Source organism: Nonomuraea rosea (assembly GCF_039539705.1).
GTDB lineage: Bacteria > Actinomycetota > Actinomycetes > Streptosporangiales > Streptosporangiaceae > Nonomuraea > Nonomuraea rosea.
In genome coordinates, this window is record NZ_BAABDQ010000049.1 from 56,394 (window position 1) to 107,909 (window position 51,516).

The following is a 51,516-nucleotide window of genomic DNA, read 5'->3' on the forward strand; positions in this document are numbered from 1 at the left end:
GGGCGCGCAGCTGGTCGACTGCGGTCAACAGGTACGCGAACCACAACGGTGATCGTCCAGGAGAAGTGGCAAGCCACCGAAGCGCTCACGGTGGTAGCGCAGCATTTCAACGAAACCAGCCGGTCATCGAGGCAACAGACGTACCGAGGCAAACCCTGGACGGGCCAGCGTGTTGCCCGCCTGTCAGTTTCCGAAGTCGTGTGCACGGCTGTCCTGGGGTTCCGGGGATCTGTGCATAGGTCGGTGAACATCCGGTGCGTCCATAGTCCTGTGCGCTACGGCGCGTTTTGTTCCGTACTCGTGTGCGCGACGGTGAGGTCCTTGGCATGGACGGCGAGCGGGCGCAGATCGTTGAGCGGGGTTTGTTGACCGCCCCGGATGAGACTGGGACGTGGTAGTACGCCGGGGCCGAGGTGATCGCCCGGCTGGCCGCCCGGCCGCGGGTGGGCTTGACCCGCGGACACAGCGGCGACTGAGCTGGGTCTTTCGCGGCGTCAGGTGTACGTGCTGCTGCGCCGATGGCGTCAGGGCGAAGGCGTCATGTCGGTCGTGGCGTTCGCGGCTACCGGCTGGCGGATCTGGCTGCGGACGCATTTCCGGAGGCTGGGTTGTATCCGCCGCCCTGGCTCGGCGACCAGTCCCGTTACCTCCACGCGGACCCAGTGGAGGATGCCGAGGCGGCCGCGCACGTCATTCTGGCCGCCCAGCGCATCACCGGTACAGACACTCTCGCCGCCGTCATGGCCACCGCCGGATTGTCACTGCGCTCCGTCGAGCCCGACCGCGTCCAGCGCAACCAGCGGACATGGATCCCATTGCCCTGCCCATTCCGCGCGACATCCTCTACCAGCACGACGACCACCGACGGGCCAGGTCCTGCCGGCCGGCTTCCGGGACATCCGTGCCTGCTGGCGCGGGATGGCGTCGCCGCCGCCCGCGAACTCGGCTGACATCGCCGCCTTCTGAGATCGCGTACGGACGGATGGTGACGTTCCCCTTTATGCCTTGGCGGCCGGCGATCGCGCCCTTATGTTGGTGATCGTTTTGCTGGCTCTTCGAACAGCGGGGTGTTCATGGGATCCACGCGTACGAACCTGACCATTCTGGCGAGCATCCTTCTCATGGCCGGGCAGGCGGCGGGCGCGGGCCCGGCCGCGGCGGACGGCTGCCTGGCGACCACCGACCAGTGGGAGGTCACCGACCTGGGCGTCACGGGGAGCGCGCTCGACATCAACGACCTGGGACAGATCGCCGGCTCCAGCGTGAGCGCGACCGGCGAACAGCGGGCGACCGTCTGGGACGGCGCGCAGGTGATCGATCTGGGCAGTCTCGGCGGCGGCCGCGCTTACGCAGGCGCCCTCGACGAGGACGGCAACGTCGTCGGCAGCAGCTACACGGCAACGGAGAAGGGGCACGCCTTCCACTGGCGCGCCGGGACGATGACCGACCTCGGCACCTTCGGCCGCATCCCCACCCTGGTCCACGACGTCAGCGCGGGCGTCATCGTGGGCGAATATCGGTACCTGCTGCCCAACGGCACGGCCCGCTACCAGGCGTTCCGCATCCGGGACGGCGTAAGGACCGACCTCGCCGCCGTCTCAGGCAGCTATGCGGCGGCCGTCAACCCGGCCGGGCAGATCGCCGGCACCCAGCGCCGCCTCGAACCGCCCGGCCCGGCGAGCCAGCGGACCCACCGGGCCTTCCTCTGGGAGGACGGCGCCATCACCGAGCTCGGCACGCTCGGCGGTCAGTGGAGCCAGGCCGAGGGGATCAACGGCGACGGCCACATCGTCGGCCAGGCGGCGCTCGGCGCGGACGGCGTGCTCGCGGGCGGCTACATCTGGAGCGCCGAGGAGGGCATGCGGCGCCTGCCCGACGCCGGCGGTCTGGCCGCGCCCAAGGCCGTCAACGACGACGACGTGATCGCCGGCACGTACACCTGCACTGGAGCCGGCACCGCCGCCCACGCGGCGGTCTGGACCGGCCCCGGCGCGGCGCCGGCTCTGCTGCCCGACCCGGCGACCGGCACCGCCACGATGGCCAATGCCGTCAACGCGCAGGGCGAGATCACCGGGTGGGCCGAGGCCCCCAACGGCTCGCGGCGCGCCCTCGTGTGGCGGCCCGCGCCCGGCAGTTCCTGAGCCTCAGCCCCGCCAGCGCGGCCGAGACCAGGGAGCGGGCCTCCTTCCGGGACTCGGGCCAGGCAGTCGGCGGAGGTGGCCGACATCCTCGACCCGGACCACGGCGAGGAAACCTTCCATACCTACGTCCGGCAGGACTCTGTCGTGCTGTGGCCGGGCGAGGCCGGCTGCAACGTCGTCCAGCGATGGCGGCCCTGGTTTCCTGTGGCCCGTCACCGTCCTCGGACCGTGCGGCGGGTCTGCCCTGTCTGCGCCGCCGACCCTGGCCGCGGGATCCCGTGGCGGCTCATACCCAAACGCCCTTTGCATAGTTCAGAGAAGACCGCCGTCACGCTCGGGCTCGTACGCCCACGTGCCCGGCCGACCTGAGGGGAAGTCGGCTACCGCCTTCGTCAGCATCGGCGCCGGTACATCTCCGCCAGTCGCCGCACCCCAGGCTCCAGCAACATCACTTGCGGTTCGCCCGATCCCACACGTCCAGGTCCTCCGCCGCCGGCCGCTGTCGGGCCGCGCGAACCACAGCCGCCCTAGCGGCACGGCCGGACCAGGCGGCATGTCCTTGAGCCACGGCCCCTCAAAGGGAATCATCTCGTCTCATCCCTCGTCAGAAGATCCAGAGGTATCCGACCCTGCCGACAGCCAAGGCGCACAGGACGCCGAATACGACGGACACCGGCCACATTCTTCTGCCCATCGTCCAGGCCACGCCAGCCACAGCGACTCCCAGGAGAGTCGCGGCCGAAATGGCGATGGAGTTGAACAAGTCCCCCGCCGAGGTGCCGTGGTAGGGGTCGTCGTCGGGCGCTTCCACGCGATAAGCGAAACCCATGAGGATCGCGGCGACCAGGTATCCGACGCTCGGAGCACGCATGTCCACGCCTTTGATCGCGACGATGTCTACCGGTGGAGCCTACTGAGAGAAGGCTTGTGATCATCCCGCCTTCGTCCGCCTCGCTGGGCGATCATAAGCGCCCCGGCAGCACAATGGGTTATGGGACGGAGACCCCCGCGGCGCTCCCCCTCCTGGGCAGGCCGCCTCGCGCCACCGTACGCATCACTGCCCGCCCCGGCGCCTCCAAAAGCTCACGTCGGTCCAGCTTTGGGTCGCCATCGCGGGCATCATCGGCAGCCTCACGTCCGTCCCCGCGATCATCATCTCTATTAACGCGCCCAAGGTCAGCGAACGGCAGCGGACGGACGCCCAGCGCCAGAAAGCGAAGACCGATCTGGCCAATAGGCGCGTTTTGCTCACCGCGTAGAAATGAGTAATCAGGCATTCTTCAACGGCCGATCAGCTGTCATCCGTAACGGCAACACGACGTCCACTTGGGTCGGCATCAAGATCCTTCGATCTGACCGCGGGTGGGTGTTGACGTATGCCGCGCCCGGGTGCAGCGAAGTGACGTACTCCATCACGCCGGACGACCGACAGAATAGAGTTTCCCCTCGACTCCAGCGCCGACGTACAAAGCGCTGTCTTCACCAGCATTCGGTGGGCGATCGAGCCCGACCGAGATCCGGGTCGAGTTCTCCCAGCGTGACGACAGCCGCTGCCCCGTCAAAGCCGAGTGCACCCGAAGCCGGCGTCGGCGGCTCACGTTACAACCCCAGGCCGAACACGAGGTTCTCGCCCGGGCACGGGCCGAGCAGCACACTGACCAGTGGGACATCGCACTTCGCCGCCTGCGGCCTGAGGGGGTTCCCTAATGATCTTCAGGGAGGGCGAAAGCCCACCTCCGAGGAGCGCGTAAGAGAGTCTCTCCTATTGTTAGATGCCGATCGAACTCTAAGGGAGTTGAACATGCGCACTGTGCGGATCGACCGCTTTGGCGGCCCTGACGTCCTAACCGTTGCCGAGGCGCCAGCACCTCGCCCGTTCGAGGGCGAGGTGCTGGTACGCGTTGTTGCCTCCGCCATCAATCCCGTTGATGACAAGACCCGTCAGGGGGCCATCGGAGAGGGAACGCCACCCCTGCCGATGACCTTGGGCTGGGAACTGGCGGGCATCGTCGTCGACAGCCCGACCAGTGGGCTGCCCGTGGGTGAACGGGTCTTCGGGATGTCTCACCAGCTTGGAACCGGACGAGGAACCTGGGCCGATCTCGTGGCCATGCCGGTCGCCTCGCTTGCCGCCGCCCCCTCGAGGATCAGCCTGGTGGAGGCGGCGACACTGCCGTTGCCTGGGCTCAGCGCCTTGCAGACGCTGGACTGGCTGGACATCCGCGCTGGAGAACGCCTTCTGGTGGCAGGTGCGGTTGGCGCGGTAGGAGGCCTGGCCGTACAACTGGCCCGAGCGCGCGGCGCCCGGGTAGACGCGCTGGTTTCCAGACCAGCTCAGGTCGAGGTAGCCAAGGAGTTGGGGGCCGAATGGGCCACAACGGAGCGCGCCACGCTCCCCGTAGCCGCCTATGACGCCGTCTTCGACACCTTCGGCGCCTTTGCCACCGAAGCCGTGGCCGATGAAGGCCGCTACGCCTCCATCGCCACCCAAGCCGGACCCGTGCCGGATCTGTCCCACCGAGCGGTCCGCACCACGGTCAACCAGGTGCGCGAGGACGGCGCAGGGCTTGCCGAACTGGCCAGGATTGTAGATGCGGGCCAGGTCAAGGTACGAGTTGACTCCGAATACAGCCTGCAAGACGTGCAAGAAGCGCACGAGCACTTCCTCCGGGGCCAGTTGTCAGGAAAGATCGCCCTCGTTCTCTGAAGGCGGCCCGGTCAGGAACCGAAGCCTGGCACGTCCGCACACAGCAGCACCGGTGGGGAGTCGGACCAGCCTCAAGCAGCGCGTGGCGCAGACATCGACCCACAGGCCCACGCCTGAGTGTTCCTTTCACATGACACCCCCGTGATCACTCCTGTGATCACGGGGCCGTTTCTTTGCTTGTCTACTTCGCCAACAGGGTCTGGTGGGAGGGGGCGGGGCGTTAGTCGGTCGGTTCGTCGGCGGTATCGCCAACCTCTTCGGCTTCGCGCTTCCGGCGTCGCCCATACGACGTAGCACGTTCCGGCGATGCCTGTGAGGATCACCGCGAGCCAGGCGGCGGGCGTTAGCACGTCGTCCGCGGCGGTGGTGCCCGCCGATGCTGCGGGGGCGGCGGAATCCGGCGCTGGGGCTGGTCTCTGGTGTGCTCTGTCGTGTCGTGGAGTCAGCGCGGGGTCGGTACGTCCCGCGCCGGACATGTCCACGTCCGTGGGGATGGCCTGCGCGGCGCTTCCCGGCGCTCCCGGCCGTCCGGGGGCTCCCCGTACTCCGGATGGTCCGGGTTCCCGGCTGGCCGGATGCGCCGGTTGGTCAGGGCGTGCCGGGTCGTCCGGACACTCCCGGCTGGCCGGTCGCCCCTGCGGGTCAGGTCGGTCCGGGGGTGCCCGCTGGTCCGGTCGGTCCAGCGGGCCCCTGATCGCCCTGCGGTCCCTGAGGTCCAGGCTCGCCTTGGGGTCCGGATGCACCGGTAGGCCGACGATGCACACGACCGGTGGATCTTGGTCGGGGCAGTGGCCATGATGGTGGGGTCGGCCAGGATCGCAGCGCCGGGCATGTGCCCGGGGGGCTGCGTGGCCTGCTGTGATTGACCATGGCGGGCAGCGAGCGCGGCGGTTGCTGCGCGGTCGAGGTGCCGGGAGATGGCGGGGCAGTTGGTGGCGGGGGCATCCGCCGCAACCCAGCAGCTGCCTTCTCAGATCGATGTTGATCTCTTGTGACCCAGCTGTGGTGAAGCACGGATGAAGCAGAAATGACAGGTCATACGGCTATCTTCCTGCTGACGGACCCGGAGCAGGGCAGACGATCAGAGGAGAGACATGCGAGGGAGAGTCAGGACCACCGTCGCGGCGGCGACGATGCTCGGCGCGGCGGTGCTCGCGTTCGGTGCCATTGCGCCACCTGCACAGGCGCAGGAGACAACAGCACGGATCGATCAGGTGCAGGCCGCTCCCGGCTGGCACTACGTGGGGACCTACACCACATCGACCAGATGCCGCCAGCAGGGCGAGGCTTACCTGGCGGCTGGCTGGGCGATCCGTTTCGAGTGTCGCGGCGCTGCTGGCACAGAGTTGTGGGTGCTGACCAACCCATAGCGGACGCCCCCAAGGAGCCGCCAGCCGCGTGGGCCTGTCCGGCGCGGCCGGCGTCTTCGGGGTCGGGTGGGCCCGATGGTGAGGTTTCCGGTGAAGTCGTGGCTGTCCCAGACGAGCTGGTGGTGGGTGCGGTCGTAGTGGGTGAACTCCTGCGGGGCGAGGCGATATCGGGGTGATTTTCCTGTTTTTTCCGCAGGCTTTGAGGTGATCGTTTGAGGACTTCCTGTAGGCGTGTGGACCTCAGCACCAGGATGAGTCGGTGGCCGCAGCTGCGGCGACCTGCGGGTACTTGGCGGCGGCCCGGATCGTGCCGTCCACCGTAAACGGATGCCGCACCTGTGTACGCCTGCGCGAAAGGCCCCGGCAGGAGGGTGGAGTTCTGCGGGGGCCTTCGGCGCGCGGGATTTGCAGATCACACGCAGGTACGGGGCACTGTGTGCGTTCGCCGTCCGGTTCACCAGTCTCCGCACGCCGCCGACCGGGCCGAACACGCACCAGGGCCGCCACGTCCGGCGCCACCTTCCACACGTTCTGCCAGTCCCGGTACGGCACCGGCTCGCCGAGCGAGGCGTTCGGGTCAGCCCTGCGTTGACAACCGCAGCACCGCCTTCTTCTTGGACAGCGAGAGGGCGACGATGGTGATGCCGTTGAGCGTGCTCGACGAGCCCTCGCTGAAGTACGACGAGCCTGACACGCCCGGCCCACTGGACTTCACGCGGACGCCGCCGGCATTGAAGGAGACGGTCAGCTTGGTGAAGACGAAGCTGGGGTCGATCCGGAACGAGACTTTCTTGGTGATGGTGATCTTGCAGTTGCCGTCGTAGCAGGCACGAAGGTTGGGCTTGGCGGCGGCGGACGCCGTGGGGGCGATGGCGGGGACGAGAGCGACGGACGCGGCCACCGCCAGGGCGGCGGTCCTGATCCTGGCGGACATGGTCCTCCTTGCTTCACATGAGGTGAGGACAGAGTGATCCATTGAGCCCTCCCAGTGTGTGGCGGCCGCTCCGGGACCGGTCCCGGAGCGGCCGAGCCACATGAGGGTGCGGCAAAGCCAACGAGTCTGCCTCGGCGTGGCTCTGTGATGACCGGAGGTGGCTTGATCGATGTTGGTCGCAGGTGACGTTCGCATGTGTTGCCGGTGCTTGTGCAGGTGTTCAGGTTCGGTGGCCGGATTCCGCTTCGTCATGGATCTTCTCAGCGCGAAGGCGCCCTCACGCCGTGGACAATCGGAGCATGGGAGACCCGATCGAGATCGTGGATCATGACCCGGTGTGGCAGGTGGAGTTCGCCGCGATCGGGACGGCGTTGCGCGGGGCGCTTGGTGACGCCGCCCTGCGCGGCAGCAGCGCGGCGTTCCCCTGCTCGAACCCGAAGAACGAGCCACGCGCGCGCCCGGTGGCGTAGACCAGCTCGCCTGAGCCGGGAGCGGGCACGACGGCCGGGTCGGAGACCACCCAGTACGGCGCGCCGTCCACCGCGCGCGATCGTCCTGACCACCACGACGGCGGCGATCGCGAGCCCGATGGCGAGCACGGACAGCAGCGCCTGCGCCGCAGATTGGCCGGCGCGAACCTGAGCAGCCTGGAGAAGGCGGAGCTCGCGAAACCGGATACCTGATCGACGGGAGTCCGAGGGGCTTCGGGAAGCACGGAATGGCCTGCGAGGCGGGTCAACGTGTCACCCCATCGGGTTGCTGCCGTGTGACCCAGGATGCGGGCGGCCCGCTAATGAGGGCCAGAATAAATATCCGTTACGCCCAGCCCCCGAACTGTTTCGCCATCCGGCCCGATCGTTAAGACCCCACCCAAGCCTGCTGCCTCGCCGATACGGAAGGCACTGCTCACGGCAGCGTCGAAACAGTCGGCCGATCAGCCGCTCGTTAGACTTCGCCCATGACCACGACGAAGGACCCGTCCGCCCAGCCCCTCACCATCGCCCAGCTCGCCGAGCTGGCCGGGGTGTCGACCGCGACGGTCTCCAAAGTGGTGAACGGCAGGTCCGAGGTCGCGCCCGAGACCCGCGCCCTCATCGAACGGCTCATCAGCGAGCACGGCTACCGCAGGCAGCGGCGGCGCGGCCGCCCGGCCGCCCTGGTGGAGCTGGTCTTCCACGCGCTCGAAGGCGACTACCCCATCGAGATCATCAAGGGCGTCGAGCAGGTCGCCCGCGAGAACCGCCTGGCCGTGGTGCTGTCGGAGCTGCAGCAGCGGCACGTCCCCGGGCGAGGCTGGATCGAGGAGGTGCTCAGCCGCCGGCCCACCGGCGTGATCGCGGTCTTCTCCGGCCTGACCGACGAGCAGCGCGACCAGCTCGCCACGCGCGACATCCCCCTCGTCCTGCTCGACCCGACCGGCGACCCGGGCCACAAGGCGCCGTCCGTCGGCGCGAGCAACTGGAGCGGCGGGCTGTCGGCCACCCGCCACCTGCTGGGGCTCGGGCACCGGCGCATCGCCGTGATCACCGGCCCGGAGTACGCGATGTCCAGCAGGGCCCGGCTCGACGGCTACCGCGCCGCGCTCGACTCGGCCGGTGTGCCCGCAGACCCGGAGCTGGTCGGCCGGGGCGACTTCCTGGTCGAGGGCGGCCTGACCCAGGCGCAGCGGCTGCTGCGGCTGCCCGACCCGCCGACCGCGATCTTCGCCTGCAACGACGGCCAGGCCATGGGCGTCTACCAGGCGGCCCACGAGCTGCGGCTGCGCATCCCCGACGACCTGAGCGTGATCGGTTTCGACGACCTGCCGTCGATGCGGTGGATGACCCCGCCGCTGACCACCATCCGCCAGCCGCTCGTCGAGATGGCCGCCGCGGCCACGACCATGCTGCTGACGCTCGCGCGGGGCGAGCCGCTGCCGCAGAGCCGCGTCGAGCTCGGCACCGACCTCGTCGTCCGCGCGAGCACCGCGCCGCCCGTCCGCTAACTTTCGCCCCTTGGGCCGTACGTATCGAGGCTCCGGGGTCGGGCGGCGCGCCCGGTTTCATCGGCCTCCAGCAGGGAAGACGGCGGTGACTCGCAGCCAAGCCCCCGGGCGGAGAAGGGAAGACATGGACGCCATCGTGCTGCTCAAGGAAGACCACAAGACCGTCGAGGCGCTGTTCAAGCGCTTCGAGAAGGCCGGCGAACGCGCGCACGCCGAGAAGCGGCGGATCGTCGACACGATCACCAAAGAGCTCGTCACGCACGCCTACATCGAAGAGGAGATCTTCTACCCCGAGGCCCGCGCGAAGGTGCCGGAGACGAGCGACCACGTGCTGGAGAGCGTCGAGGAGCACCACGTCGTGGTGTGGATCCTGTCGGAGCTCAAGGACCTCGACCCGGCCGACGAGCGCTTCGACGCGAAGGTGACGGTGCTGATCGAGAACGTCCGCCACCACGTCGAGGAAGAGGAGAAGGACTGGTTCCCGCAGGTCCGGGCGGCGATGGGCCGTAAGGAGCTGCAGGAGATCGGCGAGCGCATGAACAAGGCCAAGGCCGGCGCGCCCAGCGAGCCGCTCGCGGTCAGGAGCGCCAAGACCTGACCGGGTCTGTCAGGAGGGCGGATCCGCGACGTCCCAGCGCAGCTCCTCCCGCTGGGCCAGGAACTTCTCCGCCACCTGCCAGTCCATCGGCAGCGGCATCGGCGACGTGGCCCGGATCCTGGCCAGCTCCCGGTGCGCACGGGCCAGGCCCGCGAAGTCCCGCGGGTAGGCGCCCGTGTCGACGCCGGTGAACACGCCCACCTTGCGCGCGTACGCCAGTGCCGCCCGCCACTGCTCGATCGAGGCCAGCCCGACGGACTCCACCCCGTGCGAGAACAGCAGGAGCCTGATCTCGTCGAAGGGGTCGGCGCGGTCCAGGTACGCGGTCAGGCTCGCGTGCGACGGCTCGGTGTTGAAGACCATCCAGTACGGCACCGAGCCGCTGCGCAACGTCCACCACGGTTCGAGGAGCAGGAAGCACTCGGCGAGCAGCCGGTCGGCCGGCAGGCCGCGCGTCCGGTACCAATCCCGGTAGAGGTCGGCGACCGGCGGGCTGAGGTGTTCCGGCTCGGGGAAGCTCATGCGCACCAGCCGCCAGCCGTTGCGCGCGGCCAGCTCACTCAGGTCGGGCAGCAGCGCGGGCTCGAACCCCCATTCGGCCTCCGGGCTCTCCCCGTCGGCCGGCGGATAGTCCCACCTGCGATGAGGTGAGCCGTAACGCCGCAGGTAGTCGGCGACGCGGGGCCCGCCGTCGCGGTACTCCTCCCGGGTGGCGCCGCCGGGCGCGCCGTGCTGGAAGACGTGGCGCGGGCCCGCGTCCGTCGTCGGCCAGCGCAGGCCGCAGTCGGCGACCACGAGGGTCCCGCCGGGGGCCAGGGTCTGCTCCAGGTAGCGCCGGTAGGCGGCCGGCAGGGTCCGCCACTTGACCCGGAAGTAGGTCATGCCCGCGATCATCAGCCGGTCCTGGTTCGCGTCGTGCATGTGGTGGAGCACGAGGTCCGGGTTCGCGCCGAGGAGTGCCTGCCCGGCCGCCCGCGTACGGCTCAGGTCCGCGCGCGGCTCGTCGGGGTGGACGCCCCGCCGCCGTACCGGGATCAGGAGCGTCTGCGGCAGCCAGGGCGCGGCCAGCGCGGCGCACAGGTGGATCATGGCGCCGTTGGCCGAGCCGATGAAGGCCACCTGGCTGCGGCGGCGCGGGTAGTGCCCGGTCACCCAGCGGGCCAGGTCGTCGGAGCGGATCTCCCCCACCCGGCGCAGCGGCACGGCCTCCGCCCAGCCGCTGGCGGCGTACGCGCGTTCCTGGAGCCGGCGCGGCAGCCGGTTGGCCGCCCCGAGCACCGCCGACGCCAGCGGCTCGGCGGCCGCCGGGCCCTGGCCGATGAGCGGCACGTCCCGGCCGCGCAGGAAACGCGAGAGCGCGCGCAGCATGCCGGTGGCCGAATCGAACGACGCGACGACCCTGCCCGGCTTCATACCGCCACCTCCGATGTGGCCCACTTGTCCGGCCTCATGCCGCCACCTCCGTCAGGAAGCCCTCGACCAGCGCGGCGACCTGGCGGGGAGCCCGGTACGGCGTCATGTGCGGCAGCCCGTCCATGACCACCAGCCGCCCGTACGGCAGCAGCCTGGTCACCTCCTCGGCCCACGCCTGGGGCACCATCCGGTCCCTGCCGCCGCGGATCACCAGCGCGGGCACGGTGACGAGAGGCAGCTTGTCCTCGACCCGATCGCGGATCGACTCCCCGAACGCCGCCAGCACCCCGCGCGGCCCGGCGTCGCGGTAGTCGGCGAGGTTCAGCGGCGCCATGCGCGGGCTCTCCCCGCGGGAGTTGCGCAGCCACTGCGCGACCAGCCGCCACGGCGAGCGTCCGCGCGGATCCACCGTCGGGCCGCCCAGCACCAGGGCGGCGGCCACCCCGGGATGCCGGGCCGCGACGTCCACCACGACCTGGCAGCCGAACGAGAGCCCGAGCAGGCATGGCCGCTCCAGGCCCGCCGCGTCCGCCCAGGCGGCCACGACGTCGGCCAGCGCGGGCAGCGTCAGCGGCTCGGCCGGCTTGCCGCTCGCCCCGAAGCCGGGCAGGTCGATGGCCCAGGCGTCGTGCCGTTCGCCGATCGCCTCGACGAACGGCAGCAGCTCCCTGCTCGACACGCCGGCGCCGTGCACGCAGACCACGGCGGACCCGGGCCCCTGCTTGCGGAAGCCCGCGATGGCGAATCCGTCCACGGTATGGTCCTGCCGTTCCCAGCCCACTCCATCCCCTCTCTGCCCGAACCTGCCCGAACCTGCCCGAACCTGCCCGAACCTGCCCGAACCTGCCGAACCTGCCGAACCTGAAAATCAACCGGTCGCGACGACGAGCGCCTGGGGCGCCGCCTGCTTCATCCGGGTCCGCAGCCACAGGAGCTGCGTGGCGGTCTCGCCCTCGCACCGCCCGACGACCTCGACCAGCGACTCGTCGCGTACGCCCTGCGCTGCCTGGCCGATCATCGTCCAGGACAGATCGCACTCGGCCGCCATCAGATAGAGGTCGTGCAGGTCGCGGAGGAGCCCGAGGCCGCCGGCGCGCGTACCGGAGAAGAGGGTGGAGTGCAGCCGCTCCGGCTCGTCGGGGGCCTCCTCGGAGTAGCGCCCGACGAACGGCACCAGGCGCCGCATGTGGTCGTCGCACTGCCCGGCAAGCCGCTCGCAGGCGCGTACGACGTCCGGCTCCGCGCCGTGACCGGCGGCGACGTCCCTGAAGGCGGCGGCGAGCTCGCGCTCCGAGCGGTGCAGCAGCCCGAGGTAGTGAGCCAGGAACACGATCACCCTCCCGTCCTGGTCACCCGGACCGCGGTGACCTTGTAGAGCGGCTGCTTGGACACGGGGTCCCAGCCCGTGGCCGTGACCTCGTTCGCGGCGCGGGGAGCCGCTCCCTCGGCCAGGTCCCAGTAGCCGTAGTGGAACGGCACGAACACGACTCCCTGCCGGATACGCCCGATCCGGGCCGGGGCCACCAGGTGACCGCGTGGCGACTCCACCCGTACCCGCTCGCCTTCTGCGACGCCGAGCGCGTCCGCGTCGGCCGGGCTGAGCTCCACCCATGGGCCGGGCGCGGCGTCGTTGAGCCGTGGCACGCGGCCGGGCTTGGTGCGGGTGTGGAAGTGGTACACGGTACGGCCGGTGGTCAGCAGCAGCGGATATTCGGGGCCCGTCGCCTCGGGCGCGGGCTCGTACGGCGCGGCGTGCAGGAATGCGCGTCCGCCAGGCTGCTGGGCCGCGTAGTGCTCCCGGCCGTACTCGGCGCCGGTGCCCAGATCCTGGCCGTAGGTCTCGCTGTAGTCCGGATCGGTGTTGAAGCGGCCGCCGGTGTAGAGCCGCTCCGTACCGCCGGGCGACGACGGAGTGCACGGCCACTGGATGCCGCTGCCGCCGCGCAGGCGATCGTAGGTGAGGCCGGTGTAGTCGCAGGGCCGGCCGGCCGAGCACGCCTTCCACGCCTCGAACGCCGACTCCGGGTCGTGCCAGGTGACCAGCGGCTTGCCGTCGCGGTCGAGGAAGCGCATCCGGCGCGCGTAGTCCAGGAAGATGTCCAGGTCGGACCGCGCCTCGCCGGGTGGCGCCACGGCCTGCTCCGACAGGTGCACGGTCCGGTCGGCGTTCGTGAACGTGCCGAGCTTCTCCCCCCAGGCCGCGGCGGGCAGCACCACGTCGGCCAGCTCGGCCGTCTCGGTGCGGAACAGGTCCTGCACCACCACGAACAAGTCCTCCCCGGCCAGGATGCGGCGGATCCTGGCCAGGTCGGGCAGCGACACGGCCGGGTTGGTCGCCGAGATCCACAGCAGCTTGATCGAGCCCTGCTCGGCGTAGCGGAAGATCTGCATGGCGTGCGTCGGCGGCGCCCAGTGCGGGATGACGGCCGGATCGACGTTCCACACGTCGGCCAGCTCGCGGATGTGCGAGGGGTTGTCCCAGTTCCTGAAGCCGGGCAGATCGCCGTCGGCGCCGGTCTCGCGGGTGTTCTGGGCCGTGGGCTGGCCGTTCATCTGGCAGAGGCCCGCGCCGGGACGGCCCAGCATGCCGCGCAGCAGATGCACGTTGTTGACCTGGCAGGCGGCGGCCGTGGCCTGGTTGGACTGGTAGAAGCCCTGCAGGACGGTCGAGAACAGCCGCTCGCACGTGCCGAGGATCTCGGCGGCCGCCTCGATCGCGCTCACGGGCACGTCGCAGATCCGCGCCGCCCGCTCGGGCGGGCACTGCTCGACGGTACGGCACAGCCGCTCGAACCCGATGGTGTGCTCGTCCACGTAGCGGCGATCGATGTGGCCGCGCTCGATCAGCCGGTGGATCAGCGCGTTCATCAGTGCCAGGTTCGTGCCGGATCGCACCGGCAGGTGCACGTCCGCCTCGCGGGCGACGGGGGTGTCGCGGGGATCGGCGGCGATCATGGCCGGCGGTCGCGGGCCGTGGCGGCGGTCGAGCATCCGCTCCCACAGCACCACCTGGGTCTCGGCGACGTTGTGCCCCCACAGCGCGATCGCGTCGCAGTGGTCGACGTCGGTATAGCTGCCGGGCTGCCCGTCGGTCCCGAAGCTGGCCTTGAGCGAGGCGGCGGCGGTCGCGGTGCACAGGCGGGTGTTGCCGTCCATGTGCGGGGTGCCGATCCCGGCCTTCCCGATCACGGCGAGCGTGTAGTACTCCTCCAGGAAGAGCTGGCCGCTGGTGTAGAACCCGAAGTGGCCCCAGCCGCCGGGGCCGTCCAGCAGTTCCTTCGAACGGGCCACGACGCGGCCCATCGCCTCCTCCCAGTCCGACTCTGCCAATGAGCCGTTCTTCCTGACGAGGGGCCTGGTGAGGCGGTCGTCGCTGCGGCCGGCCTGCCAGCCGTACAGGTCCTTGGGGTCGAGCCGGCCGTGGTTGACCCGGTCGGCGGCGCGTCCGCGCACCCCAGCGATGCGGCCGTCCTTGACGGCGATGTCCATCGCGTCGCCGTTGGAGTGCAGGATCGACGCCGACTGCGCCCACGTGTCAACGCCGGCCTCGGTCAGGCCCTCTTCCAGGCAGACGTCCACCCGGATCGGCCAGGCGGGGGGCGCTCCGTCAGCCGGGGGGCCGTACGGTGTGCGCGGCCCCCAGGGAACGGCGATGCGGTCGGACATGTCGGCGGTTCCTTCCGGGTCGGAGGTCCCGACCGCATACCCGGACGTTGCCTTCGCATGCCTTGCCGTCTATGCCGCGGCCCGCTGGATCGGGCGAGGCCGCGCGCGTCTCGTTCCGTGCGCGGCCTTGCGGGAATGTCAGGAGACGGTCAGGTAGAACCCGGCGTCGGCGGGCGACCCGTAGGCGAGCCTGCTGAAGACGGCGATGGTGCGCTCGGCGTGGTAGCCGCAGGCCGAGGAGTCCAGTTCGACGGACAGCGAGCGCGGGTGGTCGTACTGGCCGGCGACCGTGGCGTGGAACGCGATCGGGCCGGTCAGGTCGACGGTGTCGTCCACCGTGACGCAGTAGGTGCCGCGGCGCGGGTGCCAGGCGTCGGTGACGTGCTCGCTGCGCGCGACCGAGCCGTCCGCCTCCACCATGGCGGAAGCCTGGGCGTACGGCGTGTCCGCGCGTGCGGCGGCCGGCGTCAGAACGGCGGCCACGGCGAGCGCGCCCGCGGCGATGCGCCTCATGCTGTTCATTGTCGAAGTCCCTTCGGTGCTGGTCAGGAGCCGGTTCATGCGATCGAGAGGTCGAAGCCGCCGTCGGCGAGCCGCCCGGTGCTGGTGTTGTAGACGTTGACGGTGATCGCGTTGGCCTTCGGGCAGGCCGTCGACGGGTACCGGTAGCCGATGTGCGGCAGCCGCAGTGCCTGGCGCGGGGTGATCTGGATCAGCGCACCGCGCACGTCCACGTTGTGGGCGGCCTGCACGCAGTACTGGCCGGTGCCCGCCCGCCAGCTCTTGATGACGTTCTTGCCGTCGTTCAGGCTGCCGTCCGCGTCGACGATCGCGCCGGCCCTCGCGTACGGGGCCTTGATGTCGGCGTGCGCGGCGGGACCGGCGGCCAGGAGGAGACCGGCGGCGGCCAGCGCGAGGCCGCCCGCCATTGTGCGACGGAACATGAGATATCCCTTCGGTCACAGAGAGAGAAGAACCATGACCGAAAGTAAGTTCACGGGGGTGGCCGGGCCGCGAGCCACCCCGCGTCGCACGCTCAAGGTTTCTTGATCGAGCGCCACCCAACCCGTGGCCCGCCGCGGACGTCCCGGCCACCTCTCCACGACCGGGGGCGCGGCCGGGTCGGCCTCGCGCGCTTGACGAGCGCTTTGCCACGGGGGTGCGCCTCCCCCTCCGCAAGGCCTGAGCCGCGAGCGGGCTGCGACGCGCGCTGACGGCCACCGGATGGCTCAGGAGGTGGTCACCGTGGCGCCGGGGAGCGACTCCTTGCAGGCGGCGGGCGTGCCGACGACCGCCAGCACCGCGTCATCGACCGGCTTGGCGGCCGCGTGGCCGTCCAGGACGATCCTGGCCTGCTTCGCCTTCCTGGTCTTGATCGTGATCAGCAGTGCGGCGACCATCGCGGGCGCCGGCGTACGCGTCGAGAACATCATCGGCCCCCGGAGATCGATCATTCCGTATCGGGCGAAAGTGGTTCGCAGGAGGCGCGGCCGGAAAACCGGTCGACGTTCCGGGGCGCCGGTGCGAGCATGGGCGGTGATGTCCCGAGCGTAGAACCACCTCGATCACCGCAGGGGATGGTCGCCGAGCCCACGGGCCGGCCTGATGACCATCGCTCTGCTCAGGCTGTTCGCCATCGGCAGCGGCCCGCCCTCAGTGGCGCGCCGAGTGCTGCCCACCCCATGCCCCTGGCATGGATTTCGCCTGTGATCGAAGTGCCGGCGTCCGATGACGCCGAGAGAAGGATTCCCGATGGAACTCCACGAATACGCCACATATGACGCCGTCGGCCTGCGTGACCTGATCGCCTCGGGCGCGGTCAGCGCCGCCGAGGTCGAGGCCGCCGCCAGGCGGGCGCTGGCCGAGACGGAGCCGAAGGTGAACGGCCTGGCGCTGCCGGTGTTCGCGCCGGCGCTCGCCCATGCCGGGGACGGCCCGTTCACCGGAGTGCCGTTCCTGATCAAGGACCACGGGCCGGTCGCCGAGGGTGTGCCGTTCTCGCTCGGCAGCCGGGCCCTGCCGGGCATCATCACCCATCATGACACCGACCTGATGACCCGCTTCCGCGCCGCCGGTCTGGTCACCCTCGGCCTGACCACCACGCCGGAGATGTGCCTCAGCTTCGCCACCGAATCGCTCAAGTACGGCCTGACCCGCAACCCGTGGGACCTGGCCAGAGGCGCGGGCGGGTCGAGCGGCGGCGCCGCCGCACTGGTCGCCGCGGGCGCCGTGCCCGTGGCGCACGCCAGCGACGGAGCGGGGTCCATCCGGGTCCCGGCCTCCTGCTGCGGGCTGGTCGGGCTCAAGCCGAGCCGCGGCCGGGTCACCGCCGGGCCCGACATGGGCGAGCCGATGCTCGGCATGGCGTACGAGTTCGCCCTGACGCGCACAGTCCGCGACGCCGCCCACCTCCTGGACGCCGTCCAGGGCCCCGCGGTCGGCGACAAGTACACCGCGCCGCCCCCGCGCCGCCGGTACGCCGACGACGCCAGGACCGAGCCGGGCCGGCTGCGGGTGGCGGTGACCACGACGTCGTGGGCGGGCACGGCGGTGGACGAGCAGGTGGCCGCCTGGGCGACCAGCACCGGCAAGGTGCTGGAGCAGGCGGGGCACGTGGTCAGCGAGGCCGCGCCGCCCGTCGACTGGGACGCCGTCATGCAGGCCTGGGTGGCCGAGGGGGTCGTGATCTCCTCCACGCTGCTGCTCGCGCCCAGGGAGCCGGACCCGGCCGCGATGGAGGCCGTATCCCGGCGGTTCCTGGAGACGGCGAAGGCGTACACCGCGCTGGACCTGCTCGCCGCGCTCAACGCGCAGAACCGGGTGACCCGGTCGGTGAGCGCGTTCTTCACCGAGTACGACCTGCTCGTCACCCCGACGCTGGGCCGCCTCCCCGCTCCGCACGGCACGCTGCGGTACGACGATCCCGGCCATACCCTGACGAGCTGGCTCCAGTCGCTGACCGAGTACGGGCCGTTCACCGGGCTGTTCAACATCACCGGCCAGCCCGCGATCAGCCTGCCGCTGGGGCAGAGTGACGACGGGCTGCCGATCGGCGTGCAGCTCGTCGCCCCTTACGGTCGCGAAGATCTGCTCTTCCAGGTCGCCGCGCACCTCGAACAGGCCATGCCGTGGAAGGACCGGACGCCGCCGGTCTTCGCGGGGAAGGAGCCGGCCGGGGATCTCTGACAGGCGGCTGCCACAGAACGGCGCGGCCCGCGCGGGCTGGGGGGCTCGCGCGGGCGGGACGGGCACGCGCTGCCCGCGCGGGCTGGGGGGCTCGCGCGGGCGGGACGGGCACGCGCTGCCCGCGCGGGCTGGGGGGCTCGCGCGGGCTGGGTGGCGTCAGCGGCGCGGTGAGCGGCGGCCTGTGCGTTCCGGCGCGGCCGTGTTCAGGGTGTAGCCGAAGAACCCGGGCTCCTCCGCGCGCAGGAGAAGCAGGGTGAGCTCGGTGTCGGCCTGGTCGCCGCCGTGGGCCAGCAGCTCGCTCTCCAGGCGGGCCAGCAGGACCTGCGGGGGCTCGCCGCGCAGCGCGGCGGCCCGTCGCTCGATCGGGTATCGCTGCCCCTGTGCGTCGCGCGTCTCCGTGACGCCGCGGGTGTAGAGCAGCAGCGCGTCGCCCACGTGCAGGTCGACGCCGGTCGGCGAGCACCGGTCCGCGACCGGCGGCCACAGGCCGAGCAACGGGTCCACGTCGAGGATGGGCGCCGGGCGGACGCCGTCGGCGCGCATCACCAGCGGCACCGTGTGACCGAACACCAGGAAGTCGGCGGTCTCACCGAGGGGACCGACCTGGACCAGCGACGCCGCGACGGACCCGGGCGGCGACGCCGCGAAGCCGGCACCGGACAGCGACGCCTCGGCGGAGCCGGCATCGGGCTCGCCCGTCTGGTCCGCGGAGCTCGTGCCGGGCGCGGCCGGGAAGCCGGAGACCGGGGCGCGCCTGCCCGTCTGGTCGGCGACGAACGCGTTGAGGCGCCGGGCCAGTCCCGCTAACTGCGGCTCGTGCCGGGCGAGCTCACCGAAGGCCACCTCGATCGCGGCGGCCAGCTCAGGGGCGGCGATCGCCGGGCAGCGCACTTCGCCGATGATCGCGCGGGTGCCGAAGGCGGTCTCCACCACGGAGTAGAGGTGCGCACTGTCGCGAGCGCGCCGGGCCAGGGTGTGCCGGGCCTCGGCGTAGACGCTGCCGCAGCGCTGCGACATGATCGGCGATGGCACGCTGTCATCCCTTTCCTCGGAGGATCACCTTCACGTGGAGCGGGCATTCGGCGCTCGCGGATACCGAACGTGGTTTCATGATAGCGATTCGTGCGCCTCCGCGGACCCTCTGATTCGGTAATCCGGGTGCTCCGACCGGGCGGCCTTCCGCGCCACCCCGTCCGGCGGCCGGATCAGCGAGCCGGGCCCGGCGCCGTCGCTGGTTGAGAGCCGCTGGTCATGGGGTATGAACCGGCCTGGATCTCCCCCCGGAAGGCGACGTACTCATCGTGGGGGACCCCGTGGCAGACGACAACAACGACAAGCAGCGGCAGCTCGACCGGCACCGGGTCGATTCGGCGGGCACGCGGTACACGACCGATCAGGGCGTACGGATCGACGACACCGACAATTCGCTGTCGATCGGCGAGCGCGGCCCCACCATCCTGGAGGACTTCCACCTCCGCGAGAAGGTGATGCGCTTCGACCATGAGCGCATCCCCGAGCGGGTGGTGCACGCGCGCGGGTCCGGGGCCCACGGCGTGTTCCAGGTGTACGAGTCGCTGGCCGACTACACGTGCGCGGACTTCCTGTGCGATCCGTCGTTGCGGACGCCGGTGTTCGTGCGTTTCTCCACGGTGGCCGGGTCCCGCGGGTCGGCGGACACGGTGCGGGACGTACGGGGGTTCGCCACCAAGTTCTTCACCCGGCAGGGCAACTACGACCTGGTCGGCAACAACTTCCCGGTCTTCTTCGTGCAGGACGCGATCAAGTTCGCCGATTTCGTGCACTCGGTCAAGCCGGAGCCGCACAACGAGATCCCGCAGGCCCAGTCGGCGCACGACACGTTGTGGGACTTCGTGCAGCTCCAGCCGGAGACGCTGCACACGATCATGTGGCTGATGTCGGACCGCGCGATCCCGCGCAGCTACCGGATGATGCAGGGTTTCGGCGTGCACACCTTCCGCCTGGTCAACGCCAGCGGGAAGGGCACGTTCGTGAAGTTCCACTGGCGGCCCGCGCTCGGCACGCACTCGCTGGTGTGGGACGAGGTGCTGCGGCTGCAGGGCAACGACCCCGACTACAACCGCCGGGACCTGTGGGAGGCCATCGAGTCGGGCGCCTTCCCGGAGTACGAGCTGGGCCTGCAGCTCGTGCCCGAAGAGGACGAGCACAAGTTCGGCTTCGACCTGCTCGACCCGACCAAGATCATCCCGGAGGAGGAGGTGCCGTTGCGGCCGGTCGGCAAGATGACCCTGAACCGCAACCCGGACAACTTCTTCGCCGAGACCGAGCAGATCGCCTTCTGCACCGCCAACGTCGTGCCGGGCATCGACTTCACCAACGACCCGCTGCTGCAGGGCCGCAACTTCTCCTACCTCGACACCCAGCTGCTCCGGCTGGGCGGGCCCAACTTCCAGCAGATCCCGATCAACCGCCCGGTCGCGCCGGTGCACAACGACAACCGCGACGGCTTCCACCAGCACATGATCCACACCAGCCACACCAGCTACTCCAAGAACTCCATCAGCGGCGGCTGCCCGGCCACCGGTGCGCTGAGCGGGGACATGACGGGGGTGTTCAAGCACTACACCGAGCGGGTGGACGGCGAGAAGATCCGCAAGCGCAGCCCCAGCTTCGGCGACCACTACAGCCAGGCCACGCTGTTCTGGAACAGCATGTCCGGCTGGGAGAAGCAGCACATCGTCAACGCCTTCCTGTTCGAGCTCGGCCACGTGGAGCGCCGCCCCATCAAGGAGCAGGTGGTCGAGCGGCTCGCGAACATCGACGGCGAGCTGGCCGCGAAGGTGGCGACCGGGCTCGGCATGCCCGCGCCCGCGGCGACCGCCGTCAACCACGGCAAGTCCTCGCCGGCGCTCAGCCAGGCCGGCCAGCCGTCCGACACGATCGCCACCCGCAAGATCGCGGTGCTGGCGGGCGACAGCACGGACGCGGGGGCGCTCGGCCCGGTCAAGCAGGCGCTGGAGGGGCAGGGGGCGATCTGCGACATCGTCGCGCCGCACGAGGGCAGCGCGGGCTCGCTCACGGTGGACAAGCAGGTCAGTGCCGCTTCTTCGGTCCTGTACGACGCCGTGCTGCTGGCCGCGGGCGACGAGCTGGCCGGCAACGGGTACGCGGTGCAGTTCGTACGGGAGGCGTTCAGGCACGGCAAGGCCATCGGGGCGCTGCCCGGCACGGACGCCCTGCTCCAGGCCGCGGCGCTGCCCGGCCGTCAGGGCGTCGTGGACGCGTCGGCCGGGGACGGCTTCGCCCAGCGGTTCATCGAGGCCATCGCCGCGCACCGCCACTACGACCGCGACGTGACCGCCTTCCCGGCCTGAGCACCGGGCACACCAGCCCCGGTGACACGCGGTCCCCTCACCCGAGCCGCCCGGCCGGGACACGCTCACCCGGCCACGGTGACCGGACGGAACGCGGCCATCCACCCAAAGCGCTCGGGCAGGACACGGCCGTCCCGCCCGGGGCGCTCAGGCAGGACGGCCGTCCCGCCCGGGGCGCCCGGGCGGGATGCGGTCACCCGCCCGAAGCGACCGGGCGGGGGTGCGTTTGGGCGCGTAGAGCCTGGATGGCCCAGTCCAGCGCCGGTGTCAGCGGCTCCGGTGCCGGCCAGCCGTTGATCACGGCGAGCAGGTGGAGGTAGCGCTCCCTGCGGGGGTCGTTCAGGCGGGTCAGCCGGGTCAGCATCAGGCGCCGGAGCCCGGCGTCGTCCGGCTGCCCGGAGACCTCCGCGTAGCGGGCCGCGACCGCGTCGACGACCCGCCCGGCCTCGGCCGCTGCCGGGTCGGTGGTGGTCGCCGCGGCGTGGCGTACCTCGTCGCGGACGATCGCGGCGAGGTCCCGGCGCGGGACCCCGCCCTCGCTCCTGGCCCGGTCGGCGACGTGGTCGGCGGCCAGCCCGCGGAAGCCGGCGCGGAAGTCCGGGTCCTGGGACAGGCCGGCCAGCTCCACCCACGCCTCGACCTGCTCGGGCTCGGGGTGGTCCGGCAGCTCCGGCGTCAGCGAGCGCCTAATCCCGGCGAACCCGTGATCGACGTCCAGCCCGCGGAAAACGGCGTCGAGGAAGTCCTCGATCAGCTCGTGGCGTTCGTGCTCGGACAACCGGGCCAGCTTGTGCATGAGATCCATCTCCTCCAGTGAAGACCCGCGCCGGGCCACCGCCGTCAGCACCGCCCGCCGCAGGCGCAATGTCCTGATTTGTACGGCGAGCGCCTCGGCGTGCGCCGCCGCGACCTCGGCCAGCGGGAGCTCCCGGTCCACGACCTTCCTGATCGTCGGCAGGTCCAGTCCCAGCTCCCGCAGCGTCCGTACGAGGTCGAGGCGGGCGACGGCGGCGATTCCGTACAGGCGATGACCGGCCGGGCTACGGCCGGCGGGGGACACGATCCCGCGATCGGAGTAGAACCTGATGGTCTTGACCGTCAGGCCCGTCCGCCGGGCCAGGTCGCCGATCGAGTAGAGCGTGTCCCCGTCCATGCCGCTCAGCCTGGCACCTCCCCTTGGTGGAGGTGCAACCCCGGTGGCCGCGTCAGACGACCTTGCGGTAGATCCGGGACGGGATCGCCTGAGCCGCGCCCTCCCTGCCGAACTCCTGGTAGACCCGCGACGTGATCTCCATGGCCTTCGGGGAGTAGACGGGGTAGAAGTCCTTACCGCACTCCAGGTCCTTCAGCGCCGCCTTGATCTCCTTGTCCAGGTGCGGCCTGGCCTGCGCGGGCTTCAGGTTCGGCAGGAAGACGACGGTCTTGCCCTTGGGCAGGTCGCCCTTCCACGCCTTCTTGGCGACGTCCGAAGCCTGCCGCACGATCTTCGTATGGCTCAGACCGTCCAGCGCGGTCGGCTCGGTCCGGCTGACGCCGAGGCACGCGGCGAACCGCTTGCCCAGCTGGACGAGCCGCTTGTCCTGGTCGAGGACGCTCAACGACGTCCGCACCGCCGCCTCGATCCGGTCAGCGTAGTCCTCCTGAGAGGTGACGGTCTTGCCCAGCACCTCCTTGACCGCCTGGGCGAAGCAGGAATCATCGGCGGCGCGCCACTTCTTCAGCGCGCCGGCCGAGAGCGACATCAGCATCTTGTTGTTCGGGTTCTCGTGCCGGACGGGGTTGGGGACCGCGTCCTTCGGATAGACGTTCGGGGACCAGACGCCGAAGCCGTACTTGGTCCGGTATGCCCGCAGCGCCTCCAGATCACCGGCGAGCCGCTCCCGCTCCCCAGGCTGCCACGTGTGCCGAGGCTCCGGAGAGGCCGTGTAGTCCAGGCCCCGCTCCGTCATACAGGCGACGCGCTCGGCCTCCAGCCGTGTCTGCTTCTCGTACGCGGCGGCGTCTCCCGGCGGCGGCGCGGTGAGGCCGCCGAACGAGCCGGCGAGCAGGGTGGCCGCGACCGCCTTGGCGATGAACATGGATGTTCTCCTTCTTCGAGGGCATGCCGGATCGATCTGCGGGCATGCGGAACAGAGCTCACGGCCGGAAAGGCCGGATCAGGGGAAAAGTCTCAGCAGGGGATCTTCATGCGGGACGCCTTCGGCGACACCTCGGGCAGGCCGGGGGCGAGATCGACGGCGAGCACGGCGGTGCCCTGCGCCTCGCCCTTCCTCGCGGTGTACTCGCCGGGGGACGCCTTCACCTTTCTGTCCCGGGTGTTCACCGTGCGCTCTCCGAGGTAGCCATAGCTCTGCCGATCGAAGATCAACTCGGATCGGGTCCCGTCGCCCTCGTCCATGGCGACGGCCAGGCCGGGGCGACCGGCCGCGTCCAAGGCGTCGGGGATGAGCATGATCCCGTTCAGCCCGGCGGCGACCTGGTAGAGCGCCGCGCCCAGGCTGGGCCGTACCACGGACTCGCGGACCAGGCCCTGGAGGGAGCGCCAGATGCGCAGCGGCTCCTCGCCCGTGTCGGCCACGATCTTCGCGCGCACCTGGGCGGGGTCCGTCGGCCAGGCGCCCAGCCGTGCGTAGGACGGCTGGCCGGGGCATCCCGCAGGCTCGGACACGATGTCCTCGACGCCGCGGTCCCAGTACGTGCGGGGCGCCGGTCCCGCGGCTGACAGGCCCTGTCTGCGGCTCAGCCAGGGCTTGCCCACGTCGGCGGCCTCCCAGCGCTCCTCGTTGACCAGCACCTTCGTGTAGCGCGTCTTGCCCGACTCGTCCTTGGTGTACAGGCTTTCCTGGGCCAGCTTCTTGGTGTGGACGTACAGGCCGCGGGCCGGCACGATGTCGGGCCGGCCGGCGGCGGCCCGCGCGGCCAGGCCGAGCAGCGCCTTGGCGTCGGCCGGAGGCGCGGCCAGCAGGTGGCCGGGAGTGTGCGTGCCGGAGCCGCCCAGACTCACCTGGGTGACGATGATGCCGGCGGCGAGGGTCACCGCCATCGCGCCGACCAGGGCGGCGCGCCGTAGCGGACGCGCGGTGCGCCAACCGCGGCGCGGACGGTCCGGCCGTGACGCCCGTGCCTCGCGCAGGAAGCGGTCACGCCCCTTCGCCGCCGCCTCCGGCGTGGGCTCGGGCTCCGCGAACACGGCCTCGACCAGCTTCAGCTCGTCCATCACTACCACTCCCCGATCGGGTTGACGTCGCCCAGGGCCTTGCGCAGCTTCCTGCGCGCCCTGTTGATCCGGGACCCGACGGTCCCCACCGGTATGTCCAGAGCGGTGGCGATCTCCTCGTAGCCCAGCCCGCCGAAGACGAGCAGGAACACCACGTCGCGATCGCCCTTCGCCAGGCCCTTCAGCCCCCGTACGAGCTCCGGTCTGCTGGCCTGCGCCGCGAGCTGCGAGGTCACCCGGTCCTCGTGCCCGTCGGCGGAGTCCTCGGCCGGCACCTTGCTGAGCGCGTTCAGGCGGCGGCCTTCGCCGCGGCGGTGCCGGGCCACGACGTTCGTGGCGATGCCGAACAACCACGACCGCACGGTGCCCCGCTGCGGGTCGAAGCCGTGCCTGCCGTTGAACGCGAGCAGGAAGGCGTCCGCGACCAGGTCATCGGCCTGCTCGCCGCCGAGCCTGGCGGCCAGGTAACGGTAGATCTGGGTGAAGTACCGGTCGTACAGGAGGGCGAAACGCTCGGGATCGTCCAGCGACTGCTCGACCACGGTGACGTCTTCCATCACATCGCCGGCGTCAGGTGGTGCAGTCATGGCGTCCTTCCGAAGACAACTGTCGACCAGTGTTCGCCGGTCGGCAGGTTTTCTTCACGCCGATTTCCGGGCCGCGGCCACGACGGCCTGAGCCCGGCGAAGGGGTTACCTCTCGAACGCCGGAATGGGGTGGCCCGCGAACCAGGTGGTCAGGAAGTCCAGAAATACTTTGATTTTGCGCGACGAGCTCTGGGCGGGGCCGTAGATCGCGTACAGGGATCTCTCGGGCACGGCCAGCTCGGGGAGCAGCACCCGCAGGGCGCCGCTCATGAGATCGTCGTACGCGGGCCGGTGCGGGATCAGGGCGACGCCGCGCCCGTGCACGGCGGCCTTCTGCAGGGCGATGGACGAGTTCGATTGGAAGGCGACATTGCGGATCTTGTGCAGCGTGCTCGCCCGGCCGTGGCCGATGCGCCAGACCGGGTCGTTGACGTGCACCAGGCAGTCGTCGGCGGCGAGGTCGTCGGGCGAGGCCGGGGAGCCGTGCTCCTTGACGTACGACTCCCCGGCGCACAGCACGAACGGCAGCGCGGCGATCTTCTTCAGCCGCATACTGGAGTCCCGCAGGTCGCGGGTGTGGAAGGCGACGTCGAACCCGCTGTCCAGGAAGTCGTACGCCCTGCCGGACATGCCGCCCAGCTCGAACCGCACGGTGATCCTCGGGTGCGCGACGGAGAAGGCGGCGATGGCGTCGCCGACATCGAGACCGCCGATCCACTTGGGACAGATGATGGACAGCGGACCTTCCGGGCGATCGTGCAGCTCCGCGATGCTGGTGTCCTCGGCGTCGATCTCGTCGAGGATCCGCTGGGCGAAGCGGCTGTAGCGGACACCGGGCTCGGTCAGGCTGACGGATCGGGCGGTGCGGTTGACCAGGCGGACGCCGACCTGCTTCTCCAGGTCCGCCACGTGACGGGAGATGAGCGATCCCGAGGTGCCGAGCACCTTGGCGGCGCCGCTGAAGCTGCCGGCCTTCGCGACCGTGACGAAGCTGCGCATGATGAGAAGACGATCCATGGCTCCTCCGGTCCGAGGCAGAGGACACGCACCCGGGGACGCACACCTCAATCCGAATTACATTCTGTCCGGATGCCGAAGCTGGTCAAGATCCCCGGCAGTACTGCCAGCCTCTTCTCAGCTCCTCTGCCGATCAGATGGGCTGTGGCCGATCTCCTCCCGCGTCATGTCTTCCCTGCCCGGCCGCGGGCGCGGCACGGCGGAGGCCGCGGCGAGCGCGACGGCGGCGAGGACGGCGAAGGCGAGGAACCCGCCCGTGTAGGCCGGCTCTTCCGGCATCCCGCTCGTCCCCGGGGTGCCTGCCGCGAGGACGGCCGCCGCGATCTGCGCGCCCACGGCTCCGCCGACGGTGCGCACGATGGTGTTGACCCCGGTGGCCACGCCGGTCTGCCGGGGCTCGACCGACTCGACCACCAGGTTCCCGATGGAGGCGAAGGCCAGCCCGTATCCGGCGCCGACGATGAGGCCGGCCGCGTAGACGTACCACATCTGGGTGTGCGCGGCGGCCAGCAGGACGAACGCGACCACGGCGCACGCGGCACCGGCCTGGAGCGGCACGCGTGCGCCGGCCCTGCGGCCGAGCCGCGCGGCCAGCGGTCCTGCCACCAGCATGGCGCCGGCGACCGGCAGCATGACCAGGCCGGCCTCGGTGGCCGAGGCGCCGAACCCGTATCCAGCGGACGGCGGCGTCTGGACGAGGCGTGGGATGAGGGTGATGACGCCGAACATCGCCATGCCGACGATGAACGTGGCCAGGTTCGTCGCGGCCAGCGCTCGCCGCCGCAGCAGACGCAGGTCCACCAGCGGATCGGCGACGCGCAGCTCGGTGACGGCGAACCCGGCCAGCAGCAGCGCCGTCGCGGCGAACAGCCCTGCGACCGGAGCCGAGCCCCATCCCCAGGCCCTGCCCTGGGTGACGGCCAGCAGCAGACAGGTCAGCGTCCCGGACAACAGGACCGCCCCGGCCACGTCCACCCGCCCATGACGCACGGGACCCATGCGGGGGGCGGAACCCGCATGGGGACCGGCCGCTGCGCTGGAGGCCGAGCCCGTGCCGGTGGCGCGGATCTCGCTGGAGAAGGACAGGGCGATCGCCGCGAGTGCCAGCGTGCCCCAGAACAGCCATGCCGTGCCGGGACCGTCTACCACCGGACCGGCCACCACCATGCCGGCCGCGCCGCCGATCCCGAACATGGCGCTGAGCAGCGCGACGATCGACGGCACCTTGGGCGGGGGCAGGGCGGTCCTGACGATGCCGAAGGCCAGCGGGAACACCCCGCCGCCGATTCCCTGCAGCGCCCGCCCGGTCACGAGTCCGCCGAGCGAGTGCGCACCGGCGGCCAGGCCGCACACCACGGTCCCGATCGCGAAACAGTACAAGCAGGCGAGCAGGATACGGCGGTAGCCGAACATGTCGCCGAGCCGCCCGGCGATCGGCGTGGCCACGGCGCTGGAGAGCATGAACGCCGTCAGCACCCAGGTCACAGCGGTGGTGGACGCGCCGAGCTCGCGGCCGAACGCGGGCAGGGCGGCGACCACGATCGTCTGAGCGAGACTGACGGCCAGCGCCGCCACCAGCAACGCCGCCACGACCCCCGGCGCACCACCACTGCCCGCGGCCACTTCCCCAACGGGCGGATGGGCCGGCCGCCGATCCGGTTGTGTGGATGCGGGACGCGCGGGCGCGCGGAGCTTGCGCCACAGGGTGAGTCCGGCGGTGATGAGCGCGGCGAGGATCCACATCAGCGGCCACCCGCCGAAAGCCGCTCCCGCGAACGGACACCGGCATGGGGCCGTGCCCGTTCGCGGGCGTAGCCGTGGGAACGGGCGCAGGCCTGGGCGCGGGCACGGGCCTGGGCACCGGTGCCGGTGCCGGTGCCGGTACCGGCACCGGCACCGAAGCATGCACAGGCGTGGGTGTGAACGATCACTGAAACTCCCTGCGAGCCGAAGTTAGGTTAGGCAACGCTAAATCTTGTGGACGGCTGTCCGCAAGATGGTGGCATAAGGTTTCGGCTGTGGGTTCTTCGGCTGGTCACACCTCTTCGGGTTCATCGCAGCGCCGCGCCTGGGGCAGCCTCAGCCGCGCGCAGATCGTCGCCGTTGCGCTGGAGATCGCCAGGAAGGAGGGGATGGACGCGCTGACCATTCGCCGGCTCGCCGCCGACCTCGGTGCGTCGCGGATGGCCCTGTACCGGCACGTGGCCGACAAGGAAGCACTGGTCGATCTGGTGATGAACGCCATCGCCGAGCACGACGTCCTACCGCCCGGCATCCACGAGGGCCCGTGGCAGGAACGGCTACGGCTGCTCGCCGCCGGGATGCGGCGCGAGCTGGCCGCCTATCCCGGCATGGTCGACCTCCTCATGACCCGCGCCAACCACGGCCCCGGCGCCCTGAACCTGGTCGAGACCATCCTCCAGATCCTCGCCGACGCCGGCCTGGACGACCGGCAGGCCGCCAGGCACTACCTGATCTTCATCGACCTCATGCTGGGCCGGCTCCACCACCAGCTGCACGGCGACCCCATCGCGGAGCACCGCACCGCGAGCCTGCTCGCCCTGGCGGACGAGGCCGGCGACTTCCCCCGGCTGCGCGCCGCCGCCGCCCATCTCAAGGCCATCACCGTGGAGCAGGTCTTCGAGGCCGAGCTCGACCTGCTCGTCGCCGCCATCGAGGCCGCCGCCCGTACGGAGAGCTGAGCGTGGCGTGCCTTCACGTGGCACCCGTCCGGCACGGTCGCGGCACGCCTCAAGGTTGACGACATCCTTGAGAAAGGACTCATGTGGTGAGAGCTCTCCCAGCAGTGCCCCGCCGGCTGCGTGCGATCGTGGCGGCGACCGCGCTCGGTACGGCCCTGATCGGCGGCGCCCAGGCGGCGCAGGCCTCCCCGGCCGCGACAGCGTTCACGACGGCCTCCGCAGTGGCGGCCGCCCCGCTCTGCGTCACGCAGAACGGGATCCGTTACTGCGAGATGCCGGACATCGTCGGCCAGCGACTCGGAGAGGCCAGGACGACCCTCGGCACTTACGGCTTCGGGTTCGGCGTGCAGCACTTCGTGATCGACCACATATGCAACCACATCGGCGAGGTCGCCCGGCAGAAGCCGGCCGCCACGGTCGGCTCCGTTCCGCGGGTCCTGTACCCGGCGGGCACCTCGGTGGAGATCTGGATCTGGCAGCTCCCGTCGCATCCGTGCCCCTGACCGCGTCCAGCCGGCCGGCACCGTGACCCACGCCCCCGGCGCCCCTCGCCTGAGCGCGAGGGCTGCCGGGGGCGGCTTGGTCTCCAGGGAAGGTCTACGGGGCCTGGTGCGGGCTCAGCGGGGAGCGGTCGCCGACGAGCCACAGGTGCCCGAACGGGTCGGCGAACCCGCCCTGCCGGTGCACGCCCCACGGCATCTGATGATCACGGATCTTGTCGACGTCGCCGTCCGCGCCGGCGGCCACGGCACGTTCGATGAAGGCGTCGGGGTCGTCCACGAAGACCTCCACCCGTACCGTCCGCGAGCCGAGCACGGCCGGCGTCTCCCAGCCGTTGCCCTCCGGCTCGCCGAGGAAGAACGGGGCGCCCCCGACGCTCAGCCCCACGACGCCGCCGAGGTCCCACAGCGGGGTGGCGCCGAGCGCCTCCTCGTACCATCGCGCCGCCGCCGTCGCGTCCGGGACGGCCAGCATCAGCGAGATCACCGGACGGTGCGCTCAGCCGGCATCGTCGTCCCCCTTCACGGGCGTGGGCATCTCAGGCAAGCGTGCGTCAGGCGGGGAGTAAACGCAAGATCCGCCGGACCGGGTGAACGCCGCATCGGGCCTGGTGACAGGCCGGCAGAGTCCGCGGTCCTGGCGTACCGAATATAATTCTGTATGCTCGCAGGGTGACCGATGTCTTCGACGATCTGGCCGCGGAGTACCGGCAACTCGACGCTGTGCTCGACCCCCTGACGGCGGACCAATGGTCCCGGCCCTCCGCGGCCGCAGGCTGGACCGTCTCCGACGCCGTCCTGCACCTGACCCAGAGCGAAGAAGTGATCAACAGCCCGTTCATCAACGCGGGCGAACCGCGCCTGGCCGCCGCGGAGGCCACCATGGACGGCCTGGCCGCCGAGATGGTCGCGGCCGAGCGCGGGATGTCGCCGGCCGACGTGCTCGCCCGCTGGCGCAAGGCCGCCTTCGCCACCCCAGGAACGCTGCGTGCCTGTCCCCCGGGCACGCGCCTGTCCTGGGTGCGCACCTCGCTGTCGCCCAAGACGCTGGCCACGACCAGGATCGCCGAGCACTGGGCCCACGCCCAGGACATCACCGTCCCGCTGGGCCTGCCCTATCCCGACACGGCCCGGCTGCGGCACGTGGCCTGGCTGGCCCACCGTACGCTGCCCTACGCCTTCGCCCTCGCCGGGATCGCGGACGCCCCGGTCTTCTGCGAGCTCACCGCGCCCGACGGGATCACCCGCTGGACCTTCGGCGACCCGGCCGCCCCGGCGCGGATCACCGGATCGGCCGCCGAGTTCTGCCGGGTCGGGGCCCGCCGCCTCACGCCCGAGCAGACCGGCCTCATCGCCGAGGGCGCCCACGCCGCCGACGCGCTCCGCGTTGTCCGCAACTACGCCGCCTGACCCCCCGGCCGCGCCCGCGCCAAGCCGGACGCGGACGGGCCGCGCGGGTGAGCGCCCCGCGCCGCGCCGGGCGCGGTGGGACGGCACGGGTGAGCGCCCCGCGCCGAGCCTGACGCGACCCGGCGGCACGGGTGAGCGCCCCGCGCCGAGCCTGACGCGACCCGGCGGCATGGGTGAGCGCCCCGCGCCGAGCCGACCTCGAACGGGCGGCGCGGCGGTGAGTGCCCGGTGCGCCGTCCGCCACCTATGATGTCCGCGCACATGCGAAAGAACGCCAGGCTTGTCCTGTTGGGAATCTCGGGACCGTTGCTGGTGAGCGCGGCGGTCCTGTCCGGCATGGACCGGCGTGGCCGCGCCCTCCTCTTGCTCGACCGCGCCCTGGTCTACGCCGCGCTCACCGCCGTCGTCGGCGCCGTCTACTTCGGGATCATCACGCTCGGCGGCACCCTGCTCGGATCCTGGTCGGGCCTGGTCGCGGCGCTGGCCGCCGGCGCGCTCTTCCATCCCGTACGCCTGCGCCTCCAGGACGCCGTGAACCGGCTGTTCGGGTCGGAGCGGGACCCGTACCGGCTGGCCGACCGGGTGAGCAGGAGCATGCAGGAGGCGAACGGCCCCGCAGAGGCCCTGGCGTCGGCGGCCACGGCGGCCAGGCGGGCGCTCGGCGCGGACGGCGTCGCGGTCGAGGTGGTGCTGCCCGGCGGCCGGGTGCGCCGGGTGGCCGACGGCGAGCTGGGCGCGCGGCCGTCGGTCGTGCGCCTGGTGTGGCACGGCCGGTCGATGGGCTGGCTGACGGTCGCCGGCGAGCCCCGCGACCCGGCCCTGCTCGACATGCTGGCCAGGCAGCTCGCGGAGGTGGCGCACGCGGTGCAGCTCAGCGCCGACCTGCAGCGTTCGCGCGAGCGGATGCTCGTCACCCGCGAGGAGGAGCGGCACCGGCTGCGGCGCAACCTGCACGACGGGCTCGGCCCCACGCTGACGAGCCTCGCGATGAGCGTGGACGAGGCGCGGCGCAGCCTGGCCAGCGACCCCGGCGCGGCGGACACGCTGCTCAGCAAGGCGCGCCGGCAGATGAGCGAGGCCGTCGTGGACGTGCGCGACCTGGTGTACGGCCTGCGCCCGCCCGCGCTCGACGGCGCAGGACTGACCGAGGTCGGCCTGGAGGGCGCGCTGCGGATGCTGGCCGACGCGCCGGGGCCGCGGGTGGAGGTGGTCCTGCCGGGCTTGCTCGCCGAGTTACCGGCGGCCGTGGAGGTGGCCGCGTACAAGATCGCCCATGAGGCCATGGCGAACGTGCGCAGGCACGCCAGGGCCACCACGGCGCTGATCAGGGTGGAGCGGCGCGACGGGCTGCGGCTGACCGTGTCCGACGACGGGATCGGCCTGCCCGAGCAGCGCCGTCAGGGCGCCGCGCTCATGCGCGCCCGCGCCGAGGAGGTCGGCGGCTCCTGCGAGATCGACGTCAGGCCGGGCGGCGGCACCGAGGTCGTCGCGGAGCTGCCGCTGCGGGAGGCGGGATGAGGCGGCGGATCGTGGTCGGCGTCGTGTGGGTGGTGGCGGCGCTGTCGCTTCCGGCCGTCCTGGCCGGCGCCTGGCTGGGCGCCCAGGTCCCGTGGTGGAACGCGAACCAGGGCGTGGACCCGATCGGGCTGATGTTCCCGCTCGCTGGAGCGTTCCTGATCTCGCGGCGGCCCAGGCTGCTGTTCCCGTGGCTGATGTGGGGCACCGGGGTGATCTGGTCGGTGTACTCGCTGCTGTTCGCGCTGGCGGTGTGGATGTCGGTGTACGCGCCCGGCCCGCTGACGCCGTACGTCGCGTGGCCGGCCATCTGGTTGTGGCTGCTGGCGGTGCCGACGTTCTCGGGGATCATGCCGCTGCTGTTCCCGGACGGGCGGCTGCCGTCCAAGCGGTGGCAGCCGGTGCTGTACGGCAACCTCACGCTCATGATCGGCCACTCGCTGCTGCTGGGCCTGTCCCCGGACCCGTCGTTCGAGCTGGGCATTCCGATGAGCAACCCGTTCGGCGTGGCGGCGCTGGGCACGATCCCCCAGGTGGTGGAGTCCTGGATCGGTCCGCCGATGATCCTGCTCTGCCTGCTCGGCGTGGTCTCCCTGGGCTTCAGGTATCGCGCGTCGGCCCCCGAGGTACGCCGCCAGATCACCTGGTACTTCTACGCGATGGTGATCTTCGTCGGCTACTGGATCGCCAGCGCGGGCAACGAGGACCAGGTCGTCATCGCGCTGCGCCTCGTGGTGGCGGCCGGCATGCCCATCGCCATCATCGCCGCCGTGCTGCGCCACCAGCTCTACGGCATCAGGCTGATACTGAACCGGACGCTCGTGTACGGCTCGCTCGCCGTCGTCGCCGGCGTCACCTACTCGGTGCTCATGTGGGCCTCCAGCAGCGTGGCCGGCGACTACGGCGCGGTGGCCGGGCTCGCCGCCGCCATGGCCACGGGCGCGGCCTTCCATCCCGTACGGCTGCGCCTGCAACGCTCGGCCGACCGGCTGTTCAACGTCGAACGCGACCCGTACCGCGCGGCCGACCTGCTGAGCCGTACCGTGCAGCGGGCCGGCGACCCGTCCGAGGCGCTGGCCGAGGCGATCTCCGCGGTCCGCGCCCAGCTCGGGGCCAGGGGCGTGGGGGTGGAGGTGGCGGGCGAGCCCGCGCTGTCCTTCGTGGACGGCGAGCTGGGCGCCAGGCCGCGGGCGACCGAGCTGACCTGGCACGGCACGCGGGCCGGGCGGCTGCTGCTGGCGGGCGGGCGCCAGAGCAGGGAGCGGCACGCCGTCATGGCCGGGCACCTGGCCGAGCTGGCGCGTGCCGTACGGCTGAGCACCGACCTGCGCGACTCGCACGAGCGCATCACCGCGACCAGGGACGAGGAGCGGCGCAGGCTCGGCAGGGAGCTGCACGACGGCCTCGGGCCGACGCTGACGAGCGTGACGATGCGGCTGGACGAGGCGCGGCGGCGGCTGGAGCGCGACCCGGCGGCGGTGGACGAGCTGCTGGCCGGCGTGCGCGACGAGATGACCAGCACGCTACGGTCCGTGCGGGAGCTGGTCGACGGGCTGCGCCCGCCCGCGCTCGACGAGCTGGGGCTGGCCGGCGCGCTGCGGTCGTTCGGGCAGGGGCCGGGGCCGCGGGTCGAGGTGGCGGTGACGGGCTCGCTCGACCGGCTGCCCGCCGGGGTGGAGACGGCCGCGTACCGGATCGCCCAGGAGGCGCTGACCAACGCCCGCCGCCACGCGCAGGCGGCGTCCGTGCTGGTCACGCTGGAGCTTGGGGCGGAGGCGCTGCGGGTGTCGGTCGCCGACGACGGCACCGGGCTGCCGGAGTCGCCGGCGCCGGGGGTGGGGCTGACCTCGATGCGCGAACGGGCCGCCGAGATCGGCGGCACGTGCGCGATCGGGCCCGGCGACGGGCGCGGCACCGAGGTGACCGCCGTGCTCCCGTTGCCCGCGTGAGGTCCCAGCGCGAGATCCCCGCATCGACGATCGGCCGGCAGCCGCCCATCCCCGCAGGTCACCGCCTCGAAAGGCCGGGCACGGCACAGCCTCGGAGGGCCGGGGACGGCACCGCGCCCGGCTGGCCGCCGCCAGCCGGGCGCGGGCGGTCTGTTACGCCTTGCTGGGGAGGTCGCCGCCCACGGCGGCGTCGAGCAGGTGCGCGCCCGCGTCGTGCAGGGTGATGCCGTAGCCGTCCGGCACGTCGGCGTCCAGCACGTCGCCGTCCAGCACATCGGCGGCGGGTGGCCGCTCGCTGGCGGTCGCCTTGAAGCGGGTGTCGCGGGTCGGGCCGTCACCGACGAGATGGCCGCGCAGTTGGCCTGCCCGGTCGTAGACAGCCCACCGGCCCGCGCTCACCTGCGGCATTGCGTCCGGATTGTCCTTGAGCCACTGCGCGTTGGCCGCGTGCACGGCCTGTGGGTCGGGCTCGGCTGGCTGGGCCGGCTCAGCGGGCCCGGCGAGGTCAGCGGGATCGGCGGGCAGGGTGGGCGCCTCGGGCGCGCCATCACCAGTTTTGCGAGCACTGCTCATATTGCGTCTCGCTCTCAAATAGAGGCCGGCGCACGGAGAACGCTCGAAGCCTGAGTCACACCCTATCGAGCCGGGCCGGATCGCATACGACGCCGCCGCCGGCCCCCCGCATCACCACCAGGTCAGCGCTGGCGGGCGGGACGGATGACGATCTCGTTGACGTCGACGCGGGCAGGTCCGCGTCCCCGGGACGCACCAGCTCACGGCGGGCCCGCAGGAAGTCCCCGAGCACGTTGTCCTTGCTCATGACTCCACGCTGGTTCCGCCCGTTGGGGCACCGGGCCGGGGAGGGTGGCCGCGTCACTCCCAGGGAGCCCGCTCGACGGGAGCGGGGCCCGGACACGCCGGGCCCCGCTCGCGAAGGTGTGCCGCTAGAAGCGCAGTTTGCGCAGGTAGCGGTAGCCGACCTCCGCCGTACGCCGCGGCGTCACGTCAGGGGTGTCGTTCTCGACGATGTACTCCTTCACGCGGTGCGCGTCGAAGATCCGCCGGAAGTCGATCGTCCCGGTGCCGAGGTCGGCCATGTCGCCGTCCAGGTGCCGGTCCTTGACGTGGAACTGCAGCACGCGCTGCGGCGCCCGGCGGATGACGCCGAGGGTGAAGCGCACCGGGTCGGCGACGCCGCGCCCGATGCCGCCGGTGACCGCCCAGTAGATGTCGATCTCCAGGTGGACCAGGCGCGGGTCGAGCTCGGCGGTGAGCACGTCCCACGGCGTCTTGCCGCCGCCGAGGTCGGTGGTGAACTCGTGGGCGTGGTTGTGGTAGCCGTAGCGCAGCCCGGCCGAGCGGGCGGCGGCCGCCTCGACGTTCATCCGCTCGGCCCACGCCTTCCACTCGTCCTCGCTGGCCGAGTTCAGGTAGGGCACGACCATGAAGGACTGGCCGAGGGTCAGCGCGTTCTCGATCTTCGTCTCCAGCCCGGCGTCGTCGGTGGTGAGGCCGTCGTGGCTGGAGCTGGCCCGGATGCCGAGCCCGTCGAGGAACTCGCGGAGCTGCCGGGCCGTCCGCCCGAAGTAGCCGAGCGCGAGCTCGACCTTCGGGTAGCCGGTCCTGGCCAGGTAGGCGAGGGTGGCGTCATAGTTCTGGGCGAGGTCGTCGCGTACCGTCCAGAGCTGGATGCTGATCTGGTCCGGCGGCACGTGGTGACCGCCGGAGCCGTGCGGCGTCGCCGCGGCGGCCGGGGAGGCGGCCGCGACGGCGGCCGCCCCGAGTCCGAGGCCCGCGGCGAGCAGGGACCGTCTGCTGGGGCCGTAGCCGTAGCACATGAGAGCTCCTAACGTGTGGGCTGCAGGACGACCTCGTCGCTGCCGGTCAGCGGGGGCAGGCCGGCGCCGCCCGGGTCGGTGTAACCGGCCACGAACACGCCGGTCAGATCGTCGGTCTCGGGGTCGTGGCCGCTCGGCTCGGTGGTCTGGATCGAGCCCGTGCACCCGCGGGCCGTGGTCTGCGGGTGGCCGTGGTCGTCATGGCCGAGCACGTAGTCCACGGTCACGTTCGCGCAGTCCACCGGCTGGTCGTCGGTGATCCGTACCTCGAACTCGACGACGTCGCCGAAGGTGAACGGGGTGCCCGCGGCGGGCCTGACCAGCTCCACGACCGGCGCGGCGTTGCCGACGACGATCCGCACCGACGTCGCCGCCGACATGCCGGCGCTGTCGGTGACCCGCAGGGTGGCGTTGAACAGGCCGTTCCGCCGGTAGGTGTACGACGCCTGCGGGCTGCGCGAGTCCACCCGGCCGTCGGCGTCGAAGTCCCACGCGTAGCGGAGCCTGTCGCCGTCGGGGTCGGTCGTCCCGGCGCTGGTGAACTGCACCGTGAGCGGCGCGAGCCCGGCGGTCACCGAGGCCGCGGCGGCGGGGATCGGCGTGTGGTTGCCGGTGTTGCCGATGTAGTCGAAGCGGGCGAGCTGGGCGTCCGGGTTCTCCTGGAAGAAGCCGTCCCCGTACTCCAGCACGTAGAGCGCGCCGTCGGGGCCGAACTCCATGTCCATCGGGTTGTCGAACACGAACGAGGGCAGCACGTCCTCGATCCGCCCGTCCCGGTGGAACGCCTTGACGTAGTCACGGGTCCACTCGTAGAAGAGCGGCACGCCGTCGAAGTACTTCGGCCAGCCCACGGCGGTCCTGCCGCGCGTGTCGCCCGGGTCGAACGCGTACGCGGGACCCGCCATCGGCCCGATGCCGCCGGTGCCGAGCTGCGGGAACTCCGCCGACTGCCCGTAGGAGTACCACACGTCCGGCTGCGCGACCGGTGGCAGCCTGCGCAGCCCCGTGTTGTGCGGCGACTCGTTGACCGGGGCCGCGCAGGTGAAGGCCGCGCCGGACGCGCCGGTCGCGAAGTCGTAGTCGACGTACGGCAGCCGCGCCGTCGCGCAGTACGGCCAGCCGTAGTTGGCGGCCCTGCGGATCACCGTCCATTTGCCGGTCCCCGACGGCCCGCGGGCGGGGTCGGGCTCGCGCGCGTCGGGCGAGTAGTCGCCCACGTACAGCTCGCCGGTGGCCCGGTTGAGCTCGATGCGGAACGGGTTGCGCAGGCCCATCGCGTAGATCTCCGGCCGCGTGCCCGCCGTGCCCGGCCTGAACAGGTTGCCGCGCGGGATCGTGTACGACCCGTTCTCGCGCACGCTGACGCGCAGGATCTTGCCACGCAGGTCGTTGGTGTTGCCGGCGCTGCGCTGGGCGTCGAAGGCCGGGTTGCGGTCGGCCCGCTCGTCGATCGGGGCGTAGCCGTCGGAGGCGAACGGGTTCGTGTCGTCGCCGGTCGACAGGTAGAGGTTGCCCGCGGCGTCGAAGACGATGTCCCCGCCGACGTGGCAGCAGATGCCGCGGTCCACCGGCACGTCGAGGATGCGCTGCTCGGTACGCAGGTCGATGCTCGCGCCCGCGAAGCGGAACCTGGAGAGCCTGATCAGCCCCTTGAAGGGCGCGAAGTCCGCCGGGGCGCCGGTGAGCGGCGCGTCGCCCTCGTTGACGTCGGGCGTCGCCGGGTCGTCGATCGGCGTGTCGAGGGGCGGCGAGTAGTAGAGGTAGACCCAGTCGTCCTTCTTGGAGCCCTTGCCGAAGCCGGGGCTCAGGGCGATGCTCTGCAGCCCTTCCTCGTCGTGCTGGTAGACGTCGAGCTGGGCGGCCTGGGTGTTGAGGCCCGTCTTCGGGTCGTGTAACCAGACCTCGCCCTTCCTGGTGGTGTGCAGGACCCTCGAATCCGGTAACACCGCCAGGTCCATCGGCTCGCCTGGGTTGTCGTTGAGTGTCACCTTCTGGAACTGGTCGTCGGGCGGCGGGGCCGCGGCGCCGGTGGAAACCGTGGTGCTCCCGGCGTACGCGGCGGCCGGCATGAGGATCGCCGCAGCAGTCATGGCCGCGATTGCGGTTCTCGCTCTCATGCCTCTCCCTTCGGTCTACTCGGGGGATAAGAGAGGGCAAATTAACGTGAATGTAACCCGAGTTACGCCGAGCGAGGAGGGCCTAATCGCAGTTGATCTTGCATCTTTCGCGCCTGATCGGACTAAGTCCGCCCGCTCAGTCGTGCAGGGAGCCGCCGCCGTCGATGGACCAGGTCTGGCCGTTGATCCAGGCGGCGTCGTCGGACAGCAGGAACGCCGCCGCGGCGGCCAGGTCGGACGGCTTGCCCAGGCGGGTGCTCCGGGTGCCGGCCAGCCCGGCGGCCCTGAACTTCTCGCTCATCTGCGCCAGCCCCGTCTCGCTGAGCACCATGCCGGGCGAGACGCCGTTGCAGCGGACGCCCTCCTTGCCCCAGCGGGAGGCGACGTGCCGGGTGAGCGCGTTCACGCCCGCCTTCGAGGCGGCGTAGGCCGGGCGCAGCGGCTCGCCCACGAAGGCGGCGCCGGAGGAGGTGTTGACGATGGCGCCGCCGCCGTTCTCCAGCAGCAGCGGGATCGCGGCCCGGCAGGTGTGGGCGTACCCGATCAGGTTCACCTCCAGGGTGCGCCGCCAGACGGCCACGTCCATCCCCGACAGGTCGGCGTCGCGGCCGATGGTGTCCAGAGACAGGTCGGCGCCCACGTTGAACAGCCCGTCTACGCCGCCGAACGCCGCCACCGCCCGCTCGAACAGCGCCCGCACGGACGCCTCGTCGGCCAGGTCGAACGCGGCCGCGACCGCCGTGCCGCCGTTCGCGGTGATGCGGCCGGCGGTCTCCTCCGCCCCGGCCGCGTTGATGTCGCCCACCAGGACGCGGCAGCCCTCCTCGGCCAGCCGCTCGGCGGTGGCGGCGCCGATGCCGGTGGCGCCGCCGCAGACGACGATTCGCTTGTGCCGTAAACCTCGCATGAGACGTCCGTTCTCGTGAAGGGGGTGTCAGCCGGCGCGGGTCACGGGGGCGAGCCAGATCCCGACGATCGCGTCGGTCAGGCCCACGGCCGTGGCCTCCCAGGTCGAGCGGGGCGTGGCGGCGCCCTCGTGCAGCGCCCGCTCGCGCTCGGCCAGCACGTGCACGCAGAGCAGGCGGCTCATGTCGCCGCGCTCCTTGCGGGTCTCGCCGGGCAGGCCCGGCAGCAGGCCGAACATGCCTTCGAGGTTGTGGCGCATGGACGGCGCGGCGACGTTCTCGTCGATGACGATCTGGCGCAGGATCGGATCGGTGTTGCACTGGGCCATGAACCTGGCCTCCCACGTGGGCGAGCCCATCGAGGCCAGGTGGTCGGTGGCGGGCCGGACCAGGCAGGACACCCAGGCGCGCAGCTCGGTGGAGCCGCCGATCCGGGCCAGCATCCCGGCGCGCCGCTGTTCGAGCGCCGCGACGTGGCGGCGGACGATCTCGCGTACGAGGTCGGTCTTGGTGCCGAAGTGGTAGCCGACGGCGAAGTGGTTGCCCTGGCCGGCGGCCTCGCTCACCTGCCGGTTGGAGACCTCCCCGACGCCGTGCTCGGCGAAGAGCCGCTCGGCGGCGTCGAGGATCGCCGTACGGGTCTCCCGCGCCCGGTCGGCTTTGGCGGCCATCGTCACCACCTCACCGGGACCTGCCGCAGGCCGCCGACGATGAGCCCTTCGCGGCGCCGCAGCTCGTCGGCGGGCACGGCCAGCTCCAGCGTGGGCAGCCGGTCGAGCAGCACCTTGAGCACGGTCTGCAGCTCGGTGCGGGCCAGCGCCTGCCCGATGCAGGAGTGCGGGCCGACGCCGAAGGCCAGGTGGGCGTTGGGGGAACGGGTCAGGTCCAGGTCGGCGGCCTGCTCGAACTCGCGCTCGTCGCGGTTGGCCGCGGCCATGCTGCACACGACGGTCGTGCCCGCGGGCAGCGTCGTGTCCGCGACCTCGACCTGCTCGCTCAGGTAGCGGGGCATCCCGAAGCCCGGGTTGGCGTCGTAGCGCAGCGACTCCTCGACCGCGGGCCTGATAAGCGCGGGGTCGGCGACCAGCCGCTCCCAGCGGGTGCGGTCGGCCAGCAGCATCGCCACCATCTTGCCGATCATGTTCGCGGTCGTCTCGTGGCCGGCGACGAGCAGCCCCTTGGCCGTCATCAGCAGCATCTCCTCCGTCAGCCGCCCGTCCAGCGAGCCGACGATCCCGATCAGCTCGCTGATCAGGTCCTCGCCCGGGGCGGCCCGCTTGGCCGCGACGTGCGCCCGCAGGTAGCCGGCGAACGCCTCCTGCGCGGCGTCGATCTCCTCCTGGGTGAACCTGGTCAGGCTCAGCATGGTGTCCGACCAGTACGCGAACTTGTCGCGGTCGGAGTCGGGGACGCCGAGCAGGTCGCAGATCGCCCACACCGGCAGCGGGAAGCCGAGCGCGCTCACCAGGTCGGCCGGCGCGCCCTGCTTGACCATCTCCGCCACCAGGAGCTCGGCCATCGCCTGGATCCTGGGCTGCATGGCCGTGACGCGCTTGGCCGTGAACGCCTTGCCGACGAGCTGGCGCCAGGCCCGGTGGTGCTCGCCGCTCACGTTCAGGCTGGAGCTGCCGAAGACGCCGCCCGACTCGTTCGCGGTGACCTTGGCGGCGTCGGCGGCGTTCAGCTGGCGGGTGAACCTGGGGTCGGACAGGACCTGCTTGACGTCGGCGTAGCGGGTGAGCAGCAGGGCCTCGTCACCGCTGGCCAGCCGGATGGGCGCGACGGGGCAGCCCGCGCGCAGCTCCGCCCACTCCTGTGGCGGCTCCAGGGCTCCGGGGCTGGGGAACGGGTAGTGCGGTACGTCCGTGGCGCTCTCGCTCACGTTTCCTCCCGGGTTGCGAACGCCCACAGTTAAGCCGACCGCCTTAATTAAGTCAATCGACTCAGGTGCGCGGCGGCGGCGATGGTGGCGGCGTACTGGGTCGCGACGAGGGAGCGGATGGGGATGACCGCGTACTCCGAGGCGGGGTCGGCGGCCAGCCACTCTTCGTAGCGGCCGGCCACCCGCGCCCGCGTCGCGGCGATCGCGCCGGCCCGGTTGCCGGCGGCCAGCTCGGCGTCGAGCCCTCTGAGCATGATCCCGCCGTAGCGGAGCTGGAAGCTGTGCCCGTCGCCGGCCAGCGAGGTCACCTCGGCGACCGAGGCGGGGCGGTCGGACTCGGGTAAGCGGGCGCGTACGGCGATGCTCTCGGCGTTGCGCGCCATGACGTCGGCGAAGAACCGGGTGGCCCGCCAGTACGGCGAATCGGGCGTCACCAGGTCCGCCCGCACGGCGTCGAGCCCCTGCTGGAGGACCTCGGCCAGCTCGGCCACCGCGACGGCCTTACCCGCCAGGGCGACGGCGTAGGACGTGCCGGCCGGGCTCTCGTCGTCGGCCGTCGGATCGATCCAGTACGGCAGCTCGCTGATCAGGGTGAGGGCTCCGTGCCTGCTCGCGTACGAGGCGGTGTTGTCCCCGGACTCGCCGCTCCACATCTGCCCCTGCTCGGCCATCCGGTCGTACGCCCGCCTGATCGACCCCACCCGGAAGACGCCGTCGGCGTAGCGCACGATGTGCGGCGCCTCCGGCTCGCCCCGGTGCAGGAGCAGGCCGAGCCGCGCCGGCACCTCCTGCAGGACCGGGTAGAGAGCGGGCTCGGTCCTGCTGAGGTAGTAGTAGACGCCGCCGAGCTCGCTGTTGTGCAGCGAGCAGACCAGGGCGGGCCGGTGCTCGTCGATCAGCCGCATCAGCACCCTGGTCTCCGGCAGCGGCGTGTCGAAGTGGGCGTCCTTGTAGTCGAGCGGGAAGGTCCACTCGATCTGGTCGCGCCCGGCGGGCCGGTAGAAGTGCCGCGCGTAGTGCTCGCGGGTGAAGGGACCGCGCAGCCAGCCCTCGTTCAGCCGGAGCCCGTCCGGGTCGATGCAGGCGATGACGTGCCAGCGATGGCCCAGCCTGGCCCGCAGCCCGGCGTCCGCGCACAGCCGGCGCGCCAGGTGGACGGCGGTCAGCCCGCCGATCGGCTCGTTGGGGTGCGGCAGGCCGAAGACCAGCGCCTCAGGCGGTCCCGGCGGTCCGATGGTCAGGCACAGCAGCGGGCTGCCCTGCCTGGACTCCCCCACGACCCGCAGCGTGGCCACGTCCGGATGCGCCGACGCGAGCGCCTCCATCAGCTGGGTCAGCTCCTCGACTCCGGCGAAGGCGTCGAAGTCGGGGACCGTGTCGAGCTCGCTTTCCAGCCATTCGGGTAGCACCGTGCCATACCTCCCTTTCCGGCCTTTCCGTCACGAGTCTGCTTGTCCATCCCGCGTCCGGCCAGAGGTACGGCCTTCAGTTGTACGTATCCGTCGTGCGCGCCAGTAGTGCGCCGGCTGGACGGCTCAGGCGCTGACGAAGCAGAACTCGTTGCCTTCCGGGTCGGCCATCACCTGGAAGGAGCCCTGTTCGTCGGTCACCGTCGCACCGATCCTGGTGGCGCCCAGGCTCTGCGCCCGGGTGACGGCCGGCTCGATCGACTCGACCTCGACGTCCAGGTGCAGCCGGTTCTTGACCGACTTGGCCTCGGGCACCGGCTGGAACGACAGCCGTACGCCGTCCGGGGGCGCCACGTGGGACCAGCCCCTGGCGCGGTCCACCGGGTCGCCGCCGAGCAGGGCGGCCCAGAAGCGGACCAGGGTGTGCGGGTCGCGGCAGTCCACCACGATCTGGTTGAGGCTCATGCGCATGACGGCCAAGGGTAGTGATCCGCCGCCCGGCACCCTTCGGCAGAGTGCTGACAGAGATCCGGCAGCGACCCCTGGCACGGTGTGGCCATGACCGACACGGAGAAGACGGATGTACTGATCGTCGGGGCCGGGCCGACCGGGCTCACCCTCGCCGTCGAGCTGGCCAGGCGCGGGATCGAGCACCGGATCGTGGAGCGGGCGCCCGAGCCCGCGTCCGGCTCCAAGGGCAAGGGGCTGCAGCCGCGCACGCTGGAGATCTTCGACGATCTCGGCGTGACGGACCGCATCCTGCCGGCCGCGACGCTCTACCCGCCGCTCCGGGTCAGGGTGGGCCGGGTGCCGGTGTACCAGGGGCGGATGCACAAGCTCGCCGCGGCCACCGACGCCGTGCCGTACCCGATGGTGCTGATGCATCCGCAGTGGCGGACCGAGGCGCTGCTCGGCGAGCGGCTGGCCGAGCTGGGCGGGAAGGTCGAGCACGGCGTCGAGCTGGCCGGCTTCGAGCAGGACGCGATGGGCGTCACGGCCAGGCTGGGCACCGGCGCGACGGTGCGGGCCTCGTATCTGGTCGCGGCCGACGGCGGGAAGAGCGCCGTGCGCAAGGCGCTCGGCATCGGCTTCGCCGGGGAGACCCGTGAGGAGGAGCGCATGGCGCTGGCGGACGTGCGCGTCGAAGGGCTCGGACGGGACCACATCCACATCTGGGTACGGCCGGGCAAGGGCATGGTGGCGCTCTACCCCATGGCCGGGACCGACTCCTTCCAGCTTCTCGCCTCGCTCAAGCCGGGCGTCACGCCGGACCTGACGCTGCCCGGCTTCCAGCGGCTCTTCCGCGAACGCTCGATGCTGCGCGGCGTGCGCGTCACCACGCTGCTGTGGTCCTCGCTCTACCGGGTCAACATCCGCCTGGCCGACAGGTATCGGGCCGGCCGCGTCTTCCTGGCAGGGGACGCCGTCCACGTGCACTCCCCGGCGGGCGGCCAGGGGCTCAACACCGGCGTGCAGGACGCCTACAACCTGGGCTGGAAGCTGGCCCGCGCGCTCGGCGGGGCGCCGTCGTCGCTGCTCGGCACGTACGAGGAGGAACGCCGCCCGATCGCCGCGCGCGTGCTCGGCCTGAGCACCGGGCTGCACGACAAGAAGACCTTCAAGCGGGACGAGGAGACGTACCAGCTCCATGTCGGCTATCGCGGCAGCTCGCTGGCCGGTGAGGGGGGCGGTGACCGGGTTCCGGACGGGCCGCTGCGGCTGGCGGACGGGACCATGGCGCGCATGTTCGACCTGCTGCGGGGGCCGCACTTCACGCTGCTGTCGCCGGATGCCGCGCCGAAGGTGGCGGGCGGTCCTGAGGTGCGGGCGTACGCGCCCGCCGAGCCGTACGGCGGGCGGCGTCACACCCTCGTCCGGCCGGATGGACATGTCGGGATCGCCACCGACTCGCCCAGCGAGCTCGCCGCCTACCTGACCATGGTGTGAGCTTTCCTGAAAGCGCTTTCTGGAATGCGCTCTCTTCCCGGCAAAGAGAAACTGGCGATCTTTCCGACGGTGCCGGCGGCGGTCACGCGCGGCGTTTCGGCCAGCGGGCAGCCTGGTCCCTGCCGTTTCGGTGCGTGTAACGTCGTTTCCACTTCTGCCGGTAAGTCCTGGAAGGGCGGACATGGGAGCTCATGCGCACGGCTGGTGGATCGTCCTTCACCTGGTGCTGTTCGTCTTCTGGCTCGGCGGCGACCTGGGCGTGTTCTACTCCAGCAGGTACGTGCTCGACCCCGCCTCGGGCCCGCAGGCACGGACCGTCGCGTTACGGATCATGAGCGGCCTCGATCTCGCGCCGAAGATCTGCCTGGTGCTCTTCCTGCCCAGTGGGGTCACGCTGATGGCGCTGGAGCCGCACGGGGCTGAGCTGTTCGGGGTGCGGCTGTTCCCCTTCTGGTCGGTGCTGCTGGTGTGGGCGTTCGCGCTCGGCTGGCTGGCGCTGACGGTGGCCGATCACCGCACCCACGGCCGGTTCCCCCTGGTACGCCGGGCGGACTGGGCGATCAGGCTGACCCTGGTCACCGTGATCGCCTGCTCCGCGGCCTACACGCTCGTCGCCGACCGCCCCTTCGGCGTCGAGACCAACCCTCGCTGGCTGGGCGCCAAGCTGGCGCTGTACGCCCTGGCCATCGCGGCGGGGCTGGGCATCCGGCTGAGGCTGCGCGCCTTCGGGCCGGCCTTCGCCGCGCTCGGCGCGTCCGGCTCCACCCCGGAGGTGGAACGCACGCTGCGCGGTTCGGTGAACGGCTGCCTGCCGTACGTCTGGGCGATCTGGGGCAGCGTGCTGGCCGCGGCCGTGCTGGGGGTGCTCAAACCGGGCGCCACGCTGTGACGAGGGCTACGGGTGGCGGCCGAGCTGGGCGGACAAGCGAGGGCTACGGGTGGTGGCCGAGCTGGGCGGACAGGCGGGCGGCCGATTCGAGGAGCGGCCGGGCCGCCTCCTGCAGGTGCGCCTTGAAGCGGGCGCCCGGCCCCGCGACGCTCACGGCCGCGATCACCAGGCCGTCGTGGTCGAAGATCGGCGCGGCGACGGAGGCCGCGCCCTCCTGGCGCTCGCCCAGCGAGGTGGCGTAGCCCCGGCGCCTGATGGCCGCCAGCTCGGCGCGCAGCTTGTCCGGGTCGGTGATGGTCCTGGCGGTGAGGGCGTCGAGTCTGTGCCTGACCATGTAGCCCTCGATCTCCTCCTCCCGCAGGAACGCGAGGATCGCCTTGGAGGAGCTGCCCGCGTGCAACGGGTAGGGGATGCCGAGCGAGACCTCCATGCGCAGCTCCTGGGCGGGCACGACCTGGTCGACGTAGAGGCGCGTGTCGCCGCGCCGTACGGACAGGGTGGCCGTCTCCTCCGTGCTCACGGACAGGCGGCGCAGCTCCGTGCCGGCCATGGCGCGCAGGTCGGTACGGGCCATGTAGGCGCGGCCGAGCGCGATGGCGGCGTGACCCAGGGAGTAGCGCCTGGTGACGGGGTCGAGCGCGATGAGCTCGCGACTGCGCAGCGCCGTGAGGATGCGGTGGACGGCCGCCTTCGTCAGGTCGAGCTCCGTGGCGATCTCGGTGACGCCCAGGTCCGCGCGATTGCTCCGGCCGAACAGGAGCAGGACGTCCATCGCCCGCTCCACCGAGGCGATGGACCTGCTCTGGTTCTCGATCTCGACTTGAGCGTTCACCCGCCCAGTGTATTTCCGTGAGGGAAACACCGTCACGTTGACACTAAAGAACGAGTTCGTTACCTTCAGCGTTACAGCGTTTCCTCTGTTGAAACAGCGAGGAGCAGTGGCGACTGACGGCGCGGCCTTCCGCAGGGTCCTGGCACAGTGGCCGAGCGGCGTGGTGATCGTGACCACCGGGGCCGGCGGCCGCCGGCACGGGATGACGGCGAGCGCCTTCTCCAGCGTGAGCCTCGATCCCCCGATGGTGCTGGTCTGCCTGGCGCGCGGCACCAGGACGCACGACCTCGTGGCGGAGCACGGCACGTACGCGGTGAGCATCCTCGGCAAGGACCAGGCGGCGCTCGGCCGCCGGTTCGCCGGGCCGGACGCGGATCGTTTCTCCGGCGCCGGCTGGCAGGCCGGGCAGACCGGGTCGCCCGTGCTGACGGACTCCGTCGGCTGGCTGGACTGCCGGGTCGCGCACGCGTACCCGGGAGGCGATCACACGATTTTCGTCGGCGAGGTGCTCGGCACCGCCACGCCGCGGCGGGTGGCGCCCGTCCTGTTCCACTCGCGGGCCTGGAGCCAGCTCGCCGACCCGCTGCCCGACCGGATCACGGTCGCGGACACAGGGCTCCTCGCCGTCCTGCGCGTCCGCGGCTTCAGCGGCCCGCGCCTGGCCGGGATCGCGCGGCTGCTGCGCGCCGCGGGCACCCGGGTCAGGCTCTTCGACCTGTACGGCGACGCGCCCCCGCCCGAGGACCTCGCCCCGGCCACCGCCTCCGCCCTGATCACCCGCCCCGAGCAGGTCGCGGACGTGGCCGCCGCCGGGGCCGGCGTGGTGGAGTTCCGGGCGAAGGAGCACGGCCCGGCCCCGGAGGCCGCACCGCGGGCCGGCATGGTGGAGTTCCGGGCGGAGGAGCACTGCCCGATCCTGGAGGCGGCGCAGCGGGCCGGTCTGGTCACGGTCGCGAACCTGCCCGACGCCTTCGCCGCAGGCCGCGAGCATCGCGTCGTGGCGCAGGTCGCCCGCCTGGCCGCGCTCGGCTGCGACGAGATCGCCCTGGAGGAGGGCGGCTCCGCGGCCACGCCGCTCCAGGTCCGGCGCGTCATCCAGGAGGCCGCCGCCGTGGCGGGAGGAGCGGCGCTCCGCGTCGGGCTGCGCGAACGGCACGGCATCGGCCTGGTCAACGCGCTGGTCGCGATGAAGAGCGGGGTGTGGCGGTTCGACACCACGCTGGGCGGCGTGGACGGCGCGCTGCCCGCGGAGGACGTCCTGTTCCTGGCCGGGGAGCTGGAGGTGGCCAGCCCCGTGGACCGGGCCGCCCTGATCGCCGGCGCGGCGGAGCTGGAGCGTTCCTGGGGCTCGGTGCTGCCGGGCCGGACCTATCGATTCACGCACTGAGAGCGCCGAGAACGACTGAGCACATCGAGGGTTGTTGAAGGGGCGAATGTGACCGACAGGCTGACGGGTGAACGGCTCGTCGACGACATGACCGCGGCCGAACGCGCTCGGGCGGAGCGCGTGGAGTCGGTGCTTCCCGCGCTGCGAGCCGAGGCCGCCAAGGCCGACGAACAGGCCCGCTTCCCCGTCGAGCACGTGGCGCTGCTGCGGGAGGCGGGGCTGCTCGGGCTGGTGGTCCCGCAGGAGTACGGCGGGCTCGGGGGGACGCTGCGCGACCTGGCGGCGGCCACGTTCGCGATGGGCACCGCCTGCCCCTCCACCGCGCTGGCCTATTTCTTCCACAACACCAGCGCCTCGCGCGGGCTGCTTCCTCTGGAGGCCGTCGAGGCGGGGCTGTTCGCCGATGAGGAGATCCCGGTCGTCCGGGCCTTCGCCGGGAAGGTGCTGACCAGGATGGCCTCGGGGGTGTGGCTGGCCAACTTCGCCTCCGAGTCGGTCAAGAGCTCCACCGCCAACATCACCATCGCCACCACGGCCCGCCGTACCGCGGGCGGTTGGCTCCTCGACGGCGAGAAGTCCTTCGGCTGCGCGACCGGCGTGGCCGACTACTACCTGACCACGGCCAAGCTCGAAGGCCACGAGACCGCCGACGGGCTCGTGACGTTCTTCGTGCCGCGCGACGCCCCGGGCGTGTCCGTCCGCGCGCCGTGGGACGGTCTCGGGATGCGCGCCACCGCCAACAACGGCATCCGGCTGGAGGGGGTGTTCATCCCCGAGGACGAGGCGCTGACCGTCCCGGGAGCGTTCACCCGGATGCTCAGGATGAGCCGGGGCAGCTTCGTCGGCAACCAGCTCGCCATCGCCGCCGTCTACACCGGCTGCGCGCAGAACGTGTTCGACGTCGTGGTCGAGCAGCTCACCAGGAAGACCTTCGCCGACACCGGGCGGCCGATCGCCTCCTCCCCCGTGCATCAGCAGCTCATCGGGGACATGACCGTGCAGCTGGAGACCGCGTACCTGTGGCTGCGCAGGCAGCTGCTGCTGGAGACCTCGCAACCGCCGCTGCGGCCCAAGGACGAGGTGTTCCGGCAGTGGCGGCTCGGCAAGGGATCGGTGACGGAGTCCTGCTTCCAGGTGGCGCTGAGCGCGTTCAAGGCCTCGGGCACGTCCGGCGCGATGATGGGCGGCGTCGTCGGGCGGGCGCTGCGGGACCTGGCGATGGGGCTGGTGATGACCTTCCCGGCCGAACGCGGCAGGCTGGAGGCCGCCCAGCTCGTCACCCAGGCCAAGGAGAACGAGCTGTTCGCCGTGGCGGACCGGCCATGACCCCCGAGGTCCCGGCAGGGCGTGGCGGATCCGGCATGACCTCCGAGGTCCCGGCACCCTGCGACGGACCGGGCGTGCCTCCCGAGGTCCCGGCGACCCGCGATCTGGTCGGCGGGGTGTGGGGGGACTGCGGGGACGACCTCGGGTTCGACCTGGAGGACCCGGCCACGGGCGAGCCCAGGCGAAGGGCGCTCGGTTCGTCCCCCGGGCGCGTGGAAGCGGCGCTGGCGGCGGCCGAAAGGGCGGCCGCCGCGTGGGCGGACACCCCCGGGCCGCGTCGGGCCTCGTTGCTGGAGGAGGCGGCGCGGGCGCTGGCCGAGCGGGCCGGGGAGATCGTCCGCCTGGAGTCCTTCGCCACCGGGGTGCCGATCCGGCAGGCCGCTCCCCTGGGCATGATCGTCCACGGGGCGTTCGCGCTCGCCGCCGCGCAGGTGCGCGAGGGGCTGCTCCTGTCGGTCAGGGACGCGGTGGAGGTGCACCGGCTGCCCTGGGGGCCCGCGCTCTGCCTGGTGCCGTGGAACGCGCCCGCGCCGATGGCCGCGCACAAGGCCGCCAGCGCGCTCGCGGCCGGCTGCCCGGTGATCGTCAAGGTGAGCGAGTACGCTCCGCACGGCACCCAGGTGCTCGCCGAGGTCCTGCACGAGGTGCTGCCGCCGGGCGTCTTCCAGCTCGTCCACGGCGGCCCGCGCACCGGCGCGCTGCTCGCCGGGGACCCCAGGATCCGCGCGGTGTCGTTCACCGGCGGCCTCCTGGGCGGCAGGTCCGTGGCCATGGCCTGCGCGGCGGGCCTGCGTCCCGCCCAGCTGGAGCTCGGCGGCAACAATCCGCTGGTCGTCATGCCCGACGCGGGAACGGGGGCCGCCGCCGACGCCGCCGCCGAGCTGCTCACCACGCTCAACGGGCAGTGGTGCCGGGCGCTGGGCAGGCTCATCGTGCCGCGCGCACGGCTCGGCGAGCTGCTGGAGGCGACCGGGGAACGGCTCGCCGCGCTGCGCACCGGTGATCCGCTCGCGGACGGGACGGAGTTCGGGCCGCTCGTCCACTCCGCCCACCTGCGCCGGGTCAGGGACGCGGTCGCCGGCGCCGGAGGACGGGCGACGGCGTACGGGGACATGCCGGACAAGGGCAATTTTCTGGCGCCGACGCTGATCACCGGGGCCGACCTGGCCGACGAGATCTTCGGGCCGGTCGCCGCCGTCGTGCCGTACGACACGGTGGAGGAGGCCCTGACGCTGGCCAACGCCACCCCGTACGGGCTGGAGGGGTACGTGGTCGGTGGCGACGAGGAGCGGGCGCTCGCGCTCGCCCGGCGGATCAGGGCCGGTGAGGTGAAGGTCAACGGCTCCAGCGTGATGAGCCTGCACCTGTTCACGCCGCGGCCGGCGTGGGGGCTGTCGGGCCTGGGCGAGGAGGGCACGGCGGAGACGATCCGGTTCTTCACCGGGGCACGGGTGGTCGGCGTCCAGGGCTCCCCATGAGGCGCGTGCTGGTGGCGGGGGCCGGGCCGGTGGGCCTGGCCGCGGCGCTCACGCTGGCGCGCGGCGGCGTCCCGGTCACCGTGCTGGAGGCCGGGGCCGTGCTGGCGGCCGAGTCGCGGGCCTCCACCTTCCATCCACCGACGCTGGAGATGCTGGCCTCGCTCGGGGTGCTCGACGAGCTCATGGCGCTCGGCCTGACCGCCGCGACCTTCCAGTACCGCGACCGCCGCGGCGGCCCGATCGCCACGCTGGACCTGGGGGTGCTGTCCGGCGACACCCCCTTCCCCTTCCGGGTGCAGTGCGAGCAGAGCAAGCTCACCCCGATCCTGCACGAGCACGTCCTGCGGCACGGCGGCGAGGTGCTGTTCGGGCAGGAGGTCGCGGACGTCGCGCCGCAGACCGGCGGGGTGCTGGTGACGACCGCGCGGGGCGCGCGTTTCGCGGGTGACTGGCTGGTCGGCGCCGACGGGGCCCACTCCGCGGTACGGCGCTCGCTCGGCATCCCGTTCGAGGGCATCACCTACCCGGAACGTTTCCTGGTCGCCTCCGTCCGCGAGGACCTGGAGACCCTGCTGCCGGGGATCGCGCCGATCAACTACGTCTTCGATCCGGAGGAGTGGCTGGTCCTGCTGCGTACCCCCGATCATTGGCGGGTGCTGCTGCCCACCCCGGACGGCACCACCGACGAGGAGGAGCTGGCCCGGCTGCGGGGGCGGCTGCGCGCCGTCGCCGACCCCGGGCGCGACTGGGAGGTGGCGCACGCCTCGCTCTACCGCGTCCACCAGCGGGTCGCCGCCCGCTTCCTGGACGGCCGGGTGCTGCTGGCGGGCGACGCGGCGCACGTGAACAACCCGCTCGGCGGCCTCGGCATGAACAGCGGCATCCACGACGCGGTCCTGATGGCCACGGCCCTGGCCGGGGCGAGCCCGCCCGGCGCGGTGGCCGCGCGGCGGCGGGAGGTGGCGCTCGACCATGTGCAGGCGATCAGCCACGGGAACTGGGAGCGGATGCGCAGCCCCAGTGACTCCTCCGGCCGGCACGACGAGCTGCGGGCGCTGGCGGCCGATCCGGAGGCGGCCAGGGCGTACCTGCTGCGTGCCTGCCTGATCTCCGCGCTACGGGACGCGGGGTGATCAATAAGGAGAACCCGGCCCGGATCGCCGAGCTGGTCGGCAGCGTGCCCGTCGCCGGCGCCGCCGGGGTGGACGCGGCCGTCGGGCGGGCGGAGGCCGCGCGCCGCGGCTGGGCGGCGCGCCC

The 51,516-nt window shown here is 71.9% G+C and carries 48 protein-coding genes; 20 read left to right on the plus strand and 28 right to left on the minus strand.

Translation table 11 applies throughout. From position 1 onward, the window contains the following. Positions 1–662 precede the first annotated feature (662 nt). Together ABEA43_RS58165 and ABEA43_RS58170 are read left to right on the plus strand one after the other, a co-directional pair. On the plus strand, positions 663–950 hold the full coding sequence (locus ABEA43_RS58165; RefSeq protein WP_345576408.1) for a hypothetical protein: 288 nt from the start codon (positions 663–665) through the stop codon (positions 948–950). A 123-nt stretch (positions 951–1,073) separates the two neighbouring features. Then, the gene (locus tag ABEA43_RS58170; RefSeq protein WP_345576410.1) at positions 1,074–2,141 is read left to right on the plus strand and encodes a hypothetical protein; all 1,068 of its coding nucleotides are present in this window, start codon (positions 1,074–1,076) and stop codon (positions 2,139–2,141) included. Between the two features lie 604 nt (positions 2,142–2,745). On the opposite strand, the gene ABEA43_RS58175 is transcribed toward ABEA43_RS58170, so the two are convergent. Beyond that, positions 2,746–3,012, minus strand: a complete 267-nt coding sequence (locus ABEA43_RS58175) for a hypothetical protein (RefSeq protein ID WP_345576412.1) — start codon at positions 3,010–3,012, stop codon at positions 2,746–2,748. Between the two features lie 644 nt (positions 3,013–3,656). Here ABEA43_RS58175 and ABEA43_RS68460 point away from each other — a divergent pair. The 3 genes from ABEA43_RS68460 to ABEA43_RS58185 all read left to right on the plus strand — a co-directional run bounded on the left by ABEA43_RS68460 (position 3,657) and on the right by ABEA43_RS58185 (position 6,218). Further along, positions 3,657–3,848: a transposase gene (locus ABEA43_RS68460; protein ID WP_425570640.1), complete on the plus strand. Its 192-nt coding sequence runs from the start codon at positions 3,657–3,659 to the stop codon at positions 3,846–3,848. 94 nt (positions 3,849–3,942) lie between these two features. Next, positions 3,943–4,848 (plus strand): NADP-dependent oxidoreductase, encoded by a 906-nt coding sequence (locus tag ABEA43_RS58180; protein ID WP_345576414.1) that lies wholly within the window; start codon positions 3,943–3,945, stop codon positions 4,846–4,848. Between the two features lie 1,094 nt (positions 4,849–5,942). Next, positions 5,943–6,218: a hypothetical protein gene (locus tag ABEA43_RS58185; protein ID WP_345576416.1), complete on the plus strand. Its 276-nt coding sequence runs from the start codon at positions 5,943–5,945 to the stop codon at positions 6,216–6,218. 577 nt (positions 6,219–6,795) lie between these two features. Here the strand turns inward: ABEA43_RS58185 and ABEA43_RS58190 are convergent. Both ABEA43_RS58190 and ABEA43_RS58195 read right to left on the minus strand, forming a co-directional pair. Then, positions 6,796–7,152 carry a hypothetical protein gene (locus ABEA43_RS58190; RefSeq protein ID WP_345576419.1) on the minus strand — a complete coding sequence of 119 codons (357 nt, stop codon included), beginning with the start codon at positions 7,150–7,152 and terminating at the stop codon, positions 6,796–6,798. A gap of 325 nt (positions 7,153–7,477) precedes the next feature. Then, positions 7,478–7,693: a hypothetical protein gene (locus tag ABEA43_RS58195; protein WP_345576422.1), complete on the minus strand. Its 216-nt coding sequence runs from the start codon at positions 7,691–7,693 to the stop codon at positions 7,478–7,480. Positions 7,694–8,110: 417 nt separating this feature from the next. On the opposite strand from ABEA43_RS58195, the gene ABEA43_RS58200 reads away from it, so the two are divergent. Both ABEA43_RS58200 and ABEA43_RS58205 read left to right on the plus strand, forming a co-directional pair. Next, positions 8,111–9,136, plus strand: coding sequence for a LacI family DNA-binding transcriptional regulator (locus tag ABEA43_RS58200; protein ID WP_345576424.1), 1,026 nt, complete (start codon positions 8,111–8,113; stop codon positions 9,134–9,136). A gap of 124 nt (positions 9,137–9,260) precedes the next feature. Beyond that, positions 9,261–9,734: a hemerythrin domain-containing protein gene (locus ABEA43_RS58205; RefSeq protein WP_345576426.1), complete on the plus strand. Its 474-nt coding sequence runs from the start codon at positions 9,261–9,263 to the stop codon at positions 9,732–9,734. Between the two features lie 9 nt (positions 9,735–9,743). Here the strand turns inward: ABEA43_RS58205 and ABEA43_RS58210 are convergent, their stop codons facing one another. The 7 genes from ABEA43_RS58210 to ABEA43_RS58240 form a co-directional block, all read right to left on the minus strand. Next, positions 9,744–11,147 carry a hypothetical protein gene (locus tag ABEA43_RS58210; RefSeq protein WP_345576428.1) on the minus strand — a complete coding sequence of 468 codons (1,404 nt, stop codon included), beginning with the start codon at positions 11,145–11,147 and terminating at the stop codon, positions 9,744–9,746. A 34-nt stretch (positions 11,148–11,181) separates the two neighbouring features. Then, entirely contained in the window at positions 11,182–11,901 is a 720-nt protein-coding gene (locus tag ABEA43_RS58215; protein ID WP_345576430.1) for an alpha/beta fold hydrolase, read from the minus strand. Positions 11,902–12,015: 114 nt separating this feature from the next. Then, positions 12,016–12,483, minus strand: coding sequence for a hypothetical protein (locus ABEA43_RS58220; protein ID WP_345576432.1), 468 nt, complete (start codon positions 12,481–12,483; stop codon positions 12,016–12,018). After that, a complete protein-coding gene (locus ABEA43_RS58225) occupies positions 12,480–14,813 on the minus strand; it encodes a molybdopterin oxidoreductase family protein (RefSeq protein ID WP_345576434.1) in 2,334 nt (777 codons plus the stop codon). The genes ABEA43_RS58220 and ABEA43_RS58225 overlap by 4 nt, the downstream gene beginning before the upstream one ends. Positions 14,814–14,951: 138 nt before the next feature. Further along, entirely contained in the window at positions 14,952–15,326 is a 375-nt protein-coding gene (locus ABEA43_RS58230) for a hypothetical protein (protein WP_345576436.1), read from the minus strand. 44 nt (positions 15,327–15,370) lie between these two features. Next, positions 15,371–15,757 (minus strand): hypothetical protein, encoded by a 387-nt coding sequence (locus ABEA43_RS58235; protein ID WP_345576438.1) that lies wholly within the window; start codon positions 15,755–15,757, stop codon positions 15,371–15,373. Positions 15,758–16,042: 285 nt separating this feature from the next. Continuing rightward, complete coding sequence (locus ABEA43_RS58240) at positions 16,043–16,267, minus strand: hypothetical protein (protein WP_345576440.1); 225 nt, start codon at positions 16,265–16,267, stop codon at positions 16,043–16,045. A 298-nt stretch (positions 16,268–16,565) separates the two neighbouring features. On the opposite strand from ABEA43_RS58240, the gene ABEA43_RS58245 reads away from it, so the two are divergent. Next, positions 16,566–17,999, plus strand: coding sequence for an amidase (locus tag ABEA43_RS58245; RefSeq protein WP_345576442.1), 1,434 nt, complete (start codon positions 16,566–16,568; stop codon positions 17,997–17,999). A 156-nt stretch (positions 18,000–18,155) separates the two neighbouring features. Here the strand turns inward: ABEA43_RS58245 and ABEA43_RS58250 are convergent, their stop codons facing one another. Continuing rightward, the gene (locus ABEA43_RS58250; protein WP_345576444.1) at positions 18,156–19,031 is read right to left on the minus strand and encodes a PP2C family protein-serine/threonine phosphatase; all 876 of its coding nucleotides are present in this window, start codon (positions 19,029–19,031) and stop codon (positions 18,156–18,158) included. A gap of 281 nt (positions 19,032–19,312) precedes the next feature. Here ABEA43_RS58250 and ABEA43_RS58255 point away from each other — a divergent pair, with 281 nt between their 5' ends. Next, positions 19,313–21,352 (plus strand): catalase, encoded by a 2,040-nt coding sequence (locus tag ABEA43_RS58255; protein WP_345576446.1) that lies wholly within the window; start codon positions 19,313–19,315, stop codon positions 21,350–21,352. A gap of 193 nt (positions 21,353–21,545) precedes the next feature. Here ABEA43_RS58255 and ABEA43_RS58260 read toward each other — a convergent pair whose 3' ends face one another. The 6 genes from ABEA43_RS58260 to ABEA43_RS58285 all read right to left on the minus strand — a co-directional run bounded on the left by ABEA43_RS58260 (position 21,546) and on the right by ABEA43_RS58285 (position 27,916). Next, positions 21,546–22,505, minus strand: a complete 960-nt coding sequence (locus ABEA43_RS58260) for a MerR family transcriptional regulator (protein ID WP_345576448.1) — start codon at positions 22,503–22,505, stop codon at positions 21,546–21,548. 52 nt (positions 22,506–22,557) lie between these two features. Then, entirely contained in the window at positions 22,558–23,430 is an 873-nt protein-coding gene (locus tag ABEA43_RS58265) for a hypothetical protein (protein ID WP_345576450.1), read from the minus strand. Between the two features lie 92 nt (positions 23,431–23,522). Continuing rightward, positions 23,523–24,569: a CU044_5270 family protein gene (locus ABEA43_RS58270; RefSeq protein ID WP_345576452.1), complete on the minus strand. Its 1,047-nt coding sequence runs from the start codon at positions 24,567–24,569 to the stop codon at positions 23,523–23,525. 2 nt (positions 24,570–24,571) lie between these two features. Then, positions 24,572–25,156 (minus strand): RNA polymerase sigma factor, encoded by a 585-nt coding sequence (locus ABEA43_RS58275; RefSeq protein ID WP_345576454.1) that lies wholly within the window; start codon positions 25,154–25,156, stop codon positions 24,572–24,574. A 105-nt stretch (positions 25,157–25,261) separates the two neighbouring features. Next, complete coding sequence (locus tag ABEA43_RS58280; RefSeq protein ID WP_345576456.1) at positions 25,262–26,173, minus strand: LysR family transcriptional regulator; 912 nt, start codon at positions 26,171–26,173, stop codon at positions 25,262–25,264. A 117-nt stretch (positions 26,174–26,290) separates the two neighbouring features. Beyond that, positions 26,291–27,916 (minus strand): MFS transporter, encoded by a 1,626-nt coding sequence (locus tag ABEA43_RS58285; RefSeq protein WP_345576458.1) that lies wholly within the window; start codon positions 27,914–27,916, stop codon positions 26,291–26,293. A 275-nt stretch (positions 27,917–28,191) separates the two neighbouring features. Here ABEA43_RS58285 and ABEA43_RS58290 point away from each other — a divergent pair, with 275 nt between their 5' ends. Both ABEA43_RS58290 and ABEA43_RS58295 read left to right on the plus strand, forming a co-directional pair. Continuing rightward, positions 28,192–28,875, plus strand: coding sequence for a TetR/AcrR family transcriptional regulator C-terminal domain-containing protein (locus ABEA43_RS58290; RefSeq protein ID WP_345576460.1), 684 nt, complete (start codon positions 28,192–28,194; stop codon positions 28,873–28,875). 86 nt (positions 28,876–28,961) lie between these two features. Then, positions 28,962–29,378 (plus strand): PASTA domain-containing protein, encoded by a 417-nt coding sequence (locus ABEA43_RS58295; protein WP_345576462.1) that lies wholly within the window; start codon positions 28,962–28,964, stop codon positions 29,376–29,378. 94 nt (positions 29,379–29,472) lie between these two features. On the opposite strand, the gene ABEA43_RS58300 is transcribed toward ABEA43_RS58295, so the two are convergent. After that, positions 29,473–29,862, minus strand: coding sequence for a VOC family protein (locus ABEA43_RS58300; RefSeq protein ID WP_345576464.1), 390 nt, complete (start codon positions 29,860–29,862; stop codon positions 29,473–29,475). Between the two features lie 185 nt (positions 29,863–30,047). On the opposite strand from ABEA43_RS58300, the gene ABEA43_RS58305 reads away from it, so the two are divergent. From ABEA43_RS58305 to ABEA43_RS58315, 3 genes are all read left to right on the plus strand, one after another. Beyond that, positions 30,048–30,785, plus strand: a complete 738-nt coding sequence (locus tag ABEA43_RS58305; RefSeq protein ID WP_345576465.1) for a maleylpyruvate isomerase family mycothiol-dependent enzyme — start codon at positions 30,048–30,050, stop codon at positions 30,783–30,785. A gap of 288 nt (positions 30,786–31,073) precedes the next feature. Then, positions 31,074–32,303: a sensor histidine kinase gene (locus tag ABEA43_RS58310; RefSeq protein WP_345576466.1), complete on the plus strand. Its 1,230-nt coding sequence runs from the start codon at positions 31,074–31,076 to the stop codon at positions 32,301–32,303. Further along, positions 32,300–34,249, plus strand: coding sequence for a histidine kinase (locus ABEA43_RS58315; protein WP_345576467.1), 1,950 nt, complete (start codon positions 32,300–32,302; stop codon positions 34,247–34,249). The genes ABEA43_RS58310 and ABEA43_RS58315 overlap by 4 nt, the downstream gene beginning before the upstream one ends. Before the next feature lie 153 nt (positions 34,250–34,402). Here ABEA43_RS58315 and ABEA43_RS58320 read toward each other — a convergent pair whose 3' ends face one another. The 9 genes from ABEA43_RS58320 to ABEA43_RS58360 all read right to left on the minus strand — a co-directional run bounded on the left by ABEA43_RS58320 (position 34,403) and on the right by ABEA43_RS58360 (position 42,871). Next, positions 34,403–34,822: a hypothetical protein gene (locus ABEA43_RS58320; protein ID WP_345576468.1), complete on the minus strand. Its 420-nt coding sequence runs from the start codon at positions 34,820–34,822 to the stop codon at positions 34,403–34,405. 55 nt (positions 34,823–34,877) lie between these two features. After that, positions 34,878–35,069, minus strand: a complete 192-nt coding sequence (locus ABEA43_RS58325) for a hypothetical protein (protein ID WP_345576469.1) — start codon at positions 35,067–35,069, stop codon at positions 34,878–34,880. Between the two features lie 124 nt (positions 35,070–35,193). Further along, a complete protein-coding gene (locus tag ABEA43_RS58330; protein ID WP_345576471.1) occupies positions 35,194–36,087 on the minus strand; it encodes a sugar phosphate isomerase/epimerase family protein in 894 nt (297 codons plus the stop codon). A gap of 8 nt (positions 36,088–36,095) precedes the next feature. Next, entirely contained in the window at positions 36,096–38,204 is a 2,109-nt protein-coding gene (locus ABEA43_RS58335) for a PQQ-dependent sugar dehydrogenase (protein ID WP_345576473.1), read from the minus strand. 136 nt (positions 38,205–38,340) lie between these two features. Beyond that, positions 38,341–39,111, minus strand: coding sequence for an SDR family NAD(P)-dependent oxidoreductase (locus ABEA43_RS58340; RefSeq protein ID WP_345576475.1), 771 nt, complete (start codon positions 39,109–39,111; stop codon positions 38,341–38,343). A 27-nt stretch (positions 39,112–39,138) separates the two neighbouring features. Continuing rightward, positions 39,139–39,780 (minus strand): TetR/AcrR family transcriptional regulator, encoded by a 642-nt coding sequence (locus tag ABEA43_RS58345; RefSeq protein ID WP_345576476.1) that lies wholly within the window; start codon positions 39,778–39,780, stop codon positions 39,139–39,141. Positions 39,781–39,782: 2 nt separating this feature from the next. Continuing rightward, positions 39,783–40,991 (minus strand): cytochrome P450, encoded by a 1,209-nt coding sequence (locus tag ABEA43_RS58350; RefSeq protein WP_345576478.1) that lies wholly within the window; start codon positions 40,989–40,991, stop codon positions 39,783–39,785. Between the two features lie 47 nt (positions 40,992–41,038). After that, positions 41,039–42,400: a M14 family zinc carboxypeptidase gene (locus ABEA43_RS58355; protein WP_345576479.1), complete on the minus strand. Its 1,362-nt coding sequence runs from the start codon at positions 42,398–42,400 to the stop codon at positions 41,039–41,041. Positions 42,401–42,526: 126 nt separating this feature from the next. Further along, positions 42,527–42,871 carry a VOC family protein gene (locus ABEA43_RS58360; protein WP_345576480.1) on the minus strand — a complete coding sequence of 115 codons (345 nt, stop codon included), beginning with the start codon at positions 42,869–42,871 and terminating at the stop codon, positions 42,527–42,529. Positions 42,872–42,958: 87 nt separating this feature from the next. Between ABEA43_RS58360 and ABEA43_RS58365 the strand changes: the two genes are divergently transcribed. Both ABEA43_RS58365 and ABEA43_RS58370 read left to right on the plus strand, forming a co-directional pair. Next, positions 42,959–44,347: an FAD-dependent oxidoreductase gene (locus ABEA43_RS58365; protein WP_345576481.1), complete on the plus strand. Its 1,389-nt coding sequence runs from the start codon at positions 42,959–42,961 to the stop codon at positions 44,345–44,347. 181 nt (positions 44,348–44,528) lie between these two features. Beyond that, positions 44,529–45,236 carry a hypothetical protein gene (locus ABEA43_RS58370; RefSeq protein WP_345576483.1) on the plus strand — a complete coding sequence of 236 codons (708 nt, stop codon included), beginning with the start codon at positions 44,529–44,531 and terminating at the stop codon, positions 45,234–45,236. A gap of 43 nt (positions 45,237–45,279) precedes the next feature. Here the strand turns inward: ABEA43_RS58370 and ABEA43_RS58375 are convergent, their stop codons facing one another. Further along, entirely contained in the window at positions 45,280–46,068 is a 789-nt protein-coding gene (locus ABEA43_RS58375; protein WP_345576484.1) for an IclR family transcriptional regulator, read from the minus strand. 106 nt (positions 46,069–46,174) lie between these two features. Here ABEA43_RS58375 and ABEA43_RS58380 point away from each other — a divergent pair, with 106 nt between their 5' ends. The 4 genes from ABEA43_RS58380 to ABEA43_RS58395 are packed head-to-tail and all read left to right on the plus strand — an operon-like array spanning position 46,175 to position 51,392. After that, a complete protein-coding gene (locus ABEA43_RS58380) occupies positions 46,175–47,455 on the plus strand; it encodes a flavin reductase (protein WP_345576486.1) in 1,281 nt (426 codons plus the stop codon). 48 nt (positions 47,456–47,503) lie between these two features. Beyond that, a complete protein-coding gene (locus ABEA43_RS58385; RefSeq protein ID WP_345576488.1) occupies positions 47,504–48,781 on the plus strand; it encodes an acyl-CoA dehydrogenase family protein in 1,278 nt (425 codons plus the stop codon). A gap of 35 nt (positions 48,782–48,816) precedes the next feature. Beyond that, positions 48,817–50,259 carry an aldehyde dehydrogenase family protein gene (locus tag ABEA43_RS58390; protein WP_345576490.1) on the plus strand — a complete coding sequence of 481 codons (1,443 nt, stop codon included), beginning with the start codon at positions 48,817–48,819 and terminating at the stop codon, positions 50,257–50,259. After that, a complete protein-coding gene (locus ABEA43_RS58395) occupies positions 50,256–51,392 on the plus strand; it encodes an FAD-dependent oxidoreductase (RefSeq protein WP_345576492.1) in 1,137 nt (378 codons plus the stop codon). Before ABEA43_RS58390 ends, ABEA43_RS58395 begins: the two co-directional genes overlap by 4 nt. Positions 51,393–51,516: the final 124 nt, after the last annotated feature.

Coding starts and splice junctions, on each gene's coding strand:
- ABEA43_RS58265 (WP_345576450.1), bottom strand. CDS start 23,430: ATGTTCATCGCCAAGGCGGTCGCGGCCACCCTGCTCGCCGGCTCGTTC.
- ABEA43_RS58345 (WP_345576476.1), bottom strand. CDS start 39,780: ATGGCCGCCAAAGCCGACCGGGCGCGGGAGACCCGTACGGCGATCCTC.
- ABEA43_RS58245 (WP_345576442.1), top strand. CDS start 16,566: ATGGAACTCCACGAATACGCCACATATGACGCCGTCGGCCTGCGTGAC.
- ABEA43_RS58320 (WP_345576468.1), bottom strand. CDS start 34,822: ATGAGCAGTGCTCGCAAAACTGGTGATGGCGCGCCCGAGGCGCCCACC.
- ABEA43_RS58200 (WP_345576424.1), top strand. CDS start 8,111: ATGACCACGACGAAGGACCCGTCCGCCCAGCCCCTCACCATCGCCCAG.
- ABEA43_RS58240 (WP_345576440.1), bottom strand. CDS start 16,267: ATGATCGATCTCCGGGGGCCGATGATGTTCTCGACGCGTACGCCGGCG.
- ABEA43_RS58365 (WP_345576481.1), top strand. CDS start 42,959: ATGACCGACACGGAGAAGACGGATGTACTGATCGTCGGGGCCGGGCCG.
- ABEA43_RS58330 (WP_345576471.1), bottom strand. CDS start 36,087: ATGTGCTACGGCTACGGCCCCAGCAGACGGTCCCTGCTCGCCGCGGGC.
- ABEA43_RS58270 (WP_345576452.1), bottom strand. CDS start 24,569: ATGGACGAGCTGAAGCTGGTCGAGGCCGTGTTCGCGGAGCCCGAGCCC.
- ABEA43_RS58170 (WP_345576410.1), top strand. CDS start 1,074: ATGGGATCCACGCGTACGAACCTGACCATTCTGGCGAGCATCCTTCTC.
- ABEA43_RS58285 (WP_345576458.1), bottom strand. CDS start 27,916: ATGTGGATCCTCGCCGCGCTCATCACCGCCGGACTCACCCTGTGGCGC.
- ABEA43_RS58370 (WP_345576483.1), top strand. CDS start 44,529: ATGGGAGCTCATGCGCACGGCTGGTGGATCGTCCTTCACCTGGTGCTG.
- ABEA43_RS58230 (WP_345576436.1), bottom strand. CDS start 15,326: ATGAGGCGCATCGCCGCGGGCGCGCTCGCCGTGGCCGCCGTTCTGACG.
- ABEA43_RS58390 (WP_345576490.1), top strand. CDS start 48,817: ATGACCTCCGAGGTCCCGGCACCCTGCGACGGACCGGGCGTGCCTCCC.
- ABEA43_RS58395 (WP_345576492.1), top strand. CDS start 50,256: ATGAGGCGCGTGCTGGTGGCGGGGGCCGGGCCGGTGGGCCTGGCCGCG.
- ABEA43_RS58260 (WP_345576448.1), bottom strand. CDS start 22,505: ATGGACGGGGACACGCTCTACTCGATCGGCGACCTGGCCCGGCGGACG.
- ABEA43_RS58205 (WP_345576426.1), top strand. CDS start 9,261: ATGGACGCCATCGTGCTGCTCAAGGAAGACCACAAGACCGTCGAGGCG.
- ABEA43_RS58315 (WP_345576467.1), top strand. CDS start 32,300: ATGAGGCGGCGGATCGTGGTCGGCGTCGTGTGGGTGGTGGCGGCGCTG.
- ABEA43_RS58275 (WP_345576454.1), bottom strand. CDS start 25,156: ATGACTGCACCACCTGACGCCGGCGATGTGATGGAAGACGTCACCGTG.
- ABEA43_RS58325 (WP_345576469.1), bottom strand. CDS start 35,069: ATGAGCAAGGACAACGTGCTCGGGGACTTCCTGCGGGCCCGCCGTGAG.
- ABEA43_RS58180 (WP_345576414.1), top strand. CDS start 3,943: ATGCGCACTGTGCGGATCGACCGCTTTGGCGGCCCTGACGTCCTAACC.
- ABEA43_RS58235 (WP_345576438.1), bottom strand. CDS start 15,757: ATGTTCCGTCGCACAATGGCGGGCGGCCTCGCGCTGGCCGCCGCCGGT.
- ABEA43_RS58340 (WP_345576475.1), bottom strand. CDS start 39,111: ATGCGAGGTTTACGGCACAAGCGAATCGTCGTCTGCGGCGGCGCCACC.
- ABEA43_RS58210 (WP_345576428.1), bottom strand. CDS start 11,147: ATGAAGCCGGGCAGGGTCGTCGCGTCGTTCGATTCGGCCACCGGCATG.
- ABEA43_RS58225 (WP_345576434.1), bottom strand. CDS start 14,813: ATGTCCGACCGCATCGCCGTTCCCTGGGGGCCGCGCACACCGTACGGC.
- ABEA43_RS58335 (WP_345576473.1), bottom strand. CDS start 38,204: ATGAGAGCGAGAACCGCAATCGCGGCCATGACTGCTGCGGCGATCCTC.
- ABEA43_RS58360 (WP_345576480.1), bottom strand. CDS start 42,871: ATGCGCATGAGCCTCAACCAGATCGTGGTGGACTGCCGCGACCCGCAC.
- ABEA43_RS58190 (WP_345576419.1), bottom strand. CDS start 7,152: ATGTCCGCCAGGATCAGGACCGCCGCCCTGGCGGTGGCCGCGTCCGTC.
- ABEA43_RS58280 (WP_345576456.1), bottom strand. CDS start 26,173: ATGGATCGTCTTCTCATCATGCGCAGCTTCGTCACGGTCGCGAAGGCC.
- ABEA43_RS58175 (WP_345576412.1), bottom strand. CDS start 3,012: ATGCGTGCTCCGAGCGTCGGATACCTGGTCGCCGCGATCCTCATGGGT.
- ABEA43_RS58185 (WP_345576416.1), top strand. CDS start 5,943: ATGCGAGGGAGAGTCAGGACCACCGTCGCGGCGGCGACGATGCTCGGC.